The 44,236-nt window shown below is 58.4% G+C and carries 32 protein-coding genes and 1 tRNA gene; 12 read left to right on the top strand and 21 right to left on the bottom strand.

Annotated elements, in window-relative coordinates:
* Positions 1 to 429: 429 nt before the first annotated feature.
* Positions 430 to 615: a helix-turn-helix domain-containing protein gene (locus tag WCA10_RS16510; RefSeq protein ID WP_472823610.1), complete on the top strand. Its 186-nt coding sequence runs from the start codon at positions 430 to 432 to the stop codon at positions 613 to 615.
* A gap of 32 nt (positions 616 to 647) precedes the next feature.
* Here WCA10_RS16510 and WCA10_RS16515 read toward each other — a convergent pair whose 3' ends face one another.
* Positions 648 to 1,847: a tyrosine-type recombinase/integrase gene (locus tag WCA10_RS16515; RefSeq protein WP_472823611.1), complete on the bottom strand. Its 1,200-nt coding sequence runs from the start codon at positions 1,845 to 1,847 to the stop codon at positions 648 to 650.
* A gap of 498 nt (positions 1,848 to 2,345) precedes the next feature.
* Between WCA10_RS16515 and WCA10_RS16520 the strand changes: the two genes are divergently transcribed.
* A complete protein-coding gene (locus WCA10_RS16520; RefSeq protein ID WP_472823612.1) occupies positions 2,346 to 2,993 on the top strand; it encodes a hypothetical protein in 648 nt (215 codons plus the stop codon).
* The gene (locus tag WCA10_RS16525) at positions 2,990 to 4,756 is read left to right on the top strand and encodes a cellulose synthase subunit BcsC-related outer membrane protein (protein WP_472823613.1); all 1,767 of its coding nucleotides are present in this window, start codon (positions 2,990 to 2,992) and stop codon (positions 4,754 to 4,756) included. The genes WCA10_RS16520 and WCA10_RS16525 overlap by 4 nt, the downstream gene beginning before the upstream one ends.
* Before the next feature lie 238 nt (positions 4,757 to 4,994).
* On the opposite strand, the gene WCA10_RS16530 is transcribed toward WCA10_RS16525, so the two are convergent.
* The 8 genes from WCA10_RS16530 to WCA10_RS16565 all read right to left on the bottom strand — a co-directional run bounded on the left by WCA10_RS16530 (position 4,995) and on the right by WCA10_RS16565 (position 18,764).
* On the bottom strand, positions 4,995 to 6,044 hold the full coding sequence (locus WCA10_RS16530) for a PI-PLC domain-containing protein (protein WP_472823614.1): 1,050 nt from the start codon (positions 6,042 to 6,044) through the stop codon (positions 4,995 to 4,997).
* Between the two features lie 13 nt (positions 6,045 to 6,057).
* Complete coding sequence (locus WCA10_RS16535; protein WP_472823615.1) at positions 6,058 to 7,539, bottom strand: CehA/McbA family metallohydrolase; 1,482 nt, start codon at positions 7,537 to 7,539, stop codon at positions 6,058 to 6,060.
* Positions 7,540 to 7,607: 68 nt separating this feature from the next.
* The gene (locus tag WCA10_RS16540; protein WP_472823616.1) at positions 7,608 to 10,979 is read right to left on the bottom strand and encodes a TonB-dependent receptor; all 3,372 of its coding nucleotides are present in this window, start codon (positions 10,977 to 10,979) and stop codon (positions 7,608 to 7,610) included.
* A 440-nt stretch (positions 10,980 to 11,419) separates the two neighbouring features.
* On the bottom strand, positions 11,420 to 11,626 hold the full coding sequence (locus tag WCA10_RS16545; protein WP_472823617.1) for a YgaP family membrane protein: 207 nt from the start codon (positions 11,624 to 11,626) through the stop codon (positions 11,420 to 11,422).
* Positions 11,623 to 14,883: an efflux RND transporter permease subunit gene (locus tag WCA10_RS16550; protein WP_472823618.1), complete on the bottom strand. Its 3,261-nt coding sequence runs from the start codon at positions 14,881 to 14,883 to the stop codon at positions 11,623 to 11,625. Before WCA10_RS16550 ends, WCA10_RS16545 begins: the two co-directional genes overlap by 4 nt.
* Positions 14,880 to 15,992 (bottom strand): efflux RND transporter periplasmic adaptor subunit, encoded by a 1,113-nt coding sequence (locus tag WCA10_RS16555; protein WP_472823619.1) that lies wholly within the window; start codon positions 15,990 to 15,992, stop codon positions 14,880 to 14,882. Before WCA10_RS16555 ends, WCA10_RS16550 begins: the two co-directional genes overlap by 4 nt.
* A complete protein-coding gene (locus WCA10_RS16560; RefSeq protein ID WP_472823620.1) occupies positions 15,989 to 17,344 on the bottom strand; it encodes a TolC family protein in 1,356 nt (451 codons plus the stop codon). The genes WCA10_RS16555 and WCA10_RS16560 overlap by 4 nt, the downstream gene beginning before the upstream one ends.
* A 106-nt stretch (positions 17,345 to 17,450) precedes the next feature.
* Complete coding sequence (locus tag WCA10_RS16565; protein WP_472823621.1) at positions 17,451 to 18,764, bottom strand: hypothetical protein; 1,314 nt, start codon at positions 18,762 to 18,764, stop codon at positions 17,451 to 17,453.
* A gap of 213 nt (positions 18,765 to 18,977) precedes the next feature.
* Here WCA10_RS16565 and WCA10_RS16570 point away from each other — a divergent pair, with 213 nt between their 5' ends.
* The 4 genes from WCA10_RS16570 to WCA10_RS16585 all read left to right on the top strand — a co-directional run bounded on the left by WCA10_RS16570 (position 18,978) and on the right by WCA10_RS16585 (position 23,586).
* Complete coding sequence (locus WCA10_RS16570; protein ID WP_472823622.1) at positions 18,978 to 20,000, top strand: class I fructose-bisphosphate aldolase; 1,023 nt, start codon at positions 18,978 to 18,980, stop codon at positions 19,998 to 20,000.
* On the top strand, positions 19,997 to 20,884 hold the full coding sequence (locus WCA10_RS16575; protein WP_472823623.1) for a polyphosphate kinase 2 family protein: 888 nt from the start codon (positions 19,997 to 19,999) through the stop codon (positions 20,882 to 20,884). The genes WCA10_RS16570 and WCA10_RS16575 overlap by 4 nt, the downstream gene beginning before the upstream one ends.
* Positions 20,885 to 20,956: 72 nt before the next feature.
* The gene (locus tag WCA10_RS16580; RefSeq protein ID WP_472823624.1) at positions 20,957 to 21,436 is read left to right on the top strand and encodes a (2Fe-2S)-binding protein; all 480 of its coding nucleotides are present in this window, start codon (positions 20,957 to 20,959) and stop codon (positions 21,434 to 21,436) included.
* Positions 21,433 to 23,586, top strand: a complete 2,154-nt coding sequence (locus WCA10_RS16585; protein WP_472823625.1) for a xanthine dehydrogenase family protein molybdopterin-binding subunit — start codon at positions 21,433 to 21,435, stop codon at positions 23,584 to 23,586. Before WCA10_RS16580 ends, WCA10_RS16585 begins: the two co-directional genes overlap by 4 nt.
* A 15-nt stretch (positions 23,587 to 23,601) precedes the next feature.
* Here WCA10_RS16585 and WCA10_RS16590 read toward each other — a convergent pair whose 3' ends face one another.
* Together WCA10_RS16590 and WCA10_RS16595 are read right to left on the bottom strand one after the other, a co-directional pair.
* Complete coding sequence (locus tag WCA10_RS16590; protein WP_472823626.1) at positions 23,602 to 24,831, bottom strand: zf-HC2 domain-containing protein; 1,230 nt, start codon at positions 24,829 to 24,831, stop codon at positions 23,602 to 23,604.
* Positions 24,828 to 25,892 carry an RNA polymerase sigma factor gene (locus WCA10_RS16595; protein ID WP_472823627.1) on the bottom strand — a complete coding sequence of 355 codons (1,065 nt, stop codon included), beginning with the start codon at positions 25,890 to 25,892 and terminating at the stop codon, positions 24,828 to 24,830. Before WCA10_RS16595 ends, WCA10_RS16590 begins: the two co-directional genes overlap by 4 nt.
* A 76-nt stretch (positions 25,893 to 25,968) precedes the next feature.
* On the opposite strand from WCA10_RS16595, the gene WCA10_RS16600 reads away from it, so the two are divergent.
* Positions 25,969 to 27,222, top strand: coding sequence for an ARPP-1 family domain-containing protein (locus tag WCA10_RS16600; protein ID WP_472823628.1), 1,254 nt, complete (start codon positions 25,969 to 25,971; stop codon positions 27,220 to 27,222).
* Between the two features lie 73 nt (positions 27,223 to 27,295).
* Here WCA10_RS16600 and WCA10_RS16605 read toward each other — a convergent pair whose 3' ends face one another.
* From WCA10_RS16605 to WCA10_RS16620, 4 genes are read right to left on the bottom strand one after another with little or no spacing between them, the layout of a single operon-like run.
* Positions 27,296 to 29,029 carry a hypothetical protein gene (locus WCA10_RS16605; protein ID WP_472823629.1) on the bottom strand — a complete coding sequence of 578 codons (1,734 nt, stop codon included), beginning with the start codon at positions 29,027 to 29,029 and terminating at the stop codon, positions 27,296 to 27,298.
* Positions 29,030 to 29,080: 51 nt separating this feature from the next.
* Entirely contained in the window at positions 29,081 to 30,259 is a 1,179-nt protein-coding gene (gene nrfD, locus WCA10_RS16610) for an NrfD/PsrC family molybdoenzyme membrane anchor subunit (RefSeq protein WP_472823630.1), read from the bottom strand.
* A gap of 55 nt (positions 30,260 to 30,314) precedes the next feature.
* Positions 30,315 to 31,046, bottom strand: a complete 732-nt coding sequence (locus WCA10_RS16615) for a 4Fe-4S dicluster domain-containing protein (protein WP_472823631.1) — start codon at positions 31,044 to 31,046, stop codon at positions 30,315 to 30,317.
* Positions 31,043 to 31,615 carry a multiheme c-type cytochrome gene (locus tag WCA10_RS16620; RefSeq protein ID WP_472823632.1) on the bottom strand — a complete coding sequence of 191 codons (573 nt, stop codon included), beginning with the start codon at positions 31,613 to 31,615 and terminating at the stop codon, positions 31,043 to 31,045. Before WCA10_RS16620 ends, WCA10_RS16615 begins: the two co-directional genes overlap by 4 nt.
* Before the next feature lie 278 nt (positions 31,616 to 31,893).
* Between WCA10_RS16620 and WCA10_RS16625 the strand changes: the two genes are divergently transcribed.
* From WCA10_RS16625 to WCA10_RS16635, 3 genes are all read left to right on the top strand, one after another.
* On the top strand, positions 31,894 to 32,808 hold the full coding sequence (locus WCA10_RS16625) for a bifunctional 5,10-methylenetetrahydrofolate dehydrogenase/5,10-methenyltetrahydrofolate cyclohydrolase (protein ID WP_472823641.1): 915 nt from the start codon (positions 31,894 to 31,896) through the stop codon (positions 32,806 to 32,808).
* Between the two features lie 3 nt (positions 32,809 to 32,811).
* Positions 32,812 to 33,507, top strand: coding sequence for a dephospho-CoA kinase (coaE, locus tag WCA10_RS16630; RefSeq protein WP_472823633.1), 696 nt, complete (start codon positions 32,812 to 32,814; stop codon positions 33,505 to 33,507).
* A 99-nt stretch (positions 33,508 to 33,606) separates the two neighbouring features.
* On the top strand, positions 33,607 to 34,758 hold the full coding sequence (locus WCA10_RS16635) for a S1C family serine protease (RefSeq protein ID WP_472823634.1): 1,152 nt from the start codon (positions 33,607 to 33,609) through the stop codon (positions 34,756 to 34,758).
* Between the two features lie 14 nt (positions 34,759 to 34,772).
* Here the strand turns inward: WCA10_RS16635 and WCA10_RS16640 are convergent, their stop codons facing one another.
* The 3 genes from WCA10_RS16640 to pgsA all read right to left on the bottom strand — a co-directional run bounded on the left by WCA10_RS16640 (position 34,773) and on the right by pgsA (position 37,975).
* Entirely contained in the window at positions 34,773 to 35,972 is a 1,200-nt protein-coding gene (locus tag WCA10_RS16640; protein ID WP_472823635.1) for a paraquat-inducible protein A, read from the bottom strand.
* A 240-nt stretch (positions 35,973 to 36,212) separates the two neighbouring features.
* Complete coding sequence (locus tag WCA10_RS16645; RefSeq protein ID WP_472823636.1) at positions 36,213 to 36,491, bottom strand: hypothetical protein; 279 nt, start codon at positions 36,489 to 36,491, stop codon at positions 36,213 to 36,215.
* An 890-nt stretch (positions 36,492 to 37,381) separates the two neighbouring features.
* On the bottom strand, positions 37,382 to 37,975 hold the full coding sequence (gene pgsA / locus WCA10_RS16650; RefSeq protein WP_472823637.1) for a CDP-diacylglycerol--glycerol-3-phosphate 3-phosphatidyltransferase: 594 nt from the start codon (positions 37,973 to 37,975) through the stop codon (positions 37,382 to 37,384).
* Between the two features lie 188 nt (positions 37,976 to 38,163).
* Here pgsA and WCA10_RS16655 point away from each other — a divergent pair.
* A tRNA-Val gene (locus WCA10_RS16655) sits at positions 38,164 to 38,240 on the top strand.
* Positions 38,241 to 38,516: 276 nt separating this feature from the next.
* On the opposite strand, the gene WCA10_RS16660 is transcribed toward WCA10_RS16655, so the two are convergent.
* The 3 genes from WCA10_RS16660 to WCA10_RS16670 all read right to left on the bottom strand — a co-directional run bounded on the left by WCA10_RS16660 (position 38,517) and on the right by WCA10_RS16670 (position 43,875).
* Positions 38,517 to 39,791 carry a hypothetical protein gene (locus tag WCA10_RS16660; RefSeq protein ID WP_472823638.1) on the bottom strand — a complete coding sequence of 425 codons (1,275 nt, stop codon included), beginning with the start codon at positions 39,789 to 39,791 and terminating at the stop codon, positions 38,517 to 38,519.
* Between the two features lie 700 nt (positions 39,792 to 40,491).
* Positions 40,492 to 43,242, bottom strand: a complete 2,751-nt coding sequence (locus WCA10_RS16665) for a serine/threonine-protein kinase (protein WP_472823639.1) — start codon at positions 43,240 to 43,242, stop codon at positions 40,492 to 40,494.
* A gap of 69 nt (positions 43,243 to 43,311) precedes the next feature.
* The gene (locus WCA10_RS16670; protein ID WP_472823640.1) at positions 43,312 to 43,875 is read right to left on the bottom strand and encodes an ECF-type sigma factor; all 564 of its coding nucleotides are present in this window, start codon (positions 43,873 to 43,875) and stop codon (positions 43,312 to 43,314) included.
* Between the last annotated feature and the right edge of the window lie 361 nt (positions 43,876 to 44,236).

The following is a 44,236-nucleotide window of genomic DNA, read 5'->3' on the forward strand; positions in this document are numbered from 1 at the left end:
ATATTGAACTCGAAGGGTTTACCCGCTAGCCCATAGATGGTTGTTGTAATGGGAATGCGGTCGCCGATCTTCCAGCCGAAGCGCTTCATGGTGACCGCTCCGACAATCGCGCCCTGGCGATCTTTCATCCGACGGCCTCCTTCACCACTCCAAATAAATTCATTGGCGGCTTGAATGCCGCCGCCTTTACCCTTTTGAAAATCAGATTTCTAGGCGTTTCCCCTTATTGGATCGATCAGGGGCAGGGCTGATGCTGGTCACAGTGTCGGGTCGGAGATAGTGTTTACAATGTCCGCGGCCAACGTAGTTGAAATACGCCCAGTTGGGCCAGCCGGCACAACCGGGAGCGCCTACGCGCGTGGCCGTCCGGCAATCCTTAATAAGAGGACTTGCATTACTCCACGTTCTAAGAAGCTGAAAATAGTTCAAATGCCCGCATGCTTGCCGCAGCTTGTCAAAGCCGACGTCATCTCGCAGTCGACTGGCTTGTCTGTCAAGCATGTGTACCGCCTGGCGCAACAATGCCAGATACCTCACTACCGCATTCTTGGATCAGTTCGATTCAATCCGCGAGATTTCGCCGATTGGCTCGATTCTCACAAGATTGCGGCCTAACCTGACCCGGCGACTCGAGCGCCGGGTCTTTATTAATACCACTTCATCGCGTTGATTCGAGCCTGAGTTTGTTCGTTTTCCGCGGGCCTTAGATATCTCATCGTCGAGGCCAGGTCGCTGTGGCCCATCATTGCCTGAACGGTTCGCATGTCCACGCCCGAACGAAGAAGCTTGGTACAGTACGTGGCGCGAAATTTATGCAGGAACCAGTTCCCACACTCGGGAGGCTTGAGCTGGCAACCCTCGCATCGCCCGCAATGCAAGCCGGCTTTTCTCACCAGGCGCTTGAGCGTGCGCAGCATGTGGCTGTTCGGCTTGTTGCTTCGCGAAAATATGAGGGTTGAGCTCCCTGCATGTTCTTTCTGATAGGCCATCAACCCATTCAGTAGATCGTCGTACAGTGGCAACTCGCGCTCTTCAAAATCCTTCAGCCGAAATCCCCACTTCTTTACTTTTGACCGTAGCCTCAAGGTCTTCCTCTCGGGATCTATATCGTCCCATTCGAGGTGCATGGCTTCCTGCTCCCGCACGCCGGTCTGCAGTAAGACTTTAAAAAGCAAGCTTTCTCTCGGAGCAGTCACGGCCTTGAACAACGCGTTCAATTCTTTGTCCGTGTAGATTTCGGGCATCGTCTTGTCATATTTCGGCGGTTTCGGCAGTTCTTTCGTGTCCAATCCGCAGTGAAGCAGAAACGCTTTGACGCTTGCGTGCCTGTTGCTCACCGTCCTTGCACTCAGTCCCCGTGCTGCCAACGCCTTTTGAAAGGTGACCAGGTCTTCCGGCCTTAATTCGTCGACATACCGTCGGCCGGTCACCTCGATGAATTTGTCGCAGGCCAGCTCGTAGACCTCTGCGGCTTCGAGCGATCCTCGATCCACGGTGGCGGCCAGAAACTGCTTCAGCTTGGCGGCCAGCAGATCCCGCGCAGGATCGATGGGGTCGACCTTGAGTTGCACTTTCGCGGCCGCGAAGATTACGGAAAGCTGGGATTCCTTCTTCATGCGCCGGGCCTCCGCAGCGGCCGGGCTGACACCCTTCAGTGCCTCGAAGACAGGTCTTGATCCTTTGCAGTACCGGAGAGCGTAGTAGCCCGTCGGGTGTTTGATCTCCTGCCCCGCCACGACTGCCATTCCGGGCTTCACCCGGCCGTTGGTTGCGTAGGCGGCCGGGTAATACCGCCAGCCTTCTGGGGTTCTGACCCGGCGCATTAAAGCCACTTTTTGGTTGGCCACGGTGCTCGAAAACCTCGAAAAACTATAGCAACGCTATAGCAAGGGCCGATGTGTCGTCAAAATACCCTGTGTTTATTGGGGTTTTGTGAATCCGGCTTCCGAGTCCCCCTCTCTCCGCCAGAAATTTCTCTCAACTTTCGCCCTTTCAATAACTTCCTTAATCGTCAATCACTTGCATTTGTCGGACACGCGACAAGATGTGTGCATTCTTTACAGGGTTTGCACTCTTTCCAACCTGTGAAGCTAAAAAACCCGACAATCCGACAACGAATCTGCTGCCCGTGGTGACTCGCTCCTTGAACTGAATCGAAGCATAAAGAGCCACGATCATGGCGGTCAGATTCGGCCCTGAGCAACGCCCTCTTACCATCACCAAATCCCCACAGACCCGGATGATCGACTTCGCCCTTGTAAGGCAGGAAGAACCTGATATCAAGAGGCTTCAAGGCCGCCTCATCGAAAGCCAACGAACGTTCGACATCGCTGACAGTCAGAACATTGCTTGCTCTCATCAATCCGCGACTCGGGAAATTCAATGTTACGAGCAAGGGCGGGATTCTCCGTCGATCGTATTTTGATCGAAGGATTGCGCTGCCGTATCTGTTTTTGCTCTCGCTCAACGTGGCCGGGCTGGTTATGGCCGAGCGCCGCTATATTGCCGACCCTGTGCACCGCGACACCATTTTGATGAACGCCGCATGGTGCGGTTACAGCACCATGATTCTGCTGGTAGCTGCTTCGGTAGCATGGGAGAGGCGGCAGCTTCGATCGGGAGCGAGCCTGCGCGTCAGTCTACCTGCCTCATTCAAGCTATCGAGTGAGCAACGGGTTGACGGCAAGACGGTCTTGATCTCGCACACAAGTGTAACCATCAAGTCCGACGAGGCGTTCGACCTGGCACGAGGAATGTCGATTCCGTTGCTGCTCGGCGACAGAAGATTGTATTGCAAAGTTACGGCGCTCGTGGCGCACAGTGCGGGGCGGCGTCAGCATCTCTATCTTCCCGATCTCAGCGATGAGCAGGAGAGACAGCTCGAGAGACTTGCATATTCAAACAGCAAGCGATCACTACACAAATATCAGGCCACCGATCGTCCCCTTCGCAGCCTTTTGCAGATCTTTTTGTTGGCAGTTCGCGGCGTATGAACGGGGCGCAAGCGGGAGACTACCGTGTGGCTGCGGGCGCGGCCCTTTCTGCGCATAAATTCGATCTGGCCGATCGGTATCTCCGGAGAGGTCTCGAACGGTTTCCTCATGATCCCGGGCTCCTGCACATGACGGCAAGGCAGGACATCGCACGCGGAAACTACGATGAAGGAGAGCAAGAACTGAAGACCGCTTTATTGGCTGTGCGGGAGCAGGACCCAGCCGTGGTACCGGTGACTGCAGCGGCAAGCGCAAACGAGAGCGCCGCGGCCGCCAGCCCGCAAACAGTTCGCGATGGATCGGAGCAGGCAGGCTCGACGCAGGCCGCCCCGCCATGCAAGGCGGAGACGTCTCGCGGCGCTAATGAAGCACGCATCAGGCCGGCGAGTCTCGTGTTTCTTGTTTCGCACGCTCAGAAAGCCTATTTTCGATATGCGGCCTTTCAGGAACCGCAGCAACCGCAACAGCCGCAGCAACCTGAACCACCGCAGCAGCAGCCAGAGCCGAGACAGCCTCAGCAACAACCGACACTACCTCAAGCTCAGCAAGCACAGCAACTGCCCCAACAAACGACACAATTTCAGACTCAGCAGCCGCAGCAACAGCCACAGGAAGAACAGATGGAGGACGAAGTCGAAGCCGTTCAAAACCGGAACACGCCTGTCACCACCACTGGCGGCGTGGGCACCGGGAAAATTGGAGATCCCGGAATTGATCAGCTCATCATCGGTGATACGCTCCTCGGTTCAGCGTATACGTCATCCAATCGCTTGCGGCTGGGCATCGAGGCACATGGAGTCGTTGCGTACAGCGGAACGCCTGACGGAAGTTCCACTCTGATGTTCGGCACGCTGCCGGCAGGCGCGCTATTCGGCGAGCAGTCGAAGGTTGGCTACTCGGGTCTCGCGCAGTTGTCGACGAATTCCTTCGGAATGGCTTTTGGAACAACGCCACAGGGCTTCGCTATTCATAACCTGATCGGCGGAATTCATTATCGGCCACTCAATGGGTGGCTGGCGATTGATGGTATGCGCGACAGCGTCAAAGATAGCCTGCTCTCCTACGCCGGCTCGCGCGACCCTGGTACCGGCATCCGGTGGGGTGGCGTTATCTCCAACACCGGCACGGTCAGGTTTGACTCGGCCCCATCCACCAACGTCCGCTATAAAACCATTGGTGAATATGCGTCGGGGAGTTATTCGTTTATCCAGGGGCGGCACGTACCCGATAACTGGAGCGTGTCAGGCAGTGCCGGCTTGTACTGGCAAATCGTGCAGGGCCTGACGGTGGGTGTCAACGCCAACGCGATGCATTACGACAAGGACCTGAAATACTTCTCGTTCGGACAGGGAGGATATTTCAGCCCACAAGCGTTCTATCTGGCATCGATACCGATCTCGTGGTATTCACGTCATCCGAGATTTGAGTACGAAGTCAAATTCAGCGGAGGCGTTCAATACCTGCATGAAGCAGCCTCGGTGTTCTACCCGGCTTCCCCGGGTTCAGCGATTGTCACGCAGGGCACATATGCATCCGACAACAGCACGGCGCCTAATTATGATGCCGTGATCCGGATGGGTTACCGAGTCGCACCGCACGTTTACTTCGACACATTCGCGACAGCCAACAACTCCCGAAACTACTACACGCAGAGCGCGGGCTTCAATCTGCGGTTCATGGTGGGCCGAATCCCGACCAGTACCGATCTGCGCGTGAATTCGATTCCAGACTGGACGGGGAAACAGCCGTTTTCAGTCCAATGAGCCATGCTAGTCGCCTCCTCCGCTCTGCACGTCGCCGATACGGCGAACCATTGAGCTGTTGAACTCGAGCTCTGTTCTCGGCAAGTGGCCATAGAACCGCTTTTGCGGACGAGTGATTTTTGCCAGTTGTTTGCTCCCCCTCTCCGCCGGCACCGTTTCCCGCCCTTACGATTCAAAGCTGCTATCACTCTAAAATTCAATGAATACAAGAAAGCCCGAAAACTCCTCCAGCGCGAGCTCATTGTCGTCCGCCTGTCACTGCGCAAACCTGTAAAGGAAGAACTCCTTCGGCTGTCGATGTACTGCTTCGCGAGTTGCGAAGAAACTCTCCCAAGAATTCATATTGATCGCTGGCTATGTAGTCCACGCCGGCTTTCTGCGCGGCATGCCACCGCAACTGCGCGGCTGCAAGCGCCCCGAAGTTGTAGCTGCGGAACCAGCCATTACAGCTTTCTTCCTTATCGGTTGCCCCGTCGAGGGTATAGAAGCGGATCCAGAGTCCGTGGGAATGTGCGTGCTGCACAAGAAGACGAAGGCGCTCATCGTCAGCGGAAGTCCAATCGCCGGCATGCTGCTGGCCGCCCGCCTCCACTACGCTCCAGGGATTGTTCCACCAGCGCCGATAGTTGGTGGCCGCGGCAGGTTCGAGGGTTTCAGGGGCGGCCATGGGGTTCTTCGAGTTGGTATGGACGGCGCCGAAGACAAGCAGCTGATTTCCCACGGAGACGTCATCGAAGAAGACCTTCTGCTGTGTGTCTGACTCGCCGGTAAGCACGAGAATCGGTCGAACCGTTAGGGCCTGGACTTTGTTCGGATCCGATGTTTTTGGCGCTGTCGTGATCCAGTCCTGATATTTCGTCAGCAGCGTCAAAACAGCCTGAAGATGTGCCGGTTCCTCGGTCTTAAAGTCGAGATTGAGCGTGATCAGCGGCCAGTCTCCGTGATCGCCTTCCTTGAGAGCGCGCTCCACGATGGGGCGGACACGGTCGAAGAAGTAATGCTCCATGGTGGGCTCGTGGCCACTGATCGGAGCGCCGTGGGCAACGATGGACCAGGATTTCCCCGTTCTTGCGTCGGTGTACCAATAGAGATCCTGCTCAATTGCAAGCGGTGTTCCTGCAGAGAGCGCGCGGTCAATGCGGTCGTACCACCATTCGTAATACGGATAACAGTTGTGCGCATCCATGACGGAGCGGCTGCCGGGGACAGATTGATCGCCCGGCCCTCCTTGCGCGGTTGCGGTAAGCACGGAACAAGCGAGCACCGCAAAAAACGGGGCAGGGCGCATGATCTTCCTTTCGTTATCGAGTGTTTTCCGACGCGTAGTCGATATAGATCGGGTTACCAAGTAAAAGCAATCGATCGTTCACATCACGAACCTCGACGCGGAGAAAATGGCGGCCACCGTCGGCGTGCCATTCGGCGCGAAGAGTTTGATTGCCAGTGGAAATGGGGAGCGAGGGGAGATCCGGTGATGTCTTGCCGTCGACGACGAAAAGGAGCGATCCGCCATCGCATGCCAGCACATGAACTTCGACCGAGACAGAATCTCCATTGCGCGGTTCGAGATCCCCACCCATTTCCGCAGATGCCGACCCGGCGTTCGCTTTCATGTCGAGCATCCGATCGCGTGAGCCAGTGACGTCAATGAATACACGACCGGAGCGGATTCCATCGAGAATTCCTGCGACCGAAAGATTTTGCGCGTAGACCACAGTGGTGGGATAGCCAACGGAGCCCGGCCTCTGTTGCGGCCAATCGGCATGATGGTTGTCGCTGCCTCCAATCGCCGTGACCCGGTGGCCTTGGCTAAGTTGCCGCTCCCAGAACTGCGTAGCGGGGTGACCACCGCCATTGATCACTTCGATGGAAGTAACAAGATCCATGTCTACGGGCTTTGTGGGTGTCCAGCCGCAACCCATGCAGATCTCGCCAGTGGGAGATTCCGGATGATTGATAGAGACAATCGCGCCGAGACGACGCGCGCTGCGGAACATGGCATTCACATCGGGGACCGCGGCAGTTCCCACGCGATAGTCGATAAAGCGGCTTGTGCCGAAGGCATTCGCGTGACCGTAGAACGTCGTCAGCTCTCTTCCAGGAATGAACAAGAGCTTGTCGAAGTACGGCTGGAGCTCGCGTTCGTCATCGTACTGCGAGGTGGTGTTGTGATCGCTGATGGCGATGAAGTCCAGACTGCGGCGTGCAGCAGCTTCCGCAGTGAGGAAAAGTGGGCATGGAACAGACTTGCCAGTTTGGCTGGGGCAGCTTCCGTCGCTATGCGCGTCGTGCATGTGCAAATCGCCGCGATACCAGCCGGGTATGTCGTGCAGAGGCTGCTCAGTAAATGATGAATCGTCGAGCGCTCGGTTGAACCATACTTCGGCGCGCCAGTGAGACGTGACGCCGGGGCGAATGTTCGGGACAGCAATGAGAAGCTTCCAGCGGCCCGCCGGAATGGCTCCGGGCAGATACGAAGGTGTGGCATCCGTATCGCTGAGCGTGAAGTGGTCCTTGTTGCCGCCGCTCGCTCCCCGAAAGCGAAATGGGTCGGCGATTCCAAGATCGAGCACGGTGTGTTGGTCGTGACCGAGGTTGTGGAAGGAGACGGTGATGCGATGCACGCCGGCCGGGACGGTAAATGGAGCATCGATATACGTCTGGTTCTGCGAGGGATGAACCTCGCCATGGAGGACGAGGTTTGGTGGTGCGGGAGATTGTGGAGCGGCCAGGGGCGCAAGAACGAGCGGCAAGAGCGACAGCTGTCGCCATCGTGTGGGCATGAATGAGCTCTCGAAAGGATGTCCTGAAGCCGGGCGGAAAATGTCCCGGCTCCAGGAGCAGGATGGTATCAGAAGGAAAGTCGCAATGCGAACTGCATCACGCGCGGATCGCCCGAAAGCGAGGTGATGCTGGCGACGCCGCCGCTGGTGATGTTGCCGTTCGGCTGACCAAACAGCGGGGTGTTGGCCACATTGAAGACCTCCCACCGGGCTTCGACGTTCCAGCTCTCGCGAATGGGAAACTCTCGCATGAGCGCGGCATCAAATACATCGGTGTGCGGTCCGCGAAGCGAGTTCCGGCCCACGTTGCCGACTGTGCCCACATCGGTGATTGCAAACGCATCGGAAGTTCCCGAAGGCGCTTTGGCTCCGCAGACGGAGTCTTTGCCGGCATAGAACCAGCAATCCGGATCGCTTAGAACATGCGGCTTGCCCACCAGGTTCGGTGTAGCCGTTGTGTAGCCGTAGGGATCGAGAATGGAGTTGTGATTTCCATCGTTCTCGTTTACCTGGAACGGATGGCCACTGTAGTAGGTGTACACGCCGGAGGTCGTCCAGTTTCCGAGTATCCACGATAACGGGCCTTGCTGCAGCATGGCTTGTCCACGGCCGAAGGGCAAAACGTAGCGGTAGTTGACGGCGACTCGGTTGGGAACATCGAAATCGCTGGGCCCATACCACGCGGCGTAGTTGCGACCATCCGGCGCATCGCCTGAGTTGGATTCCAGTTCCTGGGGTGTGTTATCGAGACTGCGCGAATGGGTGAATGCCGCGTTCATTTCAAAGTTACTAGAGAACCGATGGGTGAGACTGGCTTGCAAGCCATGATAGTTGCCAAAGCCAACGGGTGAAGTGTATTCGATCTGGCCGAAGTTGGGATATGGTACGGCCCCGGTGCTCACTCCACCCGAAATAATCGGCTGATTGTAGTCGCGGATCACGTCGAGGTGTGTGGACTTAGTGCCCACGTAGTCAACTTCGCCCGCCCATTTCTGGCCAATCTGCCGCTGCACACCAAAACTCCACTGCTGCACGTACGGCAATGGATCGCGCTGGGCCACGGCGCGGATATGGTATGCGTTGAGCACGGCCAGATCCACCGTGCCTGGATCGAGGAAATTCGACGGGAAGCCGACGGATGGGCTGAGCACCGGCGCCGTGTTGCTGGTGAGTGTCTTGTTGATGAGGAACGGCGGGTTGAGGGCGAGTTCGTCTTCGCTGCCAAAGCGCTCGAAGAGCGAATAGTAAATGCCGTAGCCGCCCCGGACCACCGTTTTTCCATCAGCCGAATAGGCGAAACCGATGCGAGGACCGAAGTTCTTCTTACTGGGGTCAACAATTGCGCGGTTTTTGAGAGAGCCGCCCTTCGCGAAGATGAGTGCTCCGGCGGCTGGATCGAAGTCCGCCATCCGGTTTTTCGCCTCAAGCGACGGAGTGGCGAAATCGTAACGCAAGCCGAGGTTCAGGGTCAGCTTCGGAGTGACCTTCCAGTCATCCTCAAAGAATGCCGAAGCCATCCACAGACGCTGGTCAACGAAGAAGACATTGGTGAGCTGGGTGCTCTGCGTATAGCCCAGAAGGCCATCGGCGTAGGAGAGCCCGGTTCCGGAAACGCACTTACCAGGTGCGCTGTGCTGGCACGTAAAGACGCCGGTAAAACCGAGATCACCACGGGTTCCCGGTTCGTCCTGGAAGATGTTGCGCATCGGCAGGTAGATGCTCGTGCCGAGTTTCAGTGTCTGCTTTCCGTGCACGATCGAGAAGGTGTCGTTGTACTGATACTGCATTGGAATCTGACTCTTTGGAAGGAAGTCGGGCGAGCCTTCGAAAGCAAAGTTCGTGAACGAGGTGAGCGGTACGCCGCCACCGATAGCGGGATTGTCGGGAATACCGGGAACAAAACTGCCGGCCGACTGGCTCAGCGTGAAGGGCTGCTGCTGAGCATACGAGAAATCGCGAACCCAGCCAAAGCGGAATTCGTTGATCATGTTCTGGTTCAGAATGTGCGTCCAGCCCAGCACGGCGCTGTGGGATTTTAGAATCTGATTGCCCCACGCGGATGTAGAGGTGCCGTCCGCAAGTCCGCCGAGGTAACCGGGGATGTCGCGTGTGCGGTTGGAGTAGTTGTAGCGGGCGAATATCGTGTCCGCAGAGGAGGGGGTCCAATCCACGCGGCCGTCGTAGTTGTCGTCAAAGTCGGTGAGGAGTGCGTTGCGGATGTAGTTATTGACGTTAGGCGGACTGCCGGCCGTCGTTGTGTTCGGCTGCGGAAAGAGCGCCATCAGGGCTTGCACAGTGGTATCGAGGCTGCCCGAGGGAATTGAATTGTTTGCGAAAGGCTGACAGTTGGAACCGGAGAACGCCGGTTGACACGTCGTGGGATCGAAGACGGTGGGATACTTCACCCCGACGGCGGCGGCAGTGGCAGGGCTGAAGTCACCTGTCCGCTCATTCGGCAACGGGACTGTGGCCGTGCGAAGGACACCTTGCTTGATGCGCGTTCCTTCGTAGTCAAAGAAGAAGAAGAGGCGGTTCTGCAGGACCGGTCCGCCGATGTTGCCGCCAAACTGATTCTGGTTATACTTCGGTTTTGCCAGGTGGTGGCGGTCGGAGAAGAAGTCATTTGCGTCGAAATAATTGTTACGGACGTATTCATAAGCCAGGCCATGAAACTTGTTGGAGCCGCTGATGGTGTTCACTGAGACAACGCCCCCAGGACTCCGCCCATATTCAGCCGAATAGGGATTGCTGATCACGTTGAATTCGGCGATCGTGTCAAGCGATGGATGAGCGGACTCCGTACTCAGTTCCTGCACGTTCTCGGAGAATGTATTGTTGTCGATGCCGTCAAGAATGAAATTGTTCTGCAGCGAATGGATTCCGTTGACGTTGAAATCGCCCACACGCCCTGCAGAGGTAGCGCCGCTTTGCTGAGTGAAGCGGCTGATCTGAACTCCGGGGACGGTGCGAAGCAAGTCATCCCAGTTGCGGAGGGAGAGCGGTGTCTCCTTGATGGTTGTCGAGTCCACGACTGTGCTGATGGATGCATCGTCAGGTGAAAGCAGAGTTGCCGCTGCGGTCACTTCAATCGATTGCTGTGTGGCGCCCACCTGAAGATGAAAGTCTTCGCGCGACCTTTGGCCCACGGAGAGAGTGACTTTCTCAACGAGGGAATCGAATCCGGAGGCGCTGACAGTTAGGTTGTACTGGCCAATGGGGAGATCCTGGAACGAATAGGCGCCCGCTGAATCGGTTTCGACCGTGCGCGTGTAGCCAGTGGCCTCATCCTTTGCGGTTACCGTGACGTGCGGAATGGCAGCGCCGGTCCGGTCGGTTGCCAGACCGGACAGGCTGCCTGTATTGACCTGCGCGTGAATGGTAACTCCTGCTGATATTGCCAGAAGAAGACAGAGAATTCTTGGGAATGGGGAATGCAACATGGGGAATTCCTCTCAATTGTGGGCGGGCAAGCGTTCTTTGGGGATAGGTCGATTACGTGCATGCGGCTCGACCCGACGTTCAAACGCTATGGGAAATGTGTGATGTTACAGGCCAATGAAAGGAGCGTGAAGGAATTTCAAAACTCAAAGCATCGATTGCGCACGCCTACGCCCGCAGAGAGTGGCTAAGCGGCAATCCGGCAAACCTTGAAAGGCTTCGGGCCTCCGCGGAAAAAATTGTTCAGGAAAGTGCCTGGGCGAGTTCCGTTGTCGAACGGGTAAGGGCACTGTTTCGGAAAAAGAGTACCGAGAAACAGACGAAGACGGACGGAAGCGCAATCACCTGCGCGTTATCTGTCCAGGAAAACGATCCAAATAACGTGCGCGCAAAGCTTGGACTAAGCCGAACGAGAGCTGCAGAAAAGTAGTGGCGAACCAGCTTACTTGGCGGCGGGGCTTGCGTCCTTCAGTCCCAAGCCGCGGAGAATCATCATGCCAGGGCACCAGTTGGTAAAGGCCGATTGCAGCAGATTCAATCCCACAAAGGCTGTGAGCCAGAGCCAGTTTGGCGAAAAATAATGAGCGAGGGCGAGGGATAGCAGCACCACCACACCCGCCATCAGGCGGAGACCGCGTTCAACAGTCATCGACTTACTCCTTGGGTCAGTTCCGGTTCGCAGGTGATTTTAGAATTACTCTTCGCGTGAACGATGTAATAGAGAATGGGAATTGTGGGCCACGACAGGAACGTGGACGCGACGGCGCCTGCAATCAGTGAAACTGCCAGTCCTTGAAAAATTGGATCCGTGAGAATCACGCTGGCGCCGACAACTACGGCAGCGGCGGTCAACAGCATCGGGCGAAAACGGATCGCGCCGGCATCAATCACCGCTTCAGCCAGTGGCGCACCCTGACGGCGCCGCAATTCGATGAAGTCGACAAGAATGATGGAATTGCGCACGATGATGCCGGCGCCGGCGATGAAGCCGATCATCGAAGTAGCCGTGAAAAACGCTCCGAGCAACGCATGCGCCGGCAAAATGCCGACCAGCGTTAGAGGAATCGGCGCCATGATGATCAGCGGAACAATGAAGGATCGAAACCAGCCAACAACCAGCACATATATAAGGATAAGAACCGCGGCAAACGCAAGGCCAAGATCCCGGAACACTTCGATCGTGATGTGCCACTCGCCGTCCCACTTCATCGAGTAGTGGTCTGCAGACTCGGGCTGCACGGCGTTGTAGCGCGCGAGCGTGTATCCAGCCGGGAGTTTGAGATTGTCGAGATCCTTGTTCATCTTCAGAATGGCGTATACGGGGCTCTCTTCAGCGCCCGCCACGTCGCCCGTCACATACACCACGCGGCGCAGGTTTTTGTGGTAGATGCTATGTTGGATGGTTTCCGTGTCAATGGTCACCAGCTCTCGTAGCGGAACCATCGAGCCGTCTGCGGCAGGCAGGCGGATGTTCTCGAGCGCCTGTTCGGAAGAGCGGTCGGTCCGCGCCAATTCAACAACGGTCGGAACCGATTCGCGCGATGTGCCGTCATGGAGCAGACCGACCTGCATTCCGGATGAAGCGAGCGCCAATGCATGTGCAACGTCGGCCACCGCAATGCCATGCTGCGCTGCCTTTACCTGGTCGACGTGGATCGTCATCCTCGGCTGAGGATCTTCGACATACCAGTCTGTGTCGACGACGCCTGGCGTGTGCTGGAAGATCGATTTGATCTGCTCGGCTACCCTGGTTTGTCCGTCGAGATCGGGACCGTACACTTCGGCCACAAGCGTCTGGATCACGGGCGGGCCCGGCGGAACTTCGCTCACCTGAATCCTGGCTCCATACTGATTCCCGATCGCCAGGAGAAGAGGACGAAGCCGTTTTGCAATGGTGTGACTTTGATCGTGACGGTCTTTTGCAGATACCAGATTTACCTGGATGTCAGCCTGGTTGGACATGCGGCGCATATAGTAATGGCGCACGAGGCCGTTGAAGTTATATGGGCCTGAAGTGCCCGCGTAGGTCTGGTAGTTCAGGACGTCTGGCTGTTGTGCCAGTTTCGTCCCCATCTCCTGCGCGACGCGAGCCGTCTGCTCCAGCGGCGTGCCATCCGGCATATTGATGACCACTTGCAACTCGCTTTTGTTGTCGAATGGAAGCATCTTCACCCGCGCCAGCCCGAGGGGCACCAGCGCCACCGAGATGAGGAGTAACACCAGGACCGCGATGAAGAAGAGAGCGCGATTCCGCGCCGAAGCAATCAGCGGCGTCATCACTTTTCGATAGAGGCGCGTTCGCCAGTTCTCATGTTCCGGCTCAAGAACGCGGGCTCCGCCGAGGTGTTTTCCCAGCAATCGCATCGCTGCCCACGGCGAAACCACAAATGCCACCATCAGAGAAAACAACATGGCCGCTGAGGCCCCCACGGGGATCGGCCTCATATAGGGACCCATCAGCCCGCGCACGAATGCCATAGGCAGAACCGCAGCGATGACCGCGAAGGTGGCCAGGATCGTGGGATTGCCCACCTCAGCTACCGCCTCCACCGTAACCTCGCTGCAGGAGCGATGCTGATTCTCCGGCAGCCGAAAATGCCGCACCATGTTCTCCACCACCACGATCGCATCGTCGACAAGAATGCCAATGCTGAAGATCAGCGCGAAAAGCGTAACGCGATTGATGGTGTAGCCCAGAAAGTAAAACACTGACATCGTGAGCGCAAGAGTTACCGGGATCGCCAGCAGCACGACTCCCGACTCGCGCCAGCCGAGAAACAATGCAACCAGAAAAGTCACCGACAGCGTTGCCAGCAGCAGGTGTTCGAGGAGCTCATCCGATTTCGCTTTGGCGGTCTCGCCGTAATTGCGCGTCGTGGTTACCGTGACATCGGCGGGGATGGTCACGCCCTGCATCTCGTGCACGCGCTTCAATACTGCATTCGCGATATCGGTTGCGTTGGTGCCCTTCCGTTTGGCCACCGTGATGGTGACCGCGGGATGCTGCACCGGCGCCTGATTCTTAGCCGCTCCAATGTTTGTGGTGCCAAACGTGACATAGTCCGTTGGCTCAGCAGGGCCGTCAACGATTTGATCGGCCACATCGCGCAGGTAGACGGCGCGGCCATGATCCACGGCAACAACGACGGACTCGAGGTCTTTCCGGCTGGTAAAAAGATTACCCGCATCCACCCGGATCTCGCTGTTGTTTTCGGCGAAGCTACCGGCCTGCAGCCCTGCATTTGCAGCCTGCAGCCGCCCGACAATGGTCATCGCCGAAAGCCCGTAGGCGTTGAGCTTGGCAGTGCTCAGAACAACACGCATCGATCGCGGCAGGCCGCCAATCACGCTTGTCTCGGATACATCAGCCACCTGGCTGATGTTGTGCTGGATTTCGTCTGCAATCGCGCGAAGCCGGTAGCCGTCATAGTGATCGCCCCACAGCGTCAATGCGAGTATCGGAACATCATCGATGGAGCGCGCCTTGATAAGCGGTTGGGAAACTCCTGGCGGCATGCGATCGAAATTCGAGTAGAGCTTGCTGTAGACCTTGATCAGCGCGTCTTCCTGCGGAGTCCCAACGAGGAAGCGGACAATCACCAGGCTCTGACCGGGACTTGAGGTGGAATACACATACTCGACGCCGGAGATCTGGTGCACAAGTTGTTCGATGGGAAGTGTCACGCGCTGCTCAACTTCGGCCGGCGAAGCTCCGGGCATCGCCGTCGTGATATCGAGCATGGGAACCAGGATCTGCGGTTCCTCTTCGCGCGGAATAATGGCCACTGCAAACACGCCGAGCGCAAGCGACGCAACAACAATCAGCGGCGTCAGCTTGGAGTTGAGAAAGGTATGCGCGAGCCGGCCTGCGATACCGAGTCCAGGGGTGTGGGGCGTCTCGTTCATGGTTGCGCCTCGATGCGCTTGCCGGCCAGATCGCGATCGGCGGGACTGTCTACCAGCTTTTCGCCGCCTGATATTCCAGACAGCACTTCAACCCGATCGGCCTGAGCCGAGCCCAGAGTCAGATTGCGCAGCTGCGCAATCCCATTGGCATCGAGAACGTAGGCACACGGCAACGAGCCGCGAATCACAACCGCCGAGTGCGGAACGAATATCGCTTGCCTTTCGCCCGTTACGATCGCAGCAGTGCCGTACATCCCGGCACGCAGTTCCTTCAAAGGCGGGAGATCTATCTTGACGAGAAAGCTGTGGCTGGCCGGGTCGGCTGCCGGAACGATCTCCGCAACCGTGCCCGTGACTTCCGGGGTGAGCGCGCCGGTCACGGTCAAGTTCAGCTTCATTCCCTTGCGAACATTCCCCAGAACCGACTCATCGACATTCGTCTGCAGTTGGAGCGGCCCGGCGCTATCGATCTGCAGCAGCGGCACGCCCGGCGCAGCCAGGGTGCCTGGATCCACCATGCGCGCCGTGATCACTCCAGAAAACGGAGCGCGAATGCGCGTATATGCCAGCATCGCTTTTGCACCGCTTACCTGAGCCTTCGCAGCATTGCCCTGGGCCTGCATTGCGTTCGCCTGCGCAGAAGCAGCCTCCGCGCGCCGCGTCATTTCGTCCATTTCCTGCGGACTCACGCTCTTCTCGGCCTGCAGTTGCTTGTAGCGTGCCAGCGTGCTCGCGGCCAGTTCAGCGTTGGTCTGCGCGGCGACCGTCTGGCTCTCTGCCGCGTTTACTGCTGCCTCAGCCTGCTCGTCCGAAGCGCGCAGCGTGGAGTCATCAAGCACCGCCAGCGTCTGCCCTGCCGAAACAACGTCACCTTCGCGGACCAGAACCTGCTGCACCCGGCCAACAACTTGCGCCGACAGGGTTGCAGATTCGCGGGCATGCAGCGAGCCTGTCGCCTTCACAGCAGACGGCGCCTGTTCGAGCCGGCTTTCTACCACCCGCGCTTGCACGGTCTGCGGTGCGGCCGGCTTTGCCGGTTCGCCCCCATTGCAGCCAGCAAGCAGCGCCGATGCAGTCACAAGAATGAATCCAGACAGAACAAGTTTCATTGCAATTCCTCCGCTGCATCGGGAGTCAGGGTCCCGGTCGCGAAAAGCAGTTGGGCATACGCCATGGTGTTGCCGTAGACAGCGCGCCAGTAGTTGCTTTGGCTCTCTCGCTCTGCATCCTCGGCACGCAGCAAATCTGTAATCGTGGCCAACCCGGCTCCATAGCGGTTGCGCAGGATACGCAGACTCTCCGTCGCCTGATCGATCGCTGCGCGCGCTGTTGCGAGCGAAAGCTGCGCCGTCTGCCGCTGGATGTGGGCCTGGCTCACTTCAAGCCGGACGTGCTGCTGGTAAGCCGCGAACTGCGCATCCGTTCGTTCCTTTGTCGCGGTCTCTTTCGCCAGTTGCGCCCGCTTGCGGAATGGCGTGAGGTCAATGCCAATCTGCACGCCCGCCACCCAGTTGCTGCCGCCCGAGCCCGCAAATGCAGGTCGATCCTGTTCCCAATTGCCGTACGCGCTAACCCGCGGGCCGAAACCCATCTTTGCGGAACTGACGGCCGCGGCCTGCGCATTCCTCGCCTGGTTCAAAGAAGCAAGATCGGGCCGGCGCTTCTGCGCGACTTCCAGTTCCTGCTCCAGGGCGTTCTGCGGAAAGCTGTGTTCCTCGATCGGTCGCAGCTTCGTCACCTGCAGGTCGGTCACGCCCATCGCAAGCCGAAGCTGGGCCCACGCGATCTCCAGGCCGCCTTGCGCTTCGATGACCCTCTGCTTGCGCGAAGCGACGTCGACTTGCGCCGACATACGATCTGACTCCACCGCCAACCCGGCCTTCACATGGTCGTTAACGGAGGCGAAAAGCGCCTCTGCCGTGTCCTGCTCATGCTGCGCAATTTCCAGTTGCCGCTCGGCATAGAGCACCGATTGATACGCCTCGACCACGTCGAACACGATCTTCTGGTTGACAGCTTTATCCGATGAAAGCGCACTTTGCTTCATCAAGTCCGCACCGTGAATGTCTTTTTGTGTCTTGAACGAGTCGAACGCAACCCACGATCCGGAAAGGCGCGTAGCAAAGTTCCCCAGCGGCTCAGGGCGATTCAATGCATTGAGACTGAGGTCGGACTGCGCGAACTGATTCTGGCGCAGCTTTGATCCGAAGACATACACGGGGTCGTCTCCGCGCGAAATGTCCTCAGTAAAGCTGACCTGCGGCAGAAGCGCCGTCCGCGCCAGGGAGGCGCTTGCCGTTGCCTCCCTGATCCCCGCGCCGGAAACCCGGCCCTCGGGGTTGTGGCCAAGCGCCTGCTGGATGGCCTGATGGAGCGTCAAGGGCTCCTGTGCACCGGCCATAACAGCCAACGCAAAGCAGACCATTGCGACCAGTTTGGCCGGGAAGATAAGTAATTTCATCGTTAAAACTGTCCTTCTGGAGGCATTCACAGAAAGAAAGTCACGTGACGATCACTTCGTTACATCCAAATCGCAGTTTTTTTGAGAAATCGCGGGATTCCCCGACTTAGTTCCCGACCACAAGAACCTGAAAGCTGCTGTCGACAGCACTCATCTTTAGCGGCGCGCCGTTAATGGGAGGACGATTCAGCTCGGCCCCGTAGAGGACGGTGGCGAGATACACCTCGCCATTGGCGGAATCGATTGCGAGCGTGCGGGCATTCTGGCGGGTAGGCAGAATCTGAATCACGGAGTAGGTGTCGGTCACATCCTGGCGAATGATGGTAAGGCTTCCGTCGCTGTCTCCATTCGACGTAAAGATCAGCCCGCGATTCGGATCGTAACCGATCGCGTCTGCGCCCGGGCCGATCGGCAGGGCAGAAATCGCCTGCCCGTTGGCGGCATTTAGAACCACCATGCGCAGGTTGCTGCATGCCGCGAAAAGCCGGTCATGGGCGGTATCCATGGCAAGCGCGCGTGGGTGCTCGCAATTCGAATCAAGCCGAATCTGCATGGGATATGCGTCTGAAGGCACATTAGCCTTTGCGCCCGCAGTCCAGTCCAGCACAGGAGGCTTTTCGCTCGATCGATCGGGGCTGGGCTGCGCTGTCGCCGTCTTTGCAGCCTTTGGAGCCCGTTGCGCGTCAATAACTCTGCGCACGGCCGAGCCAACCGCCGCTGCATCGAGACGCAAAATCTGGTCGCGGTCGGGAACCGTGATGTAAACCCGCCCGTTGCCATCGCCCTGTGCAAAGCCGAGGCTGCCCGGCAGCACGATCTGCGCCAGTTGTGCTCTGCGCTCGACGTCGATCACGGTCACCGTGGATGCCGCGCCGCCTGCCGCCATCGTACGCGAACTGCCCTCGCGCGGAGGTCTTGTCTTTTGCGTCGGTATCGTCCGTGTTGAGCCGCTCGGCGCGTTTCCCGTCGCCGTCGCCTGAGATCCCACAACAAAAAGCAGTCCGCTGGTCGGGTCGAGAGCCATGGACCGCGGAGAGGGTCCGGTTGGAATGTTCGCGACGACCTGGAAGTCACGCCGATCGAAGACCCGCACCATATCCGCGGGGCCATCGCTGACGTACCCGTAGGTCCCACTTTCATCCAGAACAATGGAGTGCGCCTCACGCAGTCCCTTGACGACGCCGGTCACCGAACCGCTCTCAACGTCGATCACCTGCACCGTGGGGCCGTGCGCGATGAATAACTGGTGGGCCTGCGGGTCCATCGTCATGTAGTCCCAGTCACCAACACCCCCCACGATCCATGTCTTGGTGATGAAGAACGGATGAGAAGGCGTCCCGGTAGGAGGAGGTGGAACAAGGGTCCACTGGGCGGATGCAATGCCGCACACTCCCAACCAGAGGCTCAGATAGATCCTCATCTCACCACCGCTCCTGCTTCTTTGACGCTCTAAGTTATTCTGGCGCTCAGCTTTTTTGATGTTTGGCGACGATTCCTGGTCATGCGTTCGAAACAAATTCACAACTCCGGCAAGTCCAGGGCATCAGAATCGGTATAGCATGGTTCGGCCCTTTCGCAAGCGTGCGAATGTTCCAAGTACCCGCAAACTGAACTATAGAAAGGAAACCTCACGATGGATGCCCGTAAGCTGAACGAAACGGCACAATCCATGGTGGCCGGCGACAAAGGTCTGCTAGCCATGGACGAAAGCACACCCACTGCAAACAAACGCTTCGCCGCCGCCGGCATTCCCCAGAACGAAGAGACGCGCCGCGCTTATCGCGACATGATCGTTACGGCTCCCGGCCTCGGCGATTGCCTCAACGGCGCCATCCTGGTCGATGAAACCATCCATCAAAAGACGACCGCAGGGGTTTCATTCGCCCAGGCGCTCGCGAAAGTAGGCATCATCCCCGGAATCAAGGTTGACGCCGGCGCCAAGCCAATGGCTGCCCACCCCGACGAAAAGATAACCCATGGCCTCGACGGCCTGCGCGAGCGCCTCGCCGAATACGCAGCACTGGGCGCGCGCTTCGCCAAGTGGCGCGCCGTCATCACCTTCGGCGACAGGATCCCAAGCGATGCGTGCATCGATGCCAACGCGCTTATCCTCGCTCTCTATGCAGCTCTCTGCCAGGAAGCCGGCCTGGTGCCTATCGTCGAGCCTGAGGTGCTGATGGATGGCGACCACACCATGGAGCGCTGTGCCGAAGTCACCGAACGAACGCAGCACGCGCTCTTCGCCCAGCTTGTCGCCCAGGGCGTTCTGCTGGAGGGCATCATCCTTAAACCCAATATGGTCGTACCCGGACTGAAGTGCCCGCACCAGAACACCAATGAAGAAATCGCCGACGCCACAGTGCAATGTCTACTGCGCACTGTTCCTGCCGCCGTACCTGGCGTCACGTTTCTTTCCGGCGGTCAGTCGGGCGAACTTGCCTCTGCCCGGCTCAGTGCGATGAATGCCCGCTTCAAGGGCCGCATGCCCTGGGCTCTCGCGTTCTCCTTCGCGCGCGCTATTCAGGAACCGGCCATGCAGATCTGGCACGGCGAAGACGCCAATGTTCCCGCCGCCCAGAAGGCTCTCGTCCATCGCGCCCGCTGCAACGTGGCAGCTCGTCGCGGCGAGTACACCTCTGCAATGGAGAAACAATGACCGGGAAACACTACGTTGAAGACTTCCGCGTCCCGCCCGGCAGCCACACGAGGCTCAGCGACTTCGACCCCGACTTCAAAGGCAGACACAGCAAAGAGAAAGCACTCGCAAAGATCGATGCCCTTCGCGAAAAGATGGATGACCTGCAGCAGAAGCTCTTTGCGGAACGAAAGCGTTCGTTGCTCGTCTGCCTGCAGGCGCTCGATGCCGGCGGCAAAGACGGCGTGGTCAAGCACGTCATCGGCTCCATGAACCCCGACGGCTGCCGCGTCGCCAACTTCAAAGAGCCCACCCAGGAAGAACTGGCGCACGATTTTCTGTGGCGCATCGAGGCGCAAATGCCCAAACGTGGAGAAATTGCCATCTTCAATCGCTCCCACTACGAAGATGTGCTGGTTGTGCGCGTACACAACCTGGTGCCGAAGGCCGTTTGGTCGCAGCGCTACGGGCAGATCAACGACTTCGAACGCCGCCATGCCGCCAACGGCACCGTCATTCTCAAATTCTTTCTCCACATCAGCAAAGATGAGCAATTGAAGCGATTCGAGCAGAGGCTCGACGATCCCGCTAAACGCTGGAAGATCAGCGAATCCGATTACACCGAGCGTGAATACTGGGACGACTATGAACGGGCTTACGACGATGTCCTCGCCAAGTGCAATGCGGAGCAGGCACCATGGTTCGTAATCCCCGCAAATCACAAGTGGTTCCGCGATGTTGCTATCTCTGAGATCATCGTGGCGACTTTGGAATCCATGAACATCCAGGTGCCGAAGCCGACCGTCGATCTCGAGGAGATCCGGCGCAAGTATCACTCCGCGTTGGATGAAGACAAACACGCAAAGGCCGGTCATAGACGTCGAGGCCATGCCGCGCATCGATAGCTCTACAGCACATCACCGATTGCGGTATCCTTAACCCGGTGCCGGCCCCTCCGGCGCTGTTGGGAGTTTGCAATGGGCGAACTGGTTTTGAACGTCAATGGCAAACCTTATACGGTAAACGCTCCGACAGAAGAATCCCTTCTATCTGTTCTGCGTAACCACTTGAATCTCACTGGAACAAAATATGGCTGCGGCGAAGGACAGTGCGGCGCATGCACCGTTCTGATGGATGGCGCTGCAACGCGATCCTGCTCAATACCCGCGGCGGCCGCTGCGGGCGCGAAGATAACCACCATCGAAGGCCTCGAGCAGAACGGCAAGCTCACCGTCGTGCAGCAGGCGTTTCTTGACGAGGGCGCATTTCAATGCGGTTACTGCACCTCCGGCATGATCATGAGCGTCACGGCTCTCCTCGGCAACAAACACGCGTCGAATGAAGAAGAAATCCTCGGCGCAATGAATGGCAACGTCTGCCGCTGCGGGACGTATCCACGCATCCTTGAAGCCATCAAACGCGTTTCCGGACATGCAACCGGTGGAGGTGCGCTATGAGCCCGCACAAATTGCAAATGTTGGAACGCGAAGAAAACTACGACGCCAGCGCGGAAGATTCGACCCGCAACAGATCCGACGTCGATCGCCGCGACTTCCTGAAGCTTCTCGGCGGAGGATTGCTGGTCTGTCTCACCCCCCTGCCGTCGTGGACGCAGGAATCCGGCCGCACCTTTGGCTCTCACGAACTGCCCACAGACATCAGCGCCTGGCTCCATATTGACGCCGACGGCCGCGTCAAAGTCTTCACCGGCAAAGTTGAAGTCGGCCAGAACATCCGCACCTCCCTCGCCCAAGCCGTCGCAGAAGAACTCCGCGTGCCTTTCGATTCCATCGCCATGGTCATGGGCGATACCGACCTTGTCCCGTGGGATATGGGCACCTTCGGCAGCCGCACCACGCCCACCATGGCTCCGCAGCTTCGCAACATGGCGGTCGCCGGCCGCGAACTCCTGGTGGAGATGGCCGCGCAGCGCTGGAACACCGATCCATCAAAGTTGATCGCAGCAGCCGGAAAAATCGCCACACCCGATGGTTCAAAGTCGCTCACCTATGGCGAGCTCACGCGCGGCGAAGCGCTGGTGAAGAGCGTCGCCGGTGATCCGATGCTGACGCCGGCAACGGATTGGAAGATCGCAGGGACACCGGTCACCAAAGCCAACGGCCGCGACTTCGTAACCGGCAAACATCAGTTCCCCTCTGACATTGTGCGTCCTGGAATGATGTTTGGCGCGGTCCTGCGTCCCGGTGGTTTCAACGCTACTCTTGCATCCCTCGACACCAGTGCCGCGGAGAAAATGCCGATGGTAAAAGTGGTTCATGAGGGCGACTTCACCGGCGTCGTTGCCGATGATCCATTCACCGCGGAGCGCGCACTCAAATTGATCCAGGCAAAGTGGAGCGTTCCCGATCAGCAAGGCAACCAGGGACTCTTCGCGTACCTCAAGAACAATCCGGAGGGAAAATCAGAAGGTCCAAATCATGCTGCAGACACTGTGGCGCAGGTGATCGCGGGCGCCGATGTGCAACTCGAAGCCCAGTACACCGTCGAGTACATTGCGCACGCACCGCTCGAACCGCGCGCCGCCGTTGCCGAGTGGAATAACGGCAAGCTCACGGTGTGGACCGGAACGCAGCGGCCCTTCGGCGTACGCGATGAATTGATGCAGGCATTCCAACTATCCGCCGATAAGGTGCGCGTCCTCCAGCCCGACATGGGCAGCGGATATGGTGGCAAGCACACCGGCGAAGCTGCCATTGAAGCTGCACGCCTTTCCAAAGCTGCCGGGAAACCCGTGAAGGTTGTGTGGACACGCGAGGAGGAGTTCACCTGGGCCTACTTCCGCCCCGCCGGCCTCATCGAAATCATGGCTGGCGCGCGCCATGATGGAACGCTCGTTGCCTGGGAGCATCACAACTACAACTCCGGGCCCGCCGCGATTGGCACTCCATACGAAGTCGCAAGCAAGTGCATCCAATACCATCCAACAAAATCACCACTGCGACAGGGCTCCTATCGCGGACTTGCAGCAACCGCGAATCACTTCGCCCGGGAATCACACATGGACGAGCTTGCGCACGCAGCGCAGATGGACCCGGTGGCATTCCGCATGAAGAACCTCAGCAATCCGCGGTTGAAAGCTGTCCTTCAGGCTGCCACTGACAAGTTTGGCTGGGCAGCTGCCAAATCCACACCAGAGCGGGGTTACGGCGTGGCCTGCGGAACCGATAAAGGCGGCTTTGTCGCCACTTGCGCCGAGGTGGCAATCGACCCGGCAACGAAACAAGTTCGAATTCGACGCGTCGTTGAGGCTTGGGAATCCGGTGCGATCGTGAATCCCGACGGACTGCGCAACCAGATGCAGGGCGCGGTCGTGCAGGCCATCGGCGGCGCGCTCTTCGAACGAATCCTCTTCGGCAATGGGCGCATCCAGAATCCGCTCTTTTCCAAATACCGCGTGCCGCGCTTTACCGACACGCCTGAAGTGGAGATCGTATTGCTCGACCGCAAAGACCTGCCCTCGGCGGGCGCCGGCGAAACCGGACTCGTCGGCCTGGCTCCTGCCGTCGGCAACGCAATCTTTGCCGCCACCGGGAAACGTCTGCGCAGCATGCCGATGACCCCCGACGACAATAAGCTGCCAACCTGAGCGACGGTTTTCGATTTACTTTCCGGGCATTGCCTGCAAGGTCCAAGTATTGCCGTCCGCGCTCAACCACGTCTGAAGATCGTCGGTCACCAGCTCAAACTTCGGTGTCGGCGACATCTTGAGAGCGCCCTGAGCGCCGACGGCGTTGCCTTTCTCCACCGCATTCAGGCTGCGAACCAGTACAGCGCGCCCGGTCCATTGAGTTCGAACCGGCTTCCAGTGCTTGCCGCCATCCTCGCTCAGGAACAGCGCACCGTTTTTGTCGAGCGCAAGTGTGCGGTCGGCGACGCTCGCAACAGAAAGCACGTCAAGTCCATTAGGTAGCGATACCTTCTCCTTCTTGATGAACCCAAAGCGATTGGCTGGCACGACCGCTTTGTTTTCTTCGGTCGTGGGTATCGCGTCAATCTGCGCCGGTGCCCCTGTCGGGGCAGGCTGCGTGGGAATCACGGTCTGCGCCTGCACCGTCACCGTTTCCGATTCTGCTCGTGGAGCTGGTGCCGCATTGGTCGTCTTGTTGGCTGCTTCGAGCTGTGCGGCGGACGACTGCTGCAGCATATTCTGCTGACTCGCCGCGTTTTGTTGCTGGAACTGGTTCGTCGCAGCTGGTCCTCCGATGGACGAAGTTTTGGCCCTCGCTGCCATCGTGCCGTGCATCGATCCCCCCGCAACTCCGGGAGCCGTGACTATGGGCGGTGCGGCCGCTCCCAACGCCAGGTCCTTCTGGTCTGCGGGCTTGTTGGCATCGAGCCTTTTCGCCTCGTCCCGCGCCAACATTTGAGGCACAATTTCCCGCTCCGCGACAATGCCGGATGACTTCGCCGGCTTGATCTGCTTAGGCGCATCCTGCGTTGTCTGTTTCTGTATCTCCGCCTTCGGGGATCCCGCCGTTTGCAAAGAATCCGTTGGCGCCACGTTGGCGACGGTCTGCGTCTCGGTTGCCACTCCTTGATAGTGGTGAACTACCGCAAACCCAATGAGCCCTGCGCACGCCGCTGCCGGAATCCACGCCCACCTCCAGTTGAACCATGATGTTCGCGGCTTGATTGGCGCATCCGAGGCAGCAACTACAGGCTGATCTTCCTCCGCCGCTTGCTGCGCCAGAAACACCACTTCGCGGCATCGGCTGCACGCGGACATGTGCGCGAGAATCTCCTCACGCTCGGCCGCAGGCAGCAGTTGCTCAGCGAATGCTGTCAGGCTCTCCGCGTCGGGATGCATTTCGGGTTGGATCGTCGGGTTCATCCTGTCGTCTTCGCCTTATCCTCAAGCGGCTCTCTCTCGGAGAGCATGGCCTTCGCCAAGGCTTCCTCCGCGGCCGCCGGAATCGCTGCAGCCGGTTTCCACGTCTCCTGCTCTTTGAACGGACCAGGGTCCTTACTTTGCAGCAGTTTTCTCAAGTCCATCTTCAAATCGAGATCGCGGGGATCGGTTCCTAGTGCTTCCACCGCTGCCTTGCGGCTCATCCCGCCCTTTTCAAGATTGCGCACCAGTTGCTTGCGAACCGCATCCGTAGCGCGTCGCAGCCTGCGGCTGATGGTTGCTTCATGGACATGCAGCACCTTGCCAATCTCCGCCAGCGTTCGCTCGTCAACGTAATACGCCGCAAGCAAAAACCGCTCCTCCGCCGGCTGATCGTGCAAAGCCGCTTTCACTGCTTGGCGCAGAGAGCCCAGCACTCCCGGCTCGGGATCCATCGCGACCTCGGACAAAGGCGCGTCGTGTACCTCCTCATCCAGCGCCTGTTCGCGATACGTGCGCCGGTAGTGATCGACGAAGCGCTGCGCCAGCGTCGTCCGCAGCCAGCCCAGCAGGGAGCCGCGCCCGCGATACGAGTTCAGCGGACATTTGCGTTCGCCGTGGCGCGTATTCAGCCCATAAAGCTCCGCATAAAACGCGTCTGCCAGATCGCGACCCACCGTCTCGCTTCCGCTGATGGCGATGGCCGCCCGCGTCAGGGTCTGGCCGTATTGCGCCATGAATTGTTCCCACGCGCGGTCGTTTCCCGCGGCGCATGCCTTGGCAAGCACCAGATCCGCCAGCTTCAAACTCCGAAGAAACGCACCCTGTTGTTCCCTGAAGGCCGTTCCCATCGGTGCCGGCGCAAGGTTCTGCCCTTGCGCCGCAAGCAGGACGATGCGATCGAACTCACTCCGCACCAGGCCCCACGCTCCTGCCCCGCACTCTTGCCAAAGCTCGTCGAGCAGCGCAGGATGCACCGAAAGCGGAGCTGCCGAAGTCTCCGCGCCATCTGAATCTTCCTTAGGCTGGATGGGCGCAGGGTCCACGACTCGAAGATACGCCAAAAAAACCCTGCAAGAAACCTCCGCACCTCCGTTCTCAGCCTGTAGCCGGAGGTTGAACCACCGGCGGAGGGTCCGCATGAGCATTCCATTCAAGTCGAGTTTCTTCCGCATCACACTGCTGGGGACGGTGCTGGTCGCGACATTTGTCCACCATCACGTCGGTCTTGTCCGTGCGGCTGGAGGCCCCATGGGGCTGCTGCACAGCTCCTACCGCGTTCTCGCCCCAATCGAAAGCGGCAATCTTCTTCTGTTCCCGGTGGTGGAATCCGGCAAGATGCCTGCATCGGCCTTCATCACCCTCGACGAAGGCATCAAGAGCGGCCAGGTCGAAGTCACCGAAGCAGGTAATGTTCGCGGCCTCGTCCGCCCGCGCCCGACGCGGGGCAGAACTGACGACGGCGTACTTCGCTCGCATCCGCTGCCCGATTCGCCGACCTATCGCGGCGACCAGGTTAACACCCTCGTTCTCGTCAACAACTCCGACAAGCCTTTGCTCCTGCTGGCGGGCGAGATCGTAACCGGTGGCAAGCAGGACCGCATCGTTGGCAAGGATCGCATTGTGCCGGCGCAGAGTGATCCGATCGATCTCGGCGTTTTCTGCATCGAGCACGGCCGCTGGACCGAAGATACCGCTACCTTCCGGTCATCTGCCAATGCCCCCGCACAGAGCTTGATGGTTCAGCCCTCTGTCCGCGCCAAAGCAATGGTCGATAAAAACCAGCAGGAAGTGTGGGATTCCGTGCACGGCTCCATCGCCGCAGCGCTCGCTGCGCCAAGACCTGTGCGACCGGGAATCGCTGTCCCCGAACCGCATTACGCAGCGCCCGACCCCAATAGTCTCGGAACCACCAGCTACGCCCGCGCCATGCAGAGCACTGCTATCAATGAAAAAGTGGATGAGGCCGCCGCGCCGTTGATGAAGTCGCGCGAACAGGTGCTTGAGAAGCTCCGCGAAGAGCGCGCCGTAGGTGTGGTTGTCGCCGTGCGCGGCGAAATTGTATGGGCCGACATCTTTTCCGATACCGACCTTTTGTCGCGCTATTGGATAAAGCTGGTTCGATCCTATGCGGCCGAGAGCCTGATGGCGGATCGAACGCACCCCGCGCCTTCGATCGCCGATGCGCAGCACTTTCTCGATGCGCCTTCAGGCGGCACCGAAACCAGTATCGGCACAGTCGGCGTGTACCGCTACAGCGAACTTCGTTCCGGCGGAACCGAGACTTTCGTCCTGGAATCGCTGCTGCCTGGAGCGGACTATGACGTACATATCAGCAAGCTCAAGCTGCGTGGCGAAGTGGAGCGCGTCGCCATGCCCTTCGGAGATCGCTAACTTCCTTCGTCAGAGGGAAGCAGTGAGGCCTGCGTTCGCCGACGATTGCGGGCCCTCCCTCTGCTTCGATCGATCAGTTTGGGGCATGTACCGGAGTCTTCGCGTGCGACTCCGCGCAGGACTTGGCTCCCATCCGCACCAGCCCAGGCACGGCGATCAGCGTGATAGCAAAAAGAAAAATCGACCCCGCAATGAACTCCATGTGCCCATGGCGCAGATCTTCAAAGATCAGCTTGGCCGCCAAAAATGCCAGCGCGACGTACGCCAGGCGGGTCATCGTAATGCGTCCCCAGCGCGAACCCGCGAACGCGAGGAGCAAAGAAACCATCGAAATCGCCAGCGTGCGAAGGAATGCAATATGTGGCGCGTCCAACGCAATCGCAAACTTTGCCAGGGTCAGCATGCCGTGTATCATCAATGCCGCGGTCGCAGATACCCCCAGCAACGCCGCCACAAACCGCAGAACCTGGCGCGCCGAGCCGGCGTCCCCGCTATCCTTGCCCGAGAAGTATGCAATCGCCGCGGTTCCCCCAATGATCCATGTAACCCAAGCGGGCCTGCCTGGCTGGGCGCCCGCGAGAGCGCCAAGAATAGAGTTCGCCACATCTGAAACCAGCGCGGCCGTACAAAAGAACACGGCTCCCTGCAGTTCAAGAATCGGCAGTTCCATTCGCTCCGCAAAGAAATAGGCAACCAATCCCGCGACCGCCATCACCGTACTCGCGCCCGAACGCGGCAGAGTCCACAGCGCCCCCGCAATCAGCAGCGCCGCACTCCACGAGTTGAACACGCGAAAATCGCGCGGATCAGGAAGTTGGCGAAGATAATGAAAGCTCGCCCCGTACGTTGCGGCAGATAACATCAGGCAAGCCACCCCCAGAATCATCTCCATTCTGGGCGCAAAATAAAGCACACTCGATACCGCAAGTCCGAATGCGGTCATTCCCTGAACGATCTCAACGACGCCGATCCTCGATCCCTGCAGAAATACGCGTACGACCACACTCGCAGCGCTGATCGCGAAAAGCAGCAATGCCGGAAGCAGCAGAATTGCGACGCTCAGCTCCGGGTACTCGGGGCGTGCGTTCTGCGGCCCGCTATAGACGAAGATCATTGCCCAGACTGTTGCGTCCGCAGCAAGCGCAACCAGCGGCCACATCGGACGCGAACGGCTCAGCGCTCGTGCCCCCTCACATTGCAGAACCACAAGCAACAGTACGAGCACAAATGGCGCCATGGCGTGCGTTGCGACGGAAAGCGCGATTGCCGCAGCAGCCACAGCGCCATAGACGATCCACAGCACCGGCGAAGACTTCTGACGCCACTCCAAAATCGCCGCCGCAATTACAAATGCGGCCAGCACTCCCGCCGTCGCCACCGGCGCAAAGACACGAAAATGCAATGTCTCTTCCCACAGCATCGGCACCAGAATGATCATCGATGTGCCTGTATATACCAACGGCACAATCGCTGAAAGTCGAGGTGCACGGACGGCCCACAACAGCCACGCCAGGGCATAGGCAATCGCTACCGCGGCAGCGACGCCCTTGGGCATCACACCGGCTTCCGCAATGGCCCGCAGAACATAACCTCCGCCGATCCCAAGCATCGCGCGGCCCAGCAGCGGAAAGATGTTCGCGGTTTGAAGAGAATCCGGCCCGTCCTCAAGCCGCGCGCTCGCTGCTGCAAGAGCGGGCTTGATCGCCGGCGCCGGCGCCGCATCGGCGTGTTCGAGCGCATGGACGCGTTTCTCCAGTTCGTCTACGCGATTTGAAAGCAGTTCCAATGCACCGGGAGACTCGTTCATATCTCACCCGATTGGCTTTTCCCGTTCCAACGATGCTGCGACCAATCCCGCTCAATCGCCCGTTGCGGCTTGCGTTGCCTGGTCGTGCGACCACGGAGGCAACAGCTTGACCAATGCCCAAAGAATGAAGAGCGGCAAAATGGTCAAGCCCACAGCCACCAGCGAACCCTCGCGCGTCACCAGGGCCATTTTGTACGTCGTGTAGCCCAGGAAGCTCTTCGAGAAAAGCTGCCCGCCAATCACCACGTTCCAGCGCATCGCGAAGATGCCAACGAGCGCCAGGCTTCCTGCTGTCACATACATGCGCTTGCGCACTTGCTCCGGCAGCTTAATAATCTGTGTGATAAAAAGCAGAATGAGTGGCGTCACGGTGCCGAGCATGATCTGGATGACGATCTGCGAGAAGTACAGCTTGGTATGCACCATGAAGTTGAGGCTTCGGAAGGATTCATCGGCTTCGTAGATGCGGTGAATCAGGTCCAGCATCTCCAGGCTGAAATCGATAATGAAGATATAGAACATATACATCGCGATCGAGTCGACGCAGCGGATATCGATAACTTGCTTGCGCAACTTCGTCACTGCCATATAGATCAGCATGACTGCCGCAATGCCCGATACCATCGCGGAAAAGATGAATACCACCGGCATCAATGGGGACGACCACCAGGGATTCGCCTTGATCGATCCGAAGATAAACCCGACATATCCGTGCAACAAGAATGCCGACGGGATACCGATGAGGGTGACGATCCAGCCGACCTTGTCATCAATATGCAGCGAACGCGGGCTGATATTGTCCGAGCCCAGCGTCATCACTTTGTAGATCAGCCGTAGTAATCCCTTGCTCGACCGTGCCAACAGCACGATATCGCGGCGGTAGTCGAGCCATATCTCGAATACCAGCACAGCCATCAAGTACCACAGGTACACATAACCGAACATCGCCATCGCCGAAGTGCTGTGCGGCGTGAAGTACATCTCCGGGGAGCGGAACGGATGGCCCAGGTGCAAAACAAGCGGCAGCGGCGCCACGATCAGAAACGAGAGCGCCGTGAGCAATGCCAGCCTGTAAGTGGGCTTCACTGCTTCAACCCGGAACACCCGCTCCAGCGAGGCCAGGATGAAAGCGCCCGCCACCAACCCCGTGATATAGGGATACAAGACGATCAGCACGCTCCAGAAGAGTGTGATTTCGTTGGGATACATGTAGCCTTCCACGCCGCTCATAAAACCTCCCAAACTGGACAAACTGAAAGCTGACGGCTGATAGCTAATGGCCGTTTCATCGTACCGACCCATCCAGCCCGTTGTAATAGGCTTTTGCACCCGTAGCCATTTGCGGCTTAAGCACCTGCACGCTGTGCGTCTTCAGGAACTCGTGAATCGGATCTTTTGGATTCTTCAGATCAACGAGCTGTCGTGCACCGGTCGGGCAACTTTCGCAGCACGCCGTTGTCAGCCCCTTGGTAATGCGGTGATAGCAGAGCGTGCACTTGTCCGCGACTTTCTTCTCCGGATGAATATAACGGCATCCGTATGGACAAGCCTGGACACAGTAAGCACAGCCAAGGCAATATTTCTGATCGATCAGCACCACTCCGTCAGGGGCTATGAACGTTGCGCCCACCGGGCACACCTGCGTGCAGGGCGAATCCGCACAGTGGTTGCACATCTTGGGCACGAAGAAATACTTTTCGGCATCCTCTTTGGCAACCGGGAATCCTTCCTTGCCGCCGTCCGGCGAGATTACCTCGGGATTGGTCATGTTCTCGTCGGAGACGTGGTAGCGCTCCACCCAGGTGCGGAAGTAGCCGTCGGGCACATCGTTCTCCGCCGCACAGGCGCGAACGCAGTTGCCGCAGCCGATGCACTTGGGCACATCGATCAGCATGCCCCACCAGTGGTCGGACATTTTGTAGTTCTCAGCCTGCTCCGGGGTTCCCGCCAGAACCGACTTCCAGGCAATCGCCGCCGCGGGCATCAATACCAGAAAATGACGTCGCGATAGATTCACTTCGCACCTCCTGCAGCTGGTGCAACCGGCACGGCAGATGCCGATTCGATGGCAGGACTGTGGGGCTGATGGCAGGTCTCGCACGGAACGCCGTTCGAGTGATCGGCCGGATCCACCTGCGGAAATCCCTTCGGCTTGGCGGCACTTGCCGTGTGGCATCGTGCGCAAAGGACCGCCGTGTCCAGTTTCTCCGGCGTTACCGATGCGGGATCGTCCGCATGTTTTGCCAGCGGTCCGTGGCAGGCCTCGCAGTTCACATGCGCGTGCTTGCCCTTGCTCTTCACGTCCAGAACATCGGTGTGGCATGTTTCGCATGTCTCGTGGCCGGCAAACTTCACCGGGCGGGCCGCGATCTCGCTGATGGCAGCGCCGCGATAGTGCCCGTATTGTCCAAAGCTCCGCGGAACGACGTAATGTCGAACGACGAGAAAGATAACGAAAGCGAGAACGAAGAGTCCCGCAAATCGGAAGAGATGCCCCGCATCCTTGAAAGCGCTCATTGCAGCCGAATCTCCTGGCCCGGCCAGCACGAGGCGAGAAGGAAACTCGCCCCATGTGATCCAGATCATGTTCGATATCGAGATTGGCGATTTGAAGGTGTGACTGTATGTGAGACAGATCACGATTGGGTGTGACGGCCACCGCACTAGCGGTCCAAGCTGCTGAAGTCCAAGGGATTATATTTCGTTCAATTTAACCATGCGAGACCAGGACTTCGATGTTGTGAGGAGAATCACGAATGCAGGTATGGCTTGAGATGCGTCGCGCCGGGGTCCTGCCTGGCGGTCAATGCTTCGTGTCCGGCGTCATCGCAGTTGGAGAATATACGATTGAATGGGAGAGATTGATGGCACAAGTCCTCGATGGAGCGGCGATTGCCGCGGCAATCAAGCAGGAAGTGGCGGGGGAGGTCCGCGCACTCGCGGCCCAGGGCATCCGGCCCGGTTTGGCTGCAGTCCTGGTGGGTCACGTGCCCGCATCCGAAATCTACGTTCGCAGCAAGGTGCAGACCTGCAGCGAACTTGGCCTCTTCAGCGAGCTGGTGCCTCCGCCCGATACCGTCACCACCGAGGAGATGCTCGACCTGGTGCGGAGCCTCAACGACCGCGACGACATTGATGGCATCCTCATCCAGCTTCCGCTTCCGAAGCAGGTCGATACCAAGGCCCTGCTCGATGCCGTGCTTCCCTCGAAGGACGTCGACGGCTTTCATCCCGTAAACGCGGGCAAGCTGCAGGCGGGGCGCCCGGCTTTGGCCCCATGCACCCCCGCAGGCGTTATCGAGATCCTCAAGCGCAGCCATCTGCCCATCAGCGGGCAGCATGCCGTGATTGTCGGCCGCAGCGATATTGTCGGCAAACCGGTGGCTATGCTGCTGCTCCACGAGAACGCCACCGTCACCATCTGCCACTCGAAGACACGCGACCTCGGAGCAGTCACGCGCGAGGCCGACATCCTTGTTGCAGCCATCGGTCGGCCCGGCTTCATCACGCCGGAAATGGTGAAGCCCGGTGCCACCATCATCGATGTCGGCATCAACCGCATCACCACGCTCGAAGAGTTCGACCGTTACTTCGCCGGCGATACCAAGCGCGAATTGACCTTTGCCAAGCGCGGATCGACGATCGTTGGGGATGTGCATCCCAGGGCCTTCGAACTCGCCGGTGCCTACACACCGGTTCCCGGCGGCGTTGGCCCGTTGACCATCGCCATGCTGATGTCCAACACCGTTCGCGCCGCCAAAATGCGCAGGGGCCTCTAGGAGATGCTTCGTGTGGGCCTTACCGGCGGCCTCGGCAGCGGCAAAAGCACCGTCGCCGCGATGCTGCGCGAACTCGGCGCCGAGGTTATCGAATCCGACGAACTCGGCCGCACGCTCATGGAGCCGGGCCAATCCGCATTCAATCAGATCGTCCGCGTATTCGGTGACGCCGTTGTCATGCCCGATGGCCGCCTCGACCGGGCGCGCCTTGCCGAACTCGCCTTCAGGGGCGGCCGCGTCAAAGAACTGAACGCCATCGTCCATCCGGCGGTCATTGAAGCGCAGCGACAGTGGATGGACGATGTTTTCGCCCGCGATCCCGCAGCGGTCGCCGTGGTGGTTACGGCACTTCTCTTTGAGGTCGAACGCGATGCCAGGGCCGGCGGTGCATCCAGCAGCGTCCTCGCAGAACTCCGCGAGCGCATCGATCGCATCATCCTCGTCACCGCTCCCGATGATGCAAAGATCGCCCGGTACGTCGCTCGCATCTCCCCTGCCGCAATCAATCGCGAGGTCGCCGAAGCCGATGCGCGTTCCCGCCTCGCCCACCAGATTCCGGACAGCGAAAAGGCCCCGCGCGCCGACTACCTGCTTGAAAACACCGGCGGTATCGCCGCGCTGCGCGCCCAGGTCGCGGAGCTTTGGCCAAGGTTGAAGCAGGAGAGCAACTTAAAACTCAACCCCAGGTCATTAAAATAGAGGCAGGAACAAGCGCGTTGCGAGCGCCGTACTGCTTTCTCATGAGCCTGCAAACCGGCATCGTAACCGTATAGAAAGGTCGTAAGGGTTAAGAGAGCTATGAAATTGCGCCAGTTTGCTCTGGTTGTCTTCCTGGTCGGTGGATTCTGGTTTGTCACCACCCACTTCTCCTCCCGTTTGAATCCGCTGAAGTTCATGAGCGCGCGAAGCTCTGACTCGCCCCTGGAACTCTCCGAAGCCCACGCGGCGCCGGAATTCGATGCCGAGGAGCAGAACAACATCTCCGTCTACCGGCGCGTACTGCCCGCGGTGGTGAACATTACATCGCGCGCGGTCACTTTCAATTTCTTCTACGGCAATGTTCCGCAGGAAGGCCAGGGTTCGGGCTTTGTTCTCGACAAGGCTGGCCACGTGCTGACGAATTTCCACGTGATCGAGGGCGCGAACCGCGGTATCGAGGTGAAGCTGAGCAACAAGCGCAGCTACAAGGCGAGCGTGGTCGGAACCGACAAGGTGCACGATCTGGCGCTGCTCAAGATTGAGGCGCCCGATCTGCAGCCGGTTGTGCTTGCGGACTCGAGCCAGCTCGCCGTCGGCGAAAAGGTGTATGCCATCGGCAACCCCTTCGGCTTGAGCGGCACCATGACTCAGGGGATTATCAGCTCGATCCGCTCTATCCGCAGCAGCGACGGCGCACCCATTGAAGATGCGATCCAGACCGATGCGGCCATTAATCCCGGCAACTCCGGCGGCCCGCTGCTGAACTCGCGCGGCGAAGTCATCGGCATCAACACCATGATCCTGTCGAACTCCGACCAGAACGCGGGCATCGGCTTCGCCATCCCCATCAACACCGCCAAGGCGGTGCTTTCCGATCTCACGCACTATGGCGAGGTGCGGCGTCCGTCGCTGGGCATCGTCTCCTACGCCATCGGACCGGACCTTGCCGACCAGATGGGACTCGCTGCGGAATCCGGTGTGCTGATTCAGAAAGTGGTCCCCGGCGGCGCTGCCGATCGAGCCGGACTGCGCGGTGGAAACGAACAGGCCTGGGTCGGCAATCAGCCGGTGATGCTGGGTGGCGATTTGATCGTGGCCATCGATGGCCAGCAGGTCACCGATCCGCAGGACATTAGCGTCATCATGGACAAGCACCAGGCCAGCGACACCGTCAGCGTCACCGTCATGCGCGGCCGGAGGCAGATGACCGTGAAAGTCGTCCTCGGCGAAGCACGGTCGGTGAATACGTAGGAGCCTGAGCGCGTCTAGCTTGATTCGGAAGTGGTACTGGAAGCGATTCCGCGCTCCAGCTTCTTTGACAGGATGATGCTCGACAGGCAGAAACCGATGAAGAGGTAGTAACCGGGCAGAATCCTGGAAGCATCGGTCGGGATCTGCACTTGCTGGACATTCGGCATGTCGCGCAAGCCGTCAAACGCGCTCGAAATAACGCCGTTGAACGCGACGAAGGACATGAAGATCGCCAGGACCATGACGTCGGCCATGGACCACTTGGACAGGTCGAAAGCCAGCAACTTCACGAAGCGGCTGGTGCGCAGCAGTGCCGGACGAAAGAGACAGGCGCCCAGAGTCAGCATTTTCATTACGGGGAAGACCACGCTGAACAGGATCACCAGCACGCCAACCAGCATCATCTCGGGCCGGCCCATCTGGATCAGCGTTTGACACACCTCAAGTACAGTCTTGCTGCGGTAATACAACGACTGTTCCTGAAATTCGATGGGCGTGCCGAGCAGGGTGGCGTCCAGCTTCGTAACCCGGACTTCCACCTCCAGCATTGGACTGAGCACGCCGCCAGCCAGCATTGCAATCGAGAACAGCATCAGCACCAGCACAGCGCCCCGCGAGAGCTTCGGCCTGCCGGCCATCAGGACGATGAACCCCAGCGCCGCCGATGCCAGCACGGTGAGATAGTCGCGCGTCAGATTTTTGTCTGCCGCGGCGATCTGTTTGCCGAGCACGGCCTCGCAAGCCGCGCCACTGGAGCATCCATATCGCTTCAGGATGGCGTTATAGGTTGTCATGTCCGTGTTGCCGAACGTGTTCTTGACCGCATCGGCCAGAACGCCGCGGATGGAGTCCTTGAAGCTCTTTTGCGTTTCCGGCTTGGTTAGCTCCGCCATCACAACGTCGGTGTATACCGGCACATGCGGGCGCAAGGAGGTGACGATCATGTTCACGAGGAACGGGTTGGCCCCGCCGGGCTTGGTGGATCCCTTGACGCTGGGCGCCGTCATTTGCGTCTTGATGTTGTCGAGCAGGGCGTAGAGCGACCGTTCAACCATGGGCCGCAGACTCTTGCTCTGCCTCTTGAGATCGAGATTGTCGACTTGCGCGTTGAGCATCGGGCCGATGATGGCGCGCCATTGGTCGGCACTCAGGATTCCGTAGCGCGCATGTGTGATCTCGGCCAGGTCGGTGCGGACAACGCGGCGCGCGGCCAAACCATCCACGGTCTTCCAACTGAACCAGATGGCCGGCAACAGCAAAATCATGCCTGCGGCTAAACGGAAGTCGAACGAACGTGAATGTGCGCCCGGTGTCGAATTCGTTGGTGTGTCCACGTTCTCCACGATGGTGATAACGAGTATAGAACCGGCTCCGGCCCGTGAAGATTTCAATTGCCAACCCCACGGACTGCGTGGTCCGTGGGCTTGGTGGAGCGAAGAATCTGCTTTGTCCGTTTAGAACTTCACTCCCAGCGAGGAGAGAAAGGCCTTCACGTCGGGCCATGCGGCTTTCAGGTCGGTGGCCGTCTGAATATCGAGAGCGATATTCAGCGGGTTGGAGGCGGCGCCGGCTAGCTCGGCGATCGGTTTTTCGACTGCGGCGATCAGTGTTGCCAGTGCCGCCACAACCTGCGGTGCGGCCTTGAGTGCCTTGTTGGCGCCAGTAAGCCACTTCAGGGCGTCCTCGGCTCCGATTTCGATTCCTTTTTCGATATTGACCAGGATGTTTGCCATCGCGATAGTTCTCTTTTCTGGCCGACCCGCTGCCCTTATCCAGCCGCGTGCCGGCATGAGTTTGCGGCGACGCCGCTCGCAGAGATGGCCGTGGTTGCAGCCGTGATCGAAAGGGCGTCGCCTGGCGCAGACGAGCGCGGGCGCGCGAGGATAGTCCCTGCGAAAGTCCGCTGGATTGTCTGGCTATATTTCAAATTCTAGAGAGTTCGGGGAAATAACCTGCAAATTCGCGGGAAGAATCTTCATTGCAGAATCAGTGGCTTAGAGAATTAATTGATCGAGGCGGGCTTGACTTCTGTTCTTCCCCGGTTCAGCCGCGGACGTTTTGTGGCTTTCGCGTGGCAACCACCGGATAAGGAAATGGAATCCCGCGCGAATCTTTTTTAAACGGATTCCGGCGGTAAAAAATCCCCTCTTCGAAGAGATTGCAGGCGAAACCGCAAGCCACCTGTAAACCACTGAAAATAGAGAGTCTCTTAATGGAATACCTATGGGACCACGAGCCAACTGACCCGTAATGCGTCCACCAGCTCACCGGAGACGGATTCCTCTCCCCTATCTACCGGCGCCAAAGATTCACTAAAATGCCGTTTGAAATAATCGAAAAGCTCGCTACAATCTGCGGCAAGAGTTTTCAAATCCAAGCCTGCCCAATACGATGGTTACCGCCTGCAAACACCCTAGGGTTCGAATTGTCTCCCGACATGAAGACACCGAGTACGTTGAATGCCTGGAATGTGGCGATGTCTTCGATTCCGACGAATTTAACGATATGGCGATTGAAGAATCTGCCGAAAAGAAAGAAGAAATCGAGGACGAATGAGTCGGATTCAGATAGGTTTAGTCACAAAAATCGCCCATGTAGCGCGGGACTCGGCGAGGGTGCAGCATTAATTCGCGCCGGGCGTATTGGGCTGGGAACTGCTGCGATGTGAGGCAATCCAGGCGTAGTGCAGCCCTGAGGCGATGGTCAGTCCGACCGTAGCATCCAGCGCCACCAGGCGCAGAATGACGACCCATTTTGCGGTTGTCAGCTCGTGAAGCAGCACAACCGCCACCGCTGTCACCTGGGCAACCGTGTTGGCCTTGCCGAAGATGCTCGGCCCAAACTCTCTCCGGCCCGCCACGGCGTAAAGGACGGCTGCCACAAGCAGGATGCCGACATCGCGGCCAAACACAAGCACCGTCACTGTGGTGGGCATCAGGCCCTTGTACATCAGGACCAGGAACAACGTGCTAAGCAGGAGTTTGTCCGCAATGGGATCCAGATACTGCCCCAGGCTGGTGCGCTGCTTCAACATCCTCGCCAGTAACCCGTCCAGCGCATCAGAAAGACCGGCCGCAACGAACAGCGCAAAGGCCAGGCCAAACCGGTTTTCCAGGATAGCCGACACCAGAAAGGGTGCCAGGCAGATGCGCATCACCGTAAGGAGGTTTGGCGCGGTACGCAGCGGGTTCCGGTGCGTGGTAGGGACCTCAGTCATCGAAGCGCGGCTTCTGAGACGTTGCGCTCTCGCAACGTGAACCCGTTTCGACTCTGTAAGCCTCGACGGACCTTGTAGTTGCAGGCGTTAACGTTTCGCTCATAGATGGTACAGCATTCAGAAGTTGCAGCGACAGCTCTTCTTTTCCCGCTGCACTGATGCTGATAGACTAATGTCTGTCGCATAACAGGCGCGTAGCTCAGTTGGTTAGAGCGCTTCCTTGACACGGAAGAGGTCGCTGGTTCGAATCCAGTCGTGCCTACCATTTCTCCTTATAAAGCAGTTCCGAGTATGACCTCTTCTTTCTCCTCGAAATCATGGTGTTTTGTGGCTGGATTTTCCAGGCCGCCTACCAGATTGCGGAACGCCAGCGCTTGTGCGGCGCGCCCGCTCCTCCGGCATCGACTGCTGATAAATGTCCAGGGTGATCCTGCTGTTGGCATGCCGGAGCAATTCCTGGGCAGTCTTGACTTCAGCTCCAGTTTGTCTCAGCAGCGTTGCTGTGCGCCCGATTCGATGGCGGATCGCGGCCCGCTCAGCCCTAATGGCCTGCGCCTGCGCTCAGAGCTCGGCTGTCACGCTTCGAACTTGCGACGTCACCTGCGGTGATTAGCTCCTGATAGCGTGGATCATGCCTCTGTTCATCGAAGGCGTGCCACTGCCAAACCCCCTCAAGTCCTCCGAACGTCTTTGCTTGCAACTGAAGTTGCTTCAATGCCTGCTGCGGTCTGTTCAATCCCACGTAAATCATCGCCAAATAGACTGGCCGGCCAGAATCGTGCAAAGCCATGCCATTCAATGTGCGAAGCAAGCCTCTAGCTTCTGCGGCATGACCCGTTCTGGCGAGCACATAGCCTGATTCTCCCAGTGTGCGCGGGCTGGTTAAGGACAATGCAAGCCCATCCTGTGCTTCTTTGATCGCGTCGGTTGGATCCCTGGTTTCTAGATCAGTCAACGCCAGGGTTTCATAGGCCTGCCCGTTGTCTGGAGCCAGTTCGATCGCCTGACGAAGCCTGATCGTGGCTTCACCATATCGTCTTGCGACGTAGAGAAGTTGGCCCTCGTCCGCGTTGATGACCGCGGAGAGGGGACCGAGCCGGCGCGCCGACTCCATCTCTGCAATGGCCTCATTGATTTGGCCCGAGAAGACCAAATAGTACGCTAGCCACTGATGGGCTGTTGCAAGGTTGGGGTTGAGCTCAAGCGCGTGTTGTAACTCAGCCCCCGCCCGTTGCCAACCTCCGTCGTTCAGCTCAATGACGCCCAGGGTTGCGTAAGGCTCGGCCAGCCTGTGATCCAGGTCGATGGCGCGACGGGCGGCTGCGGTGCCCTTTGCGTAGGTCGCCTGCATAGCCACACTGTCGTATGAGGGCATCAGGGCATATGCATTTGCCAATCCGGCGTAGGCCGGTGCGTAGTTTGGATCCCTGGTGATTGCTTGCTGGTAATAATCCGCGGACTTGGCAAGGTCGGCTGCAGTCCTCTTGTTCCAATGAAAACGGCCCAAAAGGCAGAGTTCATAGGTCTCAGAGTCAACCGCGCGAATCTCTGATCCGCGAACGATGCGACGCGCAGCAAGAGTACCACCAATTTGATTTGCGATTTCCCTGGAGACTTCTGCCTCTATATCGAGCAGGTCTTCTGCCTGGCGATCGTACTTTCGCGCCCAAATGTGCCTGTCCTGCGTGGCATCAATCAACTGAACCGTTATCGTAACGCGGCTTCCGGAGCGCGCGACTGCTCCTTCAACGATGGCATCCACTTGAAGCTCGCGTGCGATTTGGCGAACCGGCTTGGTGGAATCCTTATATTGCATCACTGAGGTTCGGGAGATCACTTTCAGAGGAAGAGATTGCGCGAGATTAGTGATCAGGTCTTCGGTTACTCCATCTGCAGAATAATCCTGGCCGGGAAAGAAGTTGCCGGCGACTTCGACAGCGTCGAGTTGCCTGGGCTCGCCAGTGCCCGTCAGCTTGTATTGCAGCGAGTTGTAGAAGGTCTGAAATGCGGTTACATCCTGGCTTCCCAGGTCTTGGATTCGGCGCGAAGATGACGACGGCCATTATTCTCCCGCTCATCCCAACTCAGCTCATTGACCCGGAGCCTCGGCACCAATAGCGGCTGCGCGCGCAACTTGGCAATTTGCGCCCGTCCTTGCTCGGAGAAAGGACTTCCCGCGCAATGAGCCTAACCATTGAATGCGCTTTCGACCCAACGTCCTCCCACCTAAATCAGGCACTAACGCCTCTGAGGAGCCATCATCCGCTCGTCGCTTGGAATTCCAGCGAATTTCGGATGTTGGGCTTCATGGTTCCGGGCGCGAGGCGCGGGAACAACGACAGCCCGGCTCCGTTCCAATTGACCAGTGGCTCCGTATGCTTGGGCAAGAGTTGACAATTGGGGTGTCTCGTTCGGTGAGTCATCTCGACCTCGCGCTCGGCGCAAGAAACGGCGAATTGTGGATACCTCAGCCGACTTGGTTGAACGATCAACTATCACCCGATTGGAGCCGAAACTCACTGCACCGCGTTGGCTGCGATATCAAGCAGTTTCCTCAACCGCGGTGCGGGTTCGTTGATACGTTGAGCCGGTAGTAGAGCGAGTCCTATTCTCGCTTCCTGACGGCACCTCGTGATTTGACCTACCGCGCGGTAGGCTTGTGCCAGAGTTAGTTGCATCGCGGCGGTTTTCCCGAAGCTGCGCTCCACTGCTCGCTGAGCGCGATTCAAAGCGAACCTGGGATCGCGTAGAGAAGGAGGCTCTACCTGGAGATAAGCGTCAGCTACAGCGTAGAGCATAGCTGGAGCGGCATCGTCGCGTGCCAATCTGCGCAGGATGTTCAGCTGTTTACGAGCCTGTACATCATCTTCGTTATCAGAATGAAGTTGCGCATGCAGGGAATTAAGATGCAGCTCGAGTTCAGAGAGAGTTTCCTGAAGATCCTCGTTGGCAGGTTCTCGGCGCAGGAACCTCTCAGCAAAAGGAACTGCTTGGGCGTATAGGCTTGCCGCCATGTTTAGATTGCGACGACGATCCGCAGTAACCCGCGCGAGTGCCGGAGTAGCGGCATACTCGTATCCGGTCGCTTCGTCATTGAGATCGCCAATCAGGTCCTCAAGGAGCCGGACGTCAAGGGGGTCTGCATTTTGCCGTTCGAGATCTGATTGGTAGACATCACGAAAGAGTCGGGCAGCCTCATCGTATCTACCAAGTTCGTTCAGTGATATAGCTTTGCGGTGAAGAACAGCGGAACGGACGCGGGCGGGGCCGAAGTTTGTCTGTTCGGTCTTGGGCATTGTGTCCAAGAACTGCAGTGACAGGTCGAGGTCGTGAATTGCCTGCACTGGATCCGCATCCATTTCTATCTCGCCTATCCTCATCGCAGCCACGGCTGCGACACGATGCGTTTGCGGCTCTGAGGGATCACGTTGTTGTGCGCGAAGAACAAGACTGAGGTCCTTGCGGTAGGCTGCGATCGCATTACTCTCATCGTTGAGGCTTTCGGTCAATGGCTGACCGAACTCATCGCCCATCACTCCGTAGGCATTGGCAGCTTCTGCCAATATTGCAGCTGAAACATTCGGATCGGTCGTAAGGATATCGAATGTGCTGGTGGCTTGCCGGATAAGGGGAACGGCCTCGGGTGTACGGCCAACTCGGAACAGTGTTTCACTTCGCGATCTTAAGGCCAGGGCTGATGTGTGCAGTGCTTCCCGATCACTGCGATTCGATGCGGAGAGCGATTGGGCGATCGTGATCGCCTTGTCAAAGTCAGCCAAGGCGCCAGAAATATCTCCCATGTTTTGAAAATACGGATCGCCCTGAACCTGCCCGATCTGAACGTAGGCGTTCGCCAGGTCCAATTGGGTCTGACGGTCGTCGCTCGCATCAGCACCCATTCGGTCCAGGTGATCAAGCACGCGCGTAACCAGCAATTTCTGAGCGCCGGTCGAGCCAGGGAGCTGCTTGATCGCTTCGTCCAACTCCGACAAAAGACTGTTGCTGAGTTGCCGCAAGTCCGCGGAGCGCGCCTCCGCCTTGCGCCGTTCCTGGTTGGCGACTTTCGCTTGCCACACGATGCCGACGGCACCTGCGGCGAGGGTGGAAGCCAACATGGCTGCTGCCGAGATGCCGAACCAATGGCGGCGAGTAAACTTTTCAGCCCGATAGCGAATTGTACCTTGGTGCGCTGCGACGGGTTGTCCGCCCGAATAGGCGCGCAGATCGCAAGCCAGCTGGTCGGCGGTGAGATAGCGCTCGCGAGACTCCTTGCGCAGGGCTTTCATCAAGATGGCTTCGAGATCGGAATCGAGACGCTTCTGGGAGTTAACGGCATGGGCCGGCCTTTTAGGAGGCTCCTCGCAGACCACGCGCAGCATCTCCGCCGTTGTAAGCTCCTTCAACTCATACGGGGGAGCTCCGGTCAGCAGCACGTACAGCAAAACGCCCAGCGAGTAAGTGTCCGATGCGGTGCTGATTGGGTTGCCCAACACCTGCTCCGGGCTGGCATACTGCGGAGTAAAGGATCGGTATCCCTCGCGAGTCAGCTCACTCGTTGGTGTGGCGAGAGAGGGAGAAAGCAATTTGGCGGTGCCGAAATCCAGCAGCCGAGGGGTGCCGTCCTCAGCTACCAGGATGTTGTCCGGCTTCAAGTCGCGGTGAACGATAAAGTGCTCGTGGGCAAATTGGACAGCCTCGCAAACCTGCAAAAAGAGAGCGATTCGTTGCGGGGCAGTCAGGCCTTTCTCCTCGCAGAAGCGGTGGATGGGAATTCCATGCACATACTCCATCGCAAGAAAAAGGTCGCCTTCCGGAGTAACTCCGCCGTCCAGGAGGCGGGCGATATACGGATGCTGCAGCCCGGCTAATATCTGGCGTTCCTGGCGGAACCTCTCGCGGAAAACATCCGTTGCTAGCGGAAGATCGATCAGTTTGATCGCAACCTGCTGCTCGAAGTGTCCGTCAACGCGATGCGCCAGATAGACGGCAGCCATGCCGCCGCGTCCTACCAGCCGGTCGAGTTCATATGGACCCGCCCGTTTGCGGTCCGGCCGGTTCTCCAGACCAGACTCCAGCTTCAACCGGACGGTTTCTGATACATGCGCTTCCGTTTCGCAGGCATCGAGCAGCAGATTCACTTCGGCGATGAGGGCGCGATCTTCTCTGCATCTGCTCTCGATCAGTCTTTCTCTTGCGTCCCCTTGAAGCTCCACGGCTTCATGAAAGACTGCCTCAACCCGTAAGAATCTTTCAGTCAAATCGTTCATGGGATCGGCAACCACGTGCGTGCCGTAGGAACCATTACAAGAGGTTGCGATAAAAAGAGCCGGAATGCCTCAAACCTTGGCGGCACCCCGCACGCAATCCGGTTGAATGCGCTGATAAAGCCAGCTTCTAATGAATCTGAATTCGCGGTCGACTGTCGCCTTGGATATCTGCATCAAGCCCGCGGTTTCCTCGGCCGTGCAGCCCAGGAAGTACCGCAATTCGACCAGGTGGACCTTGTTGGGATCGAGCGCGGCCAACTCGTCCAACGCAAGGTTCAGGTCTAACAGTTCCGCGCTGCCGATGTTAACCCATGGGAGATCGTCGCTCAAGGGAACCTGCTGGCCGCCGCCGCCACGTTTCTGCGCCTGGTTCTCACGCGCGTGGTCGATCAAGATCATGCGCATCACTTTGGCGCAGAATGTATAAAAATGCCGGCGATCATCCCCAACGGCTTTTCTCTGATTCAAGAGCCGAAGGTACAGTTCATGGACAAGGGCTGTTGCCTGTAGCGAATCTGGATTGCGCTCTCGGCGAACGTACGCTGCGGCCACCTCGCGAAGGTGAGGATAAACAAGCGGGATCAACTCATCGAAGGCCGACGTCTCACCATCCCGCCACTTTGCCAGAAGCAAAGTGATTTCCCCTTTGGCCGGTTCCAAAGATCTCTCAGCGCCCATTAAAATGCCCAGTTGATTTTAGACGGATGGTACTCCTTCTCCCGCCCCCTCATATCCCCCGAAAGGGTCCAACTCGTCGCTCATTCGTAATCACAATCGAGCCTGAGGCATTTTTCCCCTGTTTTGCGCTGACTAAGGTGAAGCGGCAAAGAGGGCGTCGGTTCCTAGATGCCCAGGGAGAAGGCACAACCATGAAAAGACTCGTCTTGATTCTGTCCGGCTTATTGTTTCTGTGCGGTTGCGGAGGAGGGGGATCTCCAAAGAAAGTTCCACCTGTCGTTTCTGTTTCTCTCACTCCGTCCAGTCAGACCAACAT

Source organism: Occallatibacter sp., from assembly GCF_049582745.1.
Classification (GTDB): domain Bacteria; phylum Acidobacteriota; class Terriglobia; order Terriglobales; family Acidobacteriaceae; genus Telmatobacter.

Coding starts and splice junctions, on each gene's coding strand:
- WCA10_RS16510 (WP_472823610.1), top strand. CDS start 430: ATGCCCGCATGCTTGCCGCAGCTTGTCAAAGCCGACGTCATCTCGCAG.
- WCA10_RS16525 (WP_472823613.1), top strand. CDS start 2,990: ATGAACGGGGCGCAAGCGGGAGACTACCGTGTGGCTGCGGGCGCGGCC.
- WCA10_RS16530 (WP_472823614.1), bottom strand. CDS start 6,044: ATGCGCCCTGCCCCGTTTTTTGCGGTGCTCGCTTGTTCCGTGCTTACC.
- WCA10_RS16535 (WP_472823615.1), bottom strand. CDS start 7,539: ATGCCCACACGATGGCGACAGCTGTCGCTCTTGCCGCTCGTTCTTGCG.
- WCA10_RS16540 (WP_472823616.1), bottom strand. CDS start 10,979: ATGTTGCATTCCCCATTCCCAAGAATTCTCTGTCTTCTTCTGGCAATA.
- WCA10_RS16545 (WP_472823617.1), bottom strand. CDS start 11,626: ATGACTGTTGAACGCGGTCTCCGCCTGATGGCGGGTGTGGTGGTGCTG.
- WCA10_RS16550 (WP_472823618.1), bottom strand. CDS start 14,883: ATGAACGAGACGCCCCACACCCCTGGACTCGGTATCGCAGGCCGGCTC.
- WCA10_RS16555 (WP_472823619.1), bottom strand. CDS start 15,992: ATGAAACTTGTTCTGTCTGGATTCATTCTTGTGACTGCATCGGCGCTG.
- WCA10_RS16560 (WP_472823620.1), bottom strand. CDS start 17,344: ATGAAATTACTTATCTTCCCGGCCAAACTGGTCGCAATGGTCTGCTTT.
- WCA10_RS16565 (WP_472823621.1), bottom strand. CDS start 18,764: ATGAGGATCTATCTGAGCCTCTGGTTGGGAGTGTGCGGCATTGCATCC.
- WCA10_RS16570 (WP_472823622.1), top strand. CDS start 18,978: ATGGATGCCCGTAAGCTGAACGAAACGGCACAATCCATGGTGGCCGGC.
- WCA10_RS16575 (WP_472823623.1), top strand. CDS start 19,997: ATGACCGGGAAACACTACGTTGAAGACTTCCGCGTCCCGCCCGGCAGC.
- WCA10_RS16580 (WP_472823624.1), top strand. CDS start 20,957: ATGGGCGAACTGGTTTTGAACGTCAATGGCAAACCTTATACGGTAAAC.
- WCA10_RS16585 (WP_472823625.1), top strand. CDS start 21,433: ATGAGCCCGCACAAATTGCAAATGTTGGAACGCGAAGAAAACTACGAC.
- WCA10_RS16590 (WP_472823626.1), bottom strand. CDS start 24,831: ATGAACCCGACGATCCAACCCGAAATGCATCCCGACGCGGAGAGCCTG.
- WCA10_RS16600 (WP_472823628.1), top strand. CDS start 25,969: ATGAGCATTCCATTCAAGTCGAGTTTCTTCCGCATCACACTGCTGGGG.
- WCA10_RS16605 (WP_472823629.1), bottom strand. CDS start 29,029: ATGAACGAGTCTCCCGGTGCATTGGAACTGCTTTCAAATCGCGTAGAC.
- nrfD (WP_472823630.1), bottom strand. CDS start 30,259: ATGAGCGGCGTGGAAGGCTACATGTATCCCAACGAAATCACACTCTTC.
- WCA10_RS16620 (WP_472823632.1), bottom strand. CDS start 31,615: ATGATCTGGATCACATGGGGCGAGTTTCCTTCTCGCCTCGTGCTGGCC.
- WCA10_RS16625 (WP_472823641.1), top strand. CDS start 31,894: ATGGCACAAGTCCTCGATGGAGCGGCGATTGCCGCGGCAATCAAGCAG.
- coaE (WP_472823633.1), top strand. CDS start 32,812: ATGCTTCGTGTGGGCCTTACCGGCGGCCTCGGCAGCGGCAAAAGCACC.
- WCA10_RS16635 (WP_472823634.1), top strand. CDS start 33,607: ATGAAATTGCGCCAGTTTGCTCTGGTTGTCTTCCTGGTCGGTGGATTC.
- WCA10_RS16645 (WP_472823636.1), bottom strand. CDS start 36,491: ATGGCAAACATCCTGGTCAATATCGAAAAAGGAATCGAAATCGGAGCC.
- pgsA (WP_472823637.1), bottom strand. CDS start 37,975: ATGACTGAGGTCCCTACCACGCACCGGAACCCGCTGCGTACCGCGCCA.
- WCA10_RS16660 (WP_472823638.1), bottom strand. CDS start 39,791: ATGCAATATAAGGATTCCACCAAGCCGGTTCGCCAAATCGCACGCGAG.
- WCA10_RS16665 (WP_472823639.1), bottom strand. CDS start 43,242: ATGAACGATTTGACTGAAAGATTCTTACGGGTTGAGGCAGTCTTTCAT.